The organism is Psychrobacter sp. PL15 (assembly GCF_035984995.1).
GTDB lineage: Bacteria > Pseudomonadota > Gammaproteobacteria > Pseudomonadales > Moraxellaceae > Psychrobacter.
The window spans coordinates 288,357-346,027 of record NZ_JAXCIB010000002.1 but is presented as its reverse complement, the minus strand read 5'-3'; the positions used below and the strand labels follow the sequence as shown (position 1 = coordinate 346,027).

Annotated in this window: 50 protein-coding genes, 1 tRNA gene and 1 pseudogene (2 of these 52 cut by a window edge); 26 read left to right on the top strand and 26 right to left on the bottom strand. The window is 43.4% G+C overall.

The genetic code is table 11. The features are described from left to right. Positions 1 to 187: the beginning of a PACE efflux transporter gene (locus RCH20_RS02980; RefSeq protein WP_327192528.1), read on the bottom strand. Its footprint begins 224 nt before the window's first position; only the first 187 of its 411 coding nucleotides appear in the window; the start codon lies at positions 185 to 187; the stop codon falls past the left edge of the window. A 1,026-nt stretch (positions 188 to 1,213) separates the two neighbouring features. Here RCH20_RS02980 and RCH20_RS02975 point away from each other — a divergent pair. From RCH20_RS02975 to arfB, 7 genes and pseudogenes are all read left to right on the top strand, one after another. After that, positions 1,214 to 1,759 carry a Csu type fimbrial protein gene (locus RCH20_RS02975; protein WP_327192527.1) on the top strand — a complete coding sequence of 182 codons (546 nt, stop codon included), beginning with the start codon at positions 1,214 to 1,216 and terminating at the stop codon, positions 1,757 to 1,759. Positions 1,760 to 1,764: 5 nt separating this feature from the next. Further along, a complete protein-coding gene (locus tag RCH20_RS02970; protein ID WP_327192526.1) occupies positions 1,765 to 2,535 on the top strand; it encodes a fimbrial biogenesis chaperone in 771 nt (256 codons plus the stop codon). Between the two features lie 19 nt (positions 2,536 to 2,554). Next, positions 2,555 to 5,008 (top strand): fimbria/pilus outer membrane usher protein, encoded by a 2,454-nt coding sequence (locus RCH20_RS02965; RefSeq protein WP_327192525.1) that lies wholly within the window; start codon positions 2,555 to 2,557, stop codon positions 5,006 to 5,008. Beyond that, positions 5,005 to 5,322, top strand: a pseudogene (locus tag RCH20_RS12480) (spore coat protein U domain-containing protein); the annotation flags it as partial. The gene RCH20_RS02965 and the pseudogene RCH20_RS12480, both read left to right, overlap by 4 nt. Positions 5,323 to 5,337: 15 nt before the next feature. Then, complete coding sequence (locus RCH20_RS02960; protein ID WP_327192524.1) at positions 5,338 to 6,054, top strand: Csu type fimbrial protein; 717 nt, start codon at positions 5,338 to 5,340, stop codon at positions 6,052 to 6,054. A gap of 125 nt (positions 6,055 to 6,179) precedes the next feature. Beyond that, positions 6,180 to 6,668 (top strand): M48 metallopeptidase family protein, encoded by a 489-nt coding sequence (locus RCH20_RS02955; protein WP_327192523.1) that lies wholly within the window; start codon positions 6,180 to 6,182, stop codon positions 6,666 to 6,668. A 326-nt stretch (positions 6,669 to 6,994) separates the two neighbouring features. After that, positions 6,995 to 7,408, top strand: a complete 414-nt coding sequence (gene arfB / locus RCH20_RS02950) for an alternative ribosome rescue aminoacyl-tRNA hydrolase ArfB (protein ID WP_327192522.1) — start codon at positions 6,995 to 6,997, stop codon at positions 7,406 to 7,408. Positions 7,409 to 7,568: 160 nt separating this feature from the next. Here arfB and nhaC read toward each other — a convergent pair whose 3' ends face one another. From nhaC to hppD, 4 genes are all read right to left on the bottom strand, one after another. Beyond that, positions 7,569 to 8,975, bottom strand: a complete 1,407-nt coding sequence (nhaC, locus tag RCH20_RS02945; RefSeq protein WP_327192521.1) for a Na+/H+ antiporter NhaC — start codon at positions 8,973 to 8,975, stop codon at positions 7,569 to 7,571. A 155-nt stretch (positions 8,976 to 9,130) separates the two neighbouring features. Beyond that, positions 9,131 to 9,472, bottom strand: coding sequence for a 4a-hydroxytetrahydrobiopterin dehydratase (locus tag RCH20_RS02940; protein ID WP_327192520.1), 342 nt, complete (start codon positions 9,470 to 9,472; stop codon positions 9,131 to 9,133). Positions 9,473 to 9,570: 98 nt separating this feature from the next. Continuing rightward, positions 9,571 to 10,470 (bottom strand): phenylalanine 4-monooxygenase, encoded by a 900-nt coding sequence (phhA, locus tag RCH20_RS02935; protein WP_327192519.1) that lies wholly within the window; start codon positions 10,468 to 10,470, stop codon positions 9,571 to 9,573. Between the two features lie 398 nt (positions 10,471 to 10,868). After that, positions 10,869 to 11,969, bottom strand: coding sequence for a 4-hydroxyphenylpyruvate dioxygenase (gene hppD, locus RCH20_RS02930; RefSeq protein ID WP_209956586.1), 1,101 nt, complete (start codon positions 11,967 to 11,969; stop codon positions 10,869 to 10,871). Positions 11,970 to 12,128: 159 nt separating this feature from the next. Here hppD and RCH20_RS02925 point away from each other — a divergent pair, with 159 nt between their 5' ends. The 4 genes from RCH20_RS02925 to RCH20_RS02910 all read left to right on the top strand — a co-directional run bounded on the left by RCH20_RS02925 (position 12,129) and on the right by RCH20_RS02910 (position 17,143). After that, positions 12,129 to 13,058, top strand: coding sequence for a LysR family transcriptional regulator (locus RCH20_RS02925; RefSeq protein ID WP_327192518.1), 930 nt, complete (start codon positions 12,129 to 12,131; stop codon positions 13,056 to 13,058). A gap of 144 nt (positions 13,059 to 13,202) precedes the next feature. Beyond that, positions 13,203 to 14,399, top strand: a complete 1,197-nt coding sequence (locus RCH20_RS02920; RefSeq protein WP_327192517.1) for an amino acid aminotransferase — start codon at positions 13,203 to 13,205, stop codon at positions 14,397 to 14,399. Positions 14,400 to 15,045: 646 nt separating this feature from the next. Beyond that, positions 15,046 to 16,356: a fumarylacetoacetase gene (fahA, locus tag RCH20_RS02915; protein WP_442793086.1), complete on the top strand. Its 1,311-nt coding sequence runs from the start codon at positions 15,046 to 15,048 to the stop codon at positions 16,354 to 16,356. Positions 16,357 to 16,567: 211 nt separating this feature from the next. Next, on the top strand, positions 16,568 to 17,143 hold the full coding sequence (locus RCH20_RS02910; protein ID WP_209956583.1) for a VOC family protein: 576 nt from the start codon (positions 16,568 to 16,570) through the stop codon (positions 17,141 to 17,143). A 49-nt stretch (positions 17,144 to 17,192) separates the two neighbouring features. Here RCH20_RS02910 and RCH20_RS02905 read toward each other — a convergent pair whose 3' ends face one another. Further along, on the bottom strand, positions 17,193 to 18,059 hold the full coding sequence (locus RCH20_RS02905) for an IclR family transcriptional regulator (RefSeq protein WP_327192516.1): 867 nt from the start codon (positions 18,057 to 18,059) through the stop codon (positions 17,193 to 17,195). A gap of 219 nt (positions 18,060 to 18,278) precedes the next feature. Between RCH20_RS02905 and maiA the strand changes: the two genes are divergently transcribed. Further along, complete coding sequence (gene maiA, locus RCH20_RS02900) at positions 18,279 to 18,923, top strand: maleylacetoacetate isomerase (protein WP_442793089.1); 645 nt, start codon at positions 18,279 to 18,281, stop codon at positions 18,921 to 18,923. A 128-nt stretch (positions 18,924 to 19,051) separates the two neighbouring features. Here the strand turns inward: maiA and RCH20_RS02895 are convergent, their stop codons facing one another. From RCH20_RS02895 to RCH20_RS02885, 3 genes are all read right to left on the bottom strand, one after another. After that, positions 19,052 to 20,005, bottom strand: a complete 954-nt coding sequence (locus tag RCH20_RS02895) for a DMT family transporter (RefSeq protein WP_327192514.1) — start codon at positions 20,003 to 20,005, stop codon at positions 19,052 to 19,054. A 308-nt stretch (positions 20,006 to 20,313) separates the two neighbouring features. Then, a complete protein-coding gene (locus RCH20_RS02890) occupies positions 20,314 to 21,633 on the bottom strand; it encodes a short-chain fatty acid transporter (RefSeq protein ID WP_327192513.1) in 1,320 nt (439 codons plus the stop codon). A 264-nt stretch (positions 21,634 to 21,897) separates the two neighbouring features. Next, the gene (locus RCH20_RS02885) at positions 21,898 to 22,071 is read right to left on the bottom strand and encodes a hypothetical protein (RefSeq protein WP_327192512.1); all 174 of its coding nucleotides are present in this window, start codon (positions 22,069 to 22,071) and stop codon (positions 21,898 to 21,900) included. 231 nt (positions 22,072 to 22,302) lie between these two features. On the opposite strand from RCH20_RS02885, the gene RCH20_RS02880 reads away from it, so the two are divergent. Then, complete coding sequence (locus RCH20_RS02880) at positions 22,303 to 23,850, top strand: alanine/glycine:cation symporter family protein (protein WP_327192511.1); 1,548 nt, start codon at positions 22,303 to 22,305, stop codon at positions 23,848 to 23,850. 186 nt (positions 23,851 to 24,036) lie between these two features. Here RCH20_RS02880 and RCH20_RS02875 read toward each other — a convergent pair whose 3' ends face one another. Then, positions 24,037 to 24,750: a DarT1-associated NADAR antitoxin family protein gene (locus RCH20_RS02875; RefSeq protein WP_327192510.1), complete on the bottom strand. Its 714-nt coding sequence runs from the start codon at positions 24,748 to 24,750 to the stop codon at positions 24,037 to 24,039. 456 nt (positions 24,751 to 25,206) lie between these two features. Between RCH20_RS02875 and RCH20_RS02870 the strand changes: the two genes are divergently transcribed. After that, complete coding sequence (locus tag RCH20_RS02870) at positions 25,207 to 26,304, top strand: glycosyltransferase family 4 protein (RefSeq protein WP_327192509.1); 1,098 nt, start codon at positions 25,207 to 25,209, stop codon at positions 26,302 to 26,304. 368 nt (positions 26,305 to 26,672) lie between these two features. Here the strand turns inward: RCH20_RS02870 and RCH20_RS02865 are convergent. Together RCH20_RS02865 and RCH20_RS02860 are read right to left on the bottom strand one after the other, a co-directional pair. Further along, a tRNA-Val gene (locus tag RCH20_RS02865) sits at positions 26,673 to 26,749 on the bottom strand. A 272-nt stretch (positions 26,750 to 27,021) separates the two neighbouring features. Continuing rightward, complete coding sequence (locus tag RCH20_RS02860; protein ID WP_327192508.1) at positions 27,022 to 27,717, bottom strand: haloacid dehalogenase type II; 696 nt, start codon at positions 27,715 to 27,717, stop codon at positions 27,022 to 27,024. A gap of 177 nt (positions 27,718 to 27,894) precedes the next feature. On the opposite strand from RCH20_RS02860, the gene RCH20_RS02855 reads away from it, so the two are divergent. Further along, a complete protein-coding gene (locus RCH20_RS02855; protein ID WP_327192507.1) occupies positions 27,895 to 28,539 on the top strand; it encodes a TetR/AcrR family transcriptional regulator in 645 nt (214 codons plus the stop codon). 35 nt (positions 28,540 to 28,574) lie between these two features. On the opposite strand, the gene RCH20_RS02850 is transcribed toward RCH20_RS02855, so the two are convergent. The 8 genes from RCH20_RS02850 to RCH20_RS02815 form a co-directional block, all read right to left on the bottom strand. After that, positions 28,575 to 29,366 (bottom strand): sterol desaturase family protein, encoded by a 792-nt coding sequence (locus RCH20_RS02850; protein ID WP_327192506.1) that lies wholly within the window; start codon positions 29,364 to 29,366, stop codon positions 28,575 to 28,577. Then, on the bottom strand, positions 29,359 to 29,961 hold the full coding sequence (locus RCH20_RS02845; protein WP_327192505.1) for a CDP-alcohol phosphatidyltransferase family protein: 603 nt from the start codon (positions 29,959 to 29,961) through the stop codon (positions 29,359 to 29,361). The genes RCH20_RS02850 and RCH20_RS02845 overlap by 8 nt, the downstream gene beginning before the upstream one ends. Before the next feature lie 138 nt (positions 29,962 to 30,099). Beyond that, entirely contained in the window at positions 30,100 to 30,735 is a 636-nt protein-coding gene (locus RCH20_RS02840) for an ATP-binding cassette domain-containing protein (protein ID WP_327192504.1), read from the bottom strand. A 107-nt stretch (positions 30,736 to 30,842) separates the two neighbouring features. After that, the gene (locus RCH20_RS02835) at positions 30,843 to 32,603 is read right to left on the bottom strand and encodes an ABC transporter permease (RefSeq protein WP_327192551.1); all 1,761 of its coding nucleotides are present in this window, start codon (positions 32,601 to 32,603) and stop codon (positions 30,843 to 30,845) included. A 2-nt stretch (positions 32,604 to 32,605) separates the two neighbouring features. After that, positions 32,606 to 33,922 carry an ABC transporter substrate-binding protein gene (locus RCH20_RS02830; RefSeq protein WP_327192503.1) on the bottom strand — a complete coding sequence of 439 codons (1,317 nt, stop codon included), beginning with the start codon at positions 33,920 to 33,922 and terminating at the stop codon, positions 32,606 to 32,608. A gap of 482 nt (positions 33,923 to 34,404) precedes the next feature. Beyond that, positions 34,405 to 35,058 (bottom strand): DsbA family oxidoreductase, encoded by a 654-nt coding sequence (locus tag RCH20_RS02825; protein ID WP_327192550.1) that lies wholly within the window; start codon positions 35,056 to 35,058, stop codon positions 34,405 to 34,407. Between the two features lie 212 nt (positions 35,059 to 35,270). Next, on the bottom strand, positions 35,271 to 35,825 hold the full coding sequence (locus tag RCH20_RS02820; RefSeq protein ID WP_209956570.1) for a carboxymuconolactone decarboxylase family protein: 555 nt from the start codon (positions 35,823 to 35,825) through the stop codon (positions 35,271 to 35,273). A gap of 726 nt (positions 35,826 to 36,551) precedes the next feature. Further along, the gene (locus RCH20_RS02815) at positions 36,552 to 37,196 is read right to left on the bottom strand and encodes a DUF411 domain-containing protein (protein WP_327192502.1); all 645 of its coding nucleotides are present in this window, start codon (positions 37,194 to 37,196) and stop codon (positions 36,552 to 36,554) included. 473 nt (positions 37,197 to 37,669) lie between these two features. Between RCH20_RS02815 and RCH20_RS02810 the strand changes: the two genes are divergently transcribed. The 11 genes from RCH20_RS02810 (at position 37,670) to modB (ending at position 49,603) form a co-directional block, all read left to right on the top strand. Further along, positions 37,670 to 40,018 carry an FdhF/YdeP family oxidoreductase gene (locus RCH20_RS02810; protein ID WP_327192501.1) on the top strand — a complete coding sequence of 783 codons (2,349 nt, stop codon included), beginning with the start codon at positions 37,670 to 37,672 and terminating at the stop codon, positions 40,016 to 40,018. 254 nt (positions 40,019 to 40,272) lie between these two features. Continuing rightward, on the top strand, positions 40,273 to 41,268 hold the full coding sequence (fdhD, locus tag RCH20_RS02805; RefSeq protein ID WP_442793088.1) for a formate dehydrogenase accessory sulfurtransferase FdhD: 996 nt from the start codon (positions 40,273 to 40,275) through the stop codon (positions 41,266 to 41,268). A 382-nt stretch (positions 41,269 to 41,650) separates the two neighbouring features. Then, positions 41,651 to 42,946: a molybdopterin molybdotransferase MoeA gene (locus RCH20_RS02800; RefSeq protein ID WP_327192549.1), complete on the top strand. Its 1,296-nt coding sequence runs from the start codon at positions 41,651 to 41,653 to the stop codon at positions 42,944 to 42,946. A gap of 191 nt (positions 42,947 to 43,137) precedes the next feature. Continuing rightward, positions 43,138 to 44,271, top strand: coding sequence for a GTP 3',8-cyclase MoaA (gene moaA, locus RCH20_RS02795; protein ID WP_327192499.1), 1,134 nt, complete (start codon positions 43,138 to 43,140; stop codon positions 44,269 to 44,271). A 162-nt stretch (positions 44,272 to 44,433) separates the two neighbouring features. Then, positions 44,434 to 44,964, top strand: coding sequence for a molybdenum cofactor biosynthesis protein B (moaB, locus tag RCH20_RS02790; protein WP_327192498.1), 531 nt, complete (start codon positions 44,434 to 44,436; stop codon positions 44,962 to 44,964). Continuing rightward, complete coding sequence (mobA, locus tag RCH20_RS02785; RefSeq protein ID WP_327192497.1) at positions 44,957 to 45,805, top strand: molybdenum cofactor guanylyltransferase; 849 nt, start codon at positions 44,957 to 44,959, stop codon at positions 45,803 to 45,805. The genes moaB and mobA overlap by 8 nt, the downstream gene beginning before the upstream one ends. A 117-nt stretch (positions 45,806 to 45,922) precedes the next feature. Then, positions 45,923 to 46,456 (top strand): cyclic pyranopterin monophosphate synthase MoaC, encoded by a 534-nt coding sequence (gene moaC / locus RCH20_RS02780; RefSeq protein WP_327192496.1) that lies wholly within the window; start codon positions 45,923 to 45,925, stop codon positions 46,454 to 46,456. A 17-nt stretch (positions 46,457 to 46,473) separates the two neighbouring features. After that, positions 46,474 to 46,776: a MoaD/ThiS family protein gene (locus tag RCH20_RS02775; protein WP_327192495.1), complete on the top strand. Its 303-nt coding sequence runs from the start codon at positions 46,474 to 46,476 to the stop codon at positions 46,774 to 46,776. A gap of 175 nt (positions 46,777 to 46,951) precedes the next feature. Further along, positions 46,952 to 47,416 (top strand): molybdopterin synthase catalytic subunit, encoded by a 465-nt coding sequence (locus RCH20_RS02770; RefSeq protein WP_327192548.1) that lies wholly within the window; start codon positions 46,952 to 46,954, stop codon positions 47,414 to 47,416. Positions 47,417 to 47,689: 273 nt separating this feature from the next. Continuing rightward, the gene (gene modA / locus RCH20_RS02765) at positions 47,690 to 48,598 is read left to right on the top strand and encodes a molybdate ABC transporter substrate-binding protein (protein ID WP_327192494.1); all 909 of its coding nucleotides are present in this window, start codon (positions 47,690 to 47,692) and stop codon (positions 48,596 to 48,598) included. A 303-nt stretch (positions 48,599 to 48,901) separates the two neighbouring features. Further along, positions 48,902 to 49,603 (top strand): molybdate ABC transporter permease subunit, encoded by a 702-nt coding sequence (gene modB, locus RCH20_RS02760; protein WP_209956562.1) that lies wholly within the window; start codon positions 48,902 to 48,904, stop codon positions 49,601 to 49,603. A 55-nt stretch (positions 49,604 to 49,658) separates the two neighbouring features. Here modB and RCH20_RS02755 read toward each other — a convergent pair whose 3' ends face one another. From RCH20_RS02755 to RCH20_RS02730, 6 genes are all read right to left on the bottom strand, one after another. After that, positions 49,659 to 50,198 (bottom strand): hemerythrin domain-containing protein, encoded by a 540-nt coding sequence (locus RCH20_RS02755; RefSeq protein WP_327192493.1) that lies wholly within the window; start codon positions 50,196 to 50,198, stop codon positions 49,659 to 49,661. Positions 50,199 to 50,370: 172 nt separating this feature from the next. Continuing rightward, positions 50,371 to 52,797, bottom strand: a complete 2,427-nt coding sequence (locus RCH20_RS02750) for a transglutaminase family protein (protein WP_327192492.1) — start codon at positions 52,795 to 52,797, stop codon at positions 50,371 to 50,373. Beyond that, complete coding sequence (locus RCH20_RS02745; RefSeq protein ID WP_327192491.1) at positions 52,794 to 53,855, bottom strand: DUF58 domain-containing protein; 1,062 nt, start codon at positions 53,853 to 53,855, stop codon at positions 52,794 to 52,796. The genes RCH20_RS02750 and RCH20_RS02745 overlap by 4 nt, the downstream gene beginning before the upstream one ends. A 59-nt stretch (positions 53,856 to 53,914) precedes the next feature. Continuing rightward, positions 53,915 to 54,943, bottom strand: coding sequence for an AAA family ATPase (locus RCH20_RS02740; protein ID WP_327192490.1), 1,029 nt, complete (start codon positions 54,941 to 54,943; stop codon positions 53,915 to 53,917). Between the two features lie 102 nt (positions 54,944 to 55,045). Next, positions 55,046 to 55,615, bottom strand: coding sequence for a c-type cytochrome (locus tag RCH20_RS02735; RefSeq protein ID WP_327192489.1), 570 nt, complete (start codon positions 55,613 to 55,615; stop codon positions 55,046 to 55,048). Between the two features lie 156 nt (positions 55,616 to 55,771). Then, on the bottom strand, positions 55,772 to 57,671 hold the 3' portion of the coding sequence (locus RCH20_RS02730; RefSeq protein WP_327192488.1) for an EAL domain-containing protein. The gene runs 194 nt beyond the window's last position; 1,900 of the gene's 2,094 nt are visible here — the last part of the coding sequence; its start codon lies beyond the right edge, outside the window; its stop codon occupies positions 55,772 to 55,774.

Below are 57,671 nucleotides of genomic sequence, written 5' to 3'. Positions count from 1 at the left end.
TGGCGTGATCAAATAATAGATTATAAAAATAGTTCCATATAGTGGCGATAATAGAACCTACTAAGGCTATAACACCCATTAATTGTAGGTCGAAACCAAATACCCAACTTGCCAGTGGGGCAAAGATGAGCAAGCCTATTAGTTCAAAGGCTATAGCATGGCGAATACGATCTTTGGTGGTACGCATTAAGCTTCCTAATTGATTCGGTTCTTTATTGATTGGCGCTGTCTGTTAAACGTACACATCACAGTTAGAATGCCTGAATCTCGTAGATATATAGATTGTTTTTGAGATCATTAGCGGTATTGGTGGCCCCCTATAGCAGGATAGTTGTCACCGCCGATACTGGCTCTATAGTTGCAGTCATTCGCAGTCCAAGCAAAAACTAAACGGTGATGAATGCTGCCTAGAAGTTATTTTAGACAGCAGCCTGTTTGTGATTAGTGATTGCTCTACCCTAGACATAGCTCGACTACTCGCAAGAGTGTGAGTGATACTTGAACACTATTGGCAGTTGATAGTAACTACTGGTAATAACGGAGAAGAGAAGTGAAGACTACAGTTAGATGCTGATGGCTAGTAAGTGACAATTCAATGGCTGGTCTTAATTCGAGGTAGTGTAATCTGAGTTGGGTATTCATGCTCGACTACATAATGGCCAATGCCAGATTTAAATCAGTAAAGATTGCTGTCGCAAACTGGACATATTGCACCATTATGAATTAATGACAGTTACTAGAATAAAAAGTGTAGTATTTTAGGATCAAAAAATCCTCATGCCCACCGCTAAGCCAGCTTCTAAAGATAAGTAAGATAGCCACAAATTAAATATTCTAAACCAATAATGATTAATCTCTAACGATTCTCTAATATAAAAGAAAGCAAGTAGCGAAAGTCTACTGAGAATAACCATTCTATCGTAGAGTTTTTTGTTATCTATCTGAATATCATAGGTCACTCGTTATGATAACCCTACACTGATTGTGCAATTGTACACAGAAAATGTTACAATCTAGCTACAAGCTAGAAATACTCTTAGTTTGTAAACGAACAAAATCAGGTAGCCTCAGGTAAGTACCCTATACCAGTGGGTTCAAGATTGCGGAAAGACGTGATTTCTGCTATCTAGCACGATAACTATGCAGTATTCATTCGATTGCTGCCCTTTAAATCACCTAAATGCTAAAAAATCCAAACCTATGGAGAATTACCATGACATTTAACAAAAACCTACTTACCGCTGCGCTACTAACTGTTGGTGGCTTTGCCGCTATCTCTAGTGCGAATGCTGCTGGAACAGTTGAAGACACATTTGATGTCAAACTTAAGATTGATTCGGTTTGTACCGTGGTAGCTAGTGGCGCTGTAATTGACTTTGGTTCACAAGACGCAGGTGCTCTCGCAGATACTGTAGGTATAGTAACGTCTTCTTCAACAATCAATGTGAACTGCTCTCTAAATGCTCCCTATGTCGTTAGCTTAGCATCAGTGAACGTACCTAGTACTACAGGTACAGGTACTATGAATGGGCCAGGAGATGATGTTATTACATATCAATTATACTCTGATTTATTAGGGGCGGACGTGTGGGGTAATGACGGCGTACTTTCTGGTGCCATCGGCAATAGTGTCTCTGGAACAGGAGAAGGCTTATCTACAGCAGCTACTACGCATCAAGTATTTGCTAAATTAACTAGCACTACAGATATTCAGCTAGGTGATTATAGTGATACCGTTACCGCTTCTGTAATCTACTGATATTTGTGTTAAGTCTCTGGTTACGCCGTGTTGCGAGACCCGCTGTTATCTCTAGCTTGATACTGTTTAGTAGTGGAGCAATGGCGAGTGGCCTACAGGTCTCTCCCATCTCCTTGAGCTTACAAGCTAGAGAAAATGCCAGTGGCCTGACCCTTAGTAATACTGCTGACACTATGATAAACGCGCAAGTGCGCGTTTATCAGTGGTCGCAGGATGAAAAAGGCGATCAGCTCACGCCCTCACGAGGATTATTGGCCAGTCCGCCAATGATTAAGCTTAACTCTGGCGAAAGACAACTTATCCGAATTATCCGCGCTAAGGCACCGCCACAAGGCGCTGGAGCGGCGGAAGACAGTTATCGAATTTTGGTTAATGAGTTGCCAACCCAGTCTCTTGTACAGAAGAAGGGATTACAATTTGCGTTAAGCTACTCTTTACCGGTATTTGTGCAGCCTGTTGGTGTTGTTAAGACCAGCCCACAGTTGCAATGGCGCTATAGCTTGCAACCCGATGATAAGCAGATTAAATTACGCGTCAGTAATAGCGGCAATGGTCATGCCCAATTAGCTAGAATGAGTATGATAGATTCTGCTGGTAATAGTATTGATCTAAATCAGGGTTTACTTGGTTATGTTTTGCCGGGCTCCACCATGAACTGGACACTGAAGATACCGCCATCCATTCTGAAAAATGGAATGACAGCTGGTAAATTCAAGGTAATGATCAATGGCACTCAGACGATGCAAGACGCCATACTGGACAATTCCATTCGCTAAAGCAGTTTTGCTGCAGAGTATGGCAGCATCTGTCAGCCACGCTGTCGAACCCAACGAGTTTGCCCCTTCTGCTAGTGCTGCTAAAGATATTGCCTCTCAAGACATTACATCTACAATAATTGATGATACTAGGCTTGCCCAGCTCGACCTAGACAGTTACAGCATTGATAATGAAGCTGGTCTCGATCTATATCTGGACGTCACGCTCAATCAAACCAGCTCTGGTTTGGTACATTTTGTTTACCGCGAAGACCAACTTTGGGCGAGCGTTGATGTGTTGCAACAGCTCGGCTTTATAGTGCCGCCCAAAATCATGGAACCAATAGCGCTAAATAGCCTATCAGATATCAAGGTTGATTATAATGCCCGCCAGCAAAAGGTGAGTATTATTGCACCGTTGGGTCTGCTCGATCTAGATACCACCGTACGTAACACACGCAGTAATCAGCGTCCGCAACCTACCGCATCGCCCGGCATGTTATTGAATTATAATATTTATGGTAGCCAAACTCAGGATAATGCTAAAAATCTAAGCGCTTTTACAGAGCTGCGTGCGTTTAGTACTCTTGGTGTACTAAGTTCTACGGCATTGACCACAGCCACTCACTCTACTGGCAATAGTAACAGTAATAATGACAAAGATTGGGACGGTCGCACCGTGCGTTTGGATACCAGTTGGAGTAAATCATTCCCTGATAAGCTGCTTACAGTTCGTGCTGGTGATATCCTCACAGGCGCATTGTCATGGACACGCTCTACGCGCCTAGGTGGTCTACAGTTTGGTACTAATTTTGACTTACAACCTTATATGGCAACCACTCCATTGCCTTCATTTTTTGGTTCTGCCACCTTGCCCTCAGCAGTAGAGCTGTATGTGAATGGACTTAAGCAATATAGCGGGGACGTACCCGCTGGACCATTTGAGCTACAGACCGCTCCTAGTTTCAGCGGCGCAGGCAATGCCCAGTTGATAGTTACCGATGCATTAGGGCAGAGTACTACGCTTGAGTTTTCTTTATACGACGCCCATCGCTTGCTACAGCCGGGTCTTTCCGACTGGTCGGTAGAGCTCGGCGCTGTGCGCGAAAGCTATGGTAACAAGTCCTTTGATTACGGTAATAATATTGCGGCTAGTGGTACTTGGCGTTATGGGGTGAGTAACCGTTTTACCGCAGAAACCCATGCCGAAGTGACCAATGGACTCAGTAATGCGGGGGTCGGTGGTACTTGGTTGCTAGGTAGCGCAGGCGGTATCTTGTTCGCATCATTGGCCGGCAGCGAGAGCCAAGGTCAGAGCGGCGCGCAATACAGCGCCAGCTACTCTTGGAATAACAGTCGCTTTAATATCGGAATTAGTGCCCTAGGCACTCAAGGCGCTTATCGTGACGTCGGTACACAGTATGGATCTGCCCCTGCCCGCCGTAGTGAGCAGATCTCGACAGGCTATAGCACCGAATCTTTAGGTAGTTTTGGTATGAGCTATAACCAAGTGGCACTTGCCGAGCAGGAGACCACACAGTTTGCCAGCGCCTATTGGAGTAAGTCCTTTGGCCGGCGCCTCAGCCTGAACGCTAACTTCAATCAAGATATCAATGACTCTGCTAATAACAGTGCCTCGATTGGCGCCTCATTCTCGCTAGGCCGTGATATCTCGGTTAACAACAGTTTGCAACACACAGACGAGCGTAATATCTTGGTGGCTGATGTATCGCGATCCGCTCCGAGTGCTGGTGGCATAGGCTGGCGCGCTCAAGCACGGCATAGTTTGGATAACAGTTCGGACAACGGCGCAGAGAACAATGACAGCAGTGGCGGACTGGCAGAATTGAGTTACCTGGGTCGCTTTGGCCGAGTACAAGCGGGTGTCAGCGTCAACGATGACAGCTATTCTACTTATGCCAGTGGCACAGGCTCACTAGTCATGATGGGCGGAGGCGTCTTTCCAACCCGCCAAATCAACAGTGGTTTTGCGGTAGTCTCTACTGATGGTATCGCCAATGTGCCCGTACTCCTACAAAATAGTCCCATTGGCACCACCAATAGTCGTGGTCTGTTATTAGTATCGCCGCTGAACGCTTACCAAAGCAATAAAATTGGCATTGATCCTATGGGTTTGCCCGCTGATCTGCGTATTGACAAGGTTAGCATTGAAGCCACCCCAACTGATCGCGCTGGCACTCTGGTTACCTTTGGTATTACGCCGGTGCGCGCAGCCTCCGTTATTCTCATAGACAGTAGTAATCAACCGCTGCCATTAGGCAGTCAAGTAAGACTGCTTACCAACACGACTGTACCATCGACCATCGTTGGTTTTGATGGTGAGGTATATCTGGATAAGCTGGATGAGCATAATGTGCTAGAGATAATCAATCCCTCTGGTGATATCTGCACTGTCAGCTTTGACTATCAAAAGCAGGGTGATGAGATTCCATTACTCGGTCCCCTCATCTGTCAAAAGGTACAAGAATCATGAAACTACTTCAATGGAATTACTGTTTATGTTTGATCTCAATGGCCTTCTGGTTACCAGCAAGCAATATACAGGCCGCTACTATGCCTCGAGTGGATTGCACAGCGAGCATGAGTACCAGTACTATAAACTTTGGTAATGTAACTCAAGCTAACTTTAATGATGCCAACAGCACTACTGCAACCTTAAACTACAATTGTACTAACAGAGGCATAAGGAGTGGGTATGTTTCGGTTTGCCTCGCAGTTGATGGTGGTTCCTCTGCCCCTACTGTCGTTTACCCACGTTATATGAGTAATACTACAGACAATACTCGTAAATTAGCATTCACCATGAAACTACCAAACGATATACTTTGGGGCACCCGTAGAGGTGATGGTTCGGAATACAACTCAGGACCAATCGTTATGCCTAGGAGGCCAGGTTTTTTAGGTTCTCAATCCTCTATCTCAGGTAGCGTTATCATCAATGCATCTCTACTCTCAAAAAATGGCAATTCCCTCGCCACATCAGGATCTTATATCGCTAACTTTAATGGTGGCCATACCGCATTGACATTCAAAGCCGAAGAAGACTTGGGTTCCGCTAATTGCGCAACAGGAGATCAAGATGACGATAGATTCTCGTTCACAGTCCAAGCTAACGTCATTGACAGCTGTAAAATCAACACTACTTCCGATATCAACTTGGGTTCTCATCCGGCGAATGAAACTGATATTCTTGGCAACAGCAATGCCATCAATATGACCTGCACAAATGAAGCTTCCTATTACATTGATTTGACTCCTTCCAACGACAACACTAATGGTGCGGGCGTTCTGAAGGGTTCCGGTAGCAATACTGACAAGGTGCCTTATCAATTGCGTTCTACTGCTGGCACTGGCGGAAAGATATGGGGCAACACCGCCACTACTACTGACGTGGGAAATGGCGTTCCAGGTATCGGCAGCGGAGTATTTCAGACACAGACTGTATATGTCACCGTGCCCAGCGCCGACTTCAAACCAGACAACTATTCCGACACCGTGACTATTAGAGTGAATTATTGAGAACTTTGGTCTTTCTATTATATTCAAACTATCGTTCCAATGACAAATAATCTAAGTGTGTTTTTGACTTTAAATCTTTAAATATAATAAAATGCAGCGCCATTGCACTCCAAAGGATAAAACCAGTGCCTCCCTTAAAATACATCGCTCATTACTCCGAGCAAATTCAAGCGCAAGCAGGAATACTGATCAGCAATGGCCAGTTGGGAGATTATCTTGACAAAAAATATAATGATAAGCATCAAATACAAAGCGATAAAGCGCTGTATCACTATATAAATGAGCTAAAAAACCAGTATATGCGTAAAAGCAGCTCTCTCACTCAAGTCAGTTACAACAGTAAACTGGCCGTGTTGCAACAGGCACTAGGCATTCATACCTATCAATCTCGAGTGCAAGGCAATAAGTTGAAATCACACAATAGCATCACGGTGGCCAGCTTGTTTAAAGAAGCACCACCTGAGTTTTTGCGGATGATCGTGGTACATGAGTTAGCACATTTCAAGGAAAAAGAGCATAACAAAGCGTTCTACCAATTATGCTGTCATATGGAACCTGATTATCATCAATTCGAGCTAGATACCCGCTTGTGGTTGCTGTGGCGCGACCTATAATTTTCCTTAGTGGTTATCAGTATGTGGTATGTGGTATGTATTGAACGGTAGTTTTCCAACTAACAAATACAAGTGCTCTAACAAGGTCTTTCACAATATTTAGTAGCAACAATCACTTTGATAGCTTGTTATCGACCGTTTATTGTGGCGGTGAATTTTAGGTAGTCCACACATGCAATTAAGAGCTATAAATAGCCAGTTACCTTTAAGCATAACAATCACCTTAACTTTCCTCTCTAAAGACCAGAGATATTGCGAGTAGCAGCCTATTTGATAATGGTTTATGATAAGTCATAAATATTGATTCTTTTAAATATAAGCGAACCATGATTTTTATAACTAATACCATCAGCCTCAATGATCACGAGATAGAAACTAGCGCTATACGCGCTCAAGGTGCAGGCGGGCAAAACGTCAATAAAGTATCCTCTGCCATTCACTTACGCTTTGATATCAAAGCCTCCAGTCTCAGCGACGCTCACAAACAGCGCTTATTAGAAAGCAAAGACAGCCGTATTAACAAAGAAGGTGTGCTGATTATTAAAGCACAGCAATTTCGCACCCAAGAAAGAAATAAGGTTGATGCCCTTAAGCGTCTGCGGCAATTTATAGTAAAAGCCACTTACGTTAGTAAAACTCGAAGACCTACTAAACCGAGCAGAAATGCTCAGCGTAAACGTGTGGACAAAAAAACACAGCGAGGTAGAACAAAGTCGTTGCGCGGGAAGGTTGATTTTTAAGTCAGCTAAAAACTGGAACTCATTTGACTGGTTGACGGTCATAAATTGGAGAAAGCACTTAACAATTAAGACAGCTATAAAGCAATTTTAACTATTGAGTGCTTATTCATAAGACAGTCATTAAAGCGTGTTATCAATATCAACATTAAATATTAACTTATTATTTAACCTGCTCTACCTTACTCTCATCTAGCTTAGTAATAGTAAACCCAGTAAAGCCAAATAATATCGTTAGCAGCAGCGACAGATAACAGAAGAAGGCATAAGGCAGATATTCAAGCACTGGCACGCCTAATGCTTGGCTGATAAACACACCACATACACTCCAAGGGACCAATGGGTTAATGACCGTACCGGCATCTTCAATGGTGCGTGATAAGTTTTTAGGATGTAGATTTAAGCGCTCAAAGGTAGGACGGAAAGCGGTACCTGATAATAGGATACTTAAATACTGCTCACCGATTAGGACGTTGATACTTAAGGCTGCCATAGCAGCGGCAAAGATGGCGCGACCTGAACTGGTCAGCATATCTCTGATACCTAACAGTAGCGCAGGCAAGATACCCAATGCGCGTAGCAGACCACCTAAACTTAATGCCAATATCACAATAGTCTGTGTAAAGAACATGCTCTGCATACCACCGCGTGAGATCATGCCGCCTACTTCGCCTAGCTCTAAGTTTTCGGCAGGCGCATAGCCGCCAAACATGTAGTTACCTAACTGTCCGATACTGGGGGTACTGTGCAAATAGGTAATGATTAAAGCGGTAGCAATCGTGTAAATGATGGTATAGATAGCATTCACTCGGCATAACGCTAACACGACCAACACGATAAACGGTAGTACTGAATAACCATTCACTAAGCCACTATCGACCAGTTGCGACTGCAATAGGGTAACTTGATCTAAATTGCCAGTACCAGCCTGCCCAGAGAAGAACCAAAACAGCCCCGCAGTGATGAGCCAAGCTGGCACAGTGGTATACATCATATTACGAATATGCTCAAACAGATCAATGCCCACGACCGAAGAAGCAAGCGTACAAGTATCTGATAGTGGGGACATTTTGTCGGCAAAGAATGCGCCTGAGACTATGGCACCTGCAGCGATAGCGACGTTGGCATCGAAGGCATTACTCATCCCAATAAAAGCCACGCCTATCGTCGCTACCGTGGTCAAACTACTGCCCAGCGCTACCCCGATAATTGAGGTCAAGACAAAGGCAGAGATATAATAATACTGCGGAGATATCAGCTCAAAACCATAATACATAATGGTGGGAATAGCGCCCGACATCATGAGAGCGGCGACTAGCAATCCAATAAAGAATAATAAATAGATAGCACCAATACCACTGGCGACGCCGGAGGACATTTGTTCCTGCATCTTCTCAAAGCTTAAGCCCTTAAACATACCTAGGGCCAGCAAAACAGCAATAGCAAGCATTAATGATAGGTGCGGAACCCAACCAAAGCCAATCATGGTGACACCCATAATCGCGATGACCACGCTAGCAATGATAAAAGCTACCTTAGGAGATAGCTCAGTAAGTACTTGTGGAGGCATAACACATCCTTATGTTACCAATTTGGTTTGGATTCTTAGAATTTTATTTAGTTGTTATAATTCAGGAGCTATATTTTACGGACTATATTTTACGGACCATATTTTACAGGCTCTAATTGATTTAGAGCCTGTAAAGTATAATTTAGAGACTAGGATTATTTATCGAGCAATTTATCAGTTTTTGCTGCCATGATAAAATCGTTGCTATGTAGGCCTTTAATACTGTGCGACCACCACGTAACCGTCACTTTGCCCCATTCCACTAGCATGCCAGGATGATGCCCTTCTGCTTCGGCAATATCTCCTAGTCGATTGGCAAATGCCATAGCCTTAACAAAGTTTTTAAACTTATATTTACGCTGCAATTGATTAACGCCATCAACATTAATCAATGACCAATCAGGAATCTGTTTTAACAGCTCGCTTGCTTCTGCATCGCTGACTGTTGGCGCACCGATACGGCAGACTTCACAGCTGGCTTGTGATAATTCGGTCATGCTACTCTCCAATTATTGTTTTGAGTTGTGCTAGGTTTTTTTAATTTAATCTGATCTGATCTGATTTATTGAATGGTTTGATTTAGCCAATAAGTTATTTAGGCACTCTTTGCTGGGTAGGTGGGCTCAAACAGACCTAATGACAGCGCTTTTTTGACCACACTCATGATGTCACTATCGACGATATCAAATAATGTGTCTAGATGATCAATGGCATAGTAAATAGGCTGGATTTGATCTATACGATAAGGGGTACGTAGCACATCCAGCAAATCAAATGCTCGGCACTCTGGCTGATTGTCGGGGTCATCGCTTAGCGCATATACAGTTTCAGAAGGTGAGCTTAATATACCGCCGCCATAAATTCTACGCGATTCCTTACCTTGGTCACCGCTCTGCCCGACCAAGCCAAACTCGATGGTAAACCAGTATAACCGTGCCAAACACATCCGCTCTTCTTTACTCGCACTTAGCCCCAACTTGCCATAAGTCTCGTTAAAGGTGGCAAAAGCAGGATGGGTAAGCAGCGGACAGTGTCCGACAATCTCATGAAAAATATCAGGCTCTTCAATATAGTTCATATCCTCAGAACGACGGATAAAGGTGGCTACTGGGAAGCGTTTATTTGCTAAAAGTTTAAAAAACTTACCGAAGCTAATCAATGCGGGCACAGCAGCAGTCTGCCAACCGGTGGTGTCTTGTAGTACCGTATCGATATCATACAGTTGTGGAATTTGGTTGGCAGGAAGATTTAGCTTCTCTAGCCCTGTTAGATACTCTGAGCAGGCGCGATTTGGTATTTTTGTAGCTTGACGAGCAAGCAGCGCTTGCCACATGGCATGCTCATTGTCGCTATAGTCAATATGACCACGGGCGTCGATTTGATGCGACACATAGGGTTTCTTTTCATTATTAATTTGGTCGCTGCTAGTCTTGGTGCTATTAGCATTGCCATTATTAGGATTGGGGGTTTGAATATTAGAAGCTGTGCGTTCCATGCCTGCTGTCCTTCTGAAGTCGGTTCACTATAGTTGTACTACCATGCCATTCTTTCTAGCTGTATAGTCAGTTCACAATAAAAAAGGGTCGTGTATAGCAATAGTAATGTGCCACTGGTATAAATCTTTCTTGCTTGCTGCTCGCAAGCGTGACAGAGGCTGCAAAAAATTCATCCCAGTAGCACTGTACCTTTTTTAAATTGAATCGACTATATAAGTGTTACCGTCTTCGCTTGGTTTTTTGGTGGTAGTTTTATATTGAACTCATTATTATTTTGTTCTGAATTTGGGGCTGTTTATTAGCGATGCTTTATTCGTAATATTTTGATAGCGATACCTTAGTAGTGGCAGGACAAATTTCTTTCTATCCTGCCCGTTACTGTTACTGACTGAACTATTTACTGTGCTTCAGTTTCAGTTTGACCAATAACGCCGCGGTTGATTTGATCACGTTCTATCGATTCAAATAGCGCTTTAAAGTTACCTTCACCAAAGCCATCTTCATAATCGCCTTTACGCTGGATAAATTCGAAGAATACTGGGCTACCAAGGATGGTTTCAGAGAAAATCTGTAGTAGCAGACGCGGCGTACCACCCTCTGTTGTGCCATCTAGCAAGATGCCGCGCATCTGTAGGTCAGAGATATTCTCACCATGACCCGGTAAACGCTCATCAAGCATTTTATAATAAGTATCCGTTGGCGCAGTCATCAACGGAATACCGGCGTCTCTAAGCTTATCAATACTAGCAAATAAGTCATCACTTGCTAAGGCAATATGCTGAATACCTTCGCCATTAAAGTGCATCAAATACTCTTCGATTTGTCCGCCGCCTTGCTTGGACTCTTCGTTCAGTGGAATACGAATTTTGCCATCAGGCGCGGTCATCGCTTTACTGGTCAGTCCGGTGTGTTCGCCTTTTATATCAAAAAAGCGGATTTCGCGGAAGTTAAATATGCGCTCATAAAAGGTGGCCCAATAGGCCATGCGACCACGGTAAACGTTATGGGTGAGATGATCGATGACTTTAAAACCATGGCCAATCGGACGTCTATCAACTTCTGGAAGAAACTCAAAATCGACATCATAAATAGATTCACCATCTTTGAAACGATCTATCAGATAAATCAGTGAGCCACCGATACCTTTGATAGCGGGTAGTCTAAGCTCCATAACACCAGTCGGTACGTCTACTGGCTGGGCACCGTTTTCAACCGCTAACTCGTAGGCTTTTTTGGCATCTTTAACTCGAAAGCCCATGCTACAAGCTCCAGCGCCATGTTCTTCAACAAAATAGCTGCCTTGGCTTTTAGGTTCACGGTTTAGAATGAGGTTGATGTCCCCTTGACGGTATAAAGCGACATCTTTAGATCTATGGTTGGCAACATGGGTAAAACCCAGCTGCTCAAAAAGTGCAGATACTGCTTCAGGTTCAGGTGAGGCGAATTCGACGAAGTCAAACCCGTTTAGACCCATTGGGTTTTCAAATAAATCTGCCATTGCAATCATCCTTAATGTCAATTGGTGGTGTAAAAACCATAAAAATATAATGCTAAAAAATAGCTTGAATCAATAATTCTTATTGACGATGCGTTTATATTAGATTAGCTTGATTTATAAGACTAATTGTATTTAATGATTTATTTATCAGGTTTTCTTATGAATGTAAGTATTCGCCAGCTAGATGCTTTTATCAAAGTCGCTGACAACGGCAGCTTTACTCGTGCCAGTGAGCAGATGCATTTGACCCAGTCTGCCGTTAGCGGATTGATTAAAGAGTTAGAGACCAACCTCGAAATAGTGTTGTTTGATCGCACTACCCGCCAGCTGTCGTTGTCTACAGTAGGACGAAATCTGCTACCGCAAGCTCGTAGAGTGCTCAATGAGATGCACTTGTTTGTCAATGAAGCAAGCAGTTTGACTAGCCTTGCACAAGGTCAAGTACGCTTGGCAGTATCGCAATTTGCCGCTTCATCCATGCCTGCGGTGGTGGCACAATTTACTAAAGAGTATCCCGATATTAGCGTGTCGTTGTTAGATTGCTCAGCAGAAAACGTGCTTGAACACATTCAAAATATTGAGGTAGATTTGGGTGTAGGAGTAGAGCTTAGCTTTATGGAAGTAGACGATGACGTCAGTGCCGATTTGTTATATCAGTTGCCGTTTTGCGTGGTGATGCCTGATAATCATGAGTTGGCTCAACAAAGCGAGATAAGTTGGCAACAGCTGCTAGGAACCCCGCTCATTACCCTAAACGGTCCTATTAACGAGCAAGTATCCGCTGAACTGGATGAAGCCGTTGCTACCCATATACAGCAGGCACGCTATAAGGTGAACTTTATGTCCACGGCGCTGGAGATGACCCGTCAAGGCTTTGGTATCACCTTATGTCTGCCCTATATGCCTGAGGTGATTGACTGGGTAAGTGCCAATGGGCTACAAATGCGCACGCTGTCACAACCTGTCAAAATGCGACGGTTTTTTATCTATCAGCGCTCCTCTCGAGGGTTATCGCCTGCTAGTATTATTTTTAAACAGTTTTTACAAACCTATTTTGACAGCCATTTCAAAGACTTACAGAGTTTTTAAGAAGGGTTTAAAACATATTTTAATAGCTAAAAGAACGAATTAACGGGTTGCGGGTAAATCTAACGTTGAGTTAATAATCAATCTGGTCTATGCTTTTTAGCAGCTCAATTTATATTTTGTTGTATAAAAAATAAGGGAAATAACATGTTTGAACGTATCGATTATTACGCTGGTGACCCAATTTTAGGGCTGATGGAAAAATTTTTGGCGGATAGTAATCCTAAAAAAGTAAATTTAGGCATTGGGATTTATTACGATGAAGCCGGTGAATTACCGGTACTCGACTGTGTAAAAACAGCCGAACAGCGCATTGCCGATCCTATTTCCCCTAGACCTTATCTGCCAATGGCAGGACTGCCTGGACATCGTAAAGGCTGTCAGGAGCTATTATTTGGTAAAGGCGCTCCAGTCTTGCAAGAAAATCGGGTCGCGACCATCGCGACCATTGGCGGCTCTGGCGCATTAAAAGTGGGCGCTGAGTTTATCCATCAGTGGTTCCCACAGTCTAAATGCTATGTCAGTGATCCTACTTGGGGCAATCACATTGCCATCTTTGAGGGCGCTGATGTCGAAGTGGGCACCTACCCTTACTATGATAAAGCCACCAGTAGTGTCAGATTCGATGACATGGTCAGCTTTATTGAAAAGTTAAATAAAAATGATGTGGTGTTATTGCACCCTTGCTGTCATAACCCAACCGGCTTGGATTTGACCCAAGCGCAATGGGATACGGTGCTAGAGGTCATTCAACAGCGTGAACTGATCCCATTTATGGACATCGCTTATCAAGGTTTTGGCGCAGATATGGACAGCGATGCTTATGCTATTCGTAAAGCCGTCGATATGGGTTTGCCAGTATTTGTCAGTAATTCGTTTTCTAAAAACCTATCGCTATATGGCGAGCGTGTCGGTGGGCTCTCAGTCGTTTGCCCTACCACAGATGAGGCCGAGCGTGTCTTTGGTCAGCTCAACTTTTTGGTCCGTTGTATCTACTCCAGCCCACCATCACATGGCGGACGTGTGGTTGATATCGTCATGAATGACGAGCAATTACACCAGCAATGGGTTGGCGAAGTTTATGACATGCGTGACCGTATCAAAGCCATGCGTATTAAGCTCAAATCGGTATTAGAAGCCAATCTCCCTGAACATGATTTTGATTATATTACCCGTCAAAACGGCATGTTTAGCTTTACCGGATTGACACCTGAACAAGTCGAACGCCTACAAAGCGAGTTTGGCATCTACATGATATCCAACTCCCGTATGTGTGTGGCAGGCCTCAATATCAGTAACATTGACTATGTTGCCAATGCGATGGTAGCAATCTTAAAAGCTTAAAAGACTGATGCTCAATTTATATTAAATAAAAATCTGATTTCAAAAAAGCTGGGCGATTGCTCAGCTTTTTTATTTAACGAGACTTTTATGCCGCAACACCTTATTCCAGAATAAATCATTCTAAAGCAACCTATAGTTAATCCAATTTAAAAACGGCACAGTGCTACTGGAATGAATTTTTTGCAGCCTCTGTCACGCTTGCGAACAGCACGCAAGAAAAACCTATACCAGTAGCACGTTGATACAAGCGTATTCCTTTTATTTTGAATCGACTATATTATGAAATAAGCTAACGAACAAAGACTAGTTTATACGAGCCAGATAGCAAACTAAGCAGCAAACCAAATAGCAAACGAGTTACTAAAACTCCTTGCAATATGACTGGTTATAAATTACATTATTCGTAAGCAGTTAACTATATCGTAATTTATTGCACTGATTCTTATTATAGTATAGTCAATGAAAAGTAATATCGATACATAACCTACTGCTGGTATACGTTTTTCTTGCTTGCTGTGCCTACGCAGACAGAGGCTACAAAAAGCGTATATCAGCAGTACCCTAGCGTTTTTAAGGTATTTTAACTATACCTAAGAAATTACTACATTATTTAAGCCACTTATACTCATTTAGCAAGGAGCATTCCATGTCAACGATTGACAAAAACCTCACTTCATTTATCAATATCGCTAGCGATTCTGACTTCTCAATTCATAACTTACCTTATGGTATTTTCAGTGAAACTGAAGACACTACTGGCAATAACAAACGCCGTGCCGGTGTGGCCATTGGCGAGCATGTCTTAGATTTATCGGTACTTGAAACCGAAGGTCTGCTGACGCTAGAAGGTGGCCCCTATTTTGATCAGCCCACGCTAAACCCTTTCATTGAGTCCGGTCGCGACAACTGGACGAAAGCGCGCAACACTATCCAAGCCCTACTCTCTGCCAACAGCAAAACTTTAGGTGATAACCAAGAGTTGCAGCAAAAAGCGCTGTTTAAGCAAGCAGACGTCACCATGCATTTGCCAGTACGCGTTCCCGGCTACACTGACTTTTATTCTTCTAAAGAACACGCCACCAACGTCGGCACCATGTTCCGCGATCCTGACAATGCCTTATTGCCCAACTGGAAAGAGATGCCGGTGGCTTATAACGGTCGCGCCAGCACCGTCATCGTCAGTGGTACCGATATTGTCCGCCCTTCAGGCCAGCTAAAACCCAGCCCTGATGAGCGTCCTATTTTCTCACCTTGTAAGCGTCTCGATTTCGAACTTGAGACCGCCTTTATCGTCGGTCAACCTAACAAAATAGGTCAGCCTATCGCGATCGAAAACGCCTGGGATCATATCTTTGGCATGGTGTTATTTAACGACTGGTCAGCGCGTGACATTCAAAAATGGGAATATGTGCCATTAGGTCCATTTAATGCCAAAACCTTTGCTTCTGAGATTTCACCTTGGATTGTCACTTTAGACGCGCTGCAACCTTTTAGAACCTCCACCCCTACTCAAGATCCACAGCCGCTGGCTTACTTGCGTGATAAAACGACTGATAACAGCTTTGATATTAATTTGTCCGTAGAGCTGCTACCGGCAAATGCTGCCAGTACTGATAGTGCAACGGTTCTGTGTGGAAGTAACTTTAAATATCTGTACTGGTCGATGACCCAGCAGCTTACCCACCATACTATCTCTGGTTGTAAAGTAGAGGTCGGTGACATGATGGGTTCAGGTACGATTTCAGGGCCAACGCCAGATACTTTTGGCTCAATGCTAGAGCTGGCTTGGAACGCAACCAAACCTATTACACTAAATAATGGTGAAACGCGCAGCTTCATTGAAGATGGCGACACCGTAATCATGAAAGGTTATGCCGAAAAAGAGGGTGTCCGTGTGGGCTTTGGTGAGGTACGCGGTACGGTATTACCCGCTTTAGACTTTAATTTTTCTGACTAGCAGTCCTTTAGCTAACAGTCGTCTAAATAAAAGCTCTAGATAACAGCTAAAGCACCGTATGAATCGTCATCCAGTTCAGTTCAGTTCAGTTCAGTTCAGTTTAGCTTAGTTCAGCTCAGTCACAGTAAAGCAGCCACTTTGTTTTTATGATGATTAAACCTCTTTTACTGTGACTGCCCTCTTTTAATTATTTGTCAGAAGGATATTGATAATGACCTTTAAAATAGAACAAATCCATCACGTCGCTTATCGCTGCAAAGACGCGAAAGAGACCGTCGAATGGTATCAAAAACACCTTAACATGGACTTTATCTTAGCGTTCGCTGAAGATCATGTGCCGTCTACCCACGCCTTTGACCCTTATATGCACATCTTCTTAGATGCCGGTAATGGCAATGTATTGGCGTTCTTTGAGGTGCCCAATCAACCTGAGATGGGCTTTGACCCCAACACCCCAGACTGGGTACAGCATCTAGCGATGAAAGTAAAAGACCGCGATACCTTAATGGCGGCTAAAAAGCATTTAGAAGAAGGCGGTATTGATGTTATCGGGGTTACCAATCATGGTATTTTTCATTCTATTTATTTCTTCGATCCTAATGGTCATCGCATGGAACTGACCTACGATGATATTACTTCAGAAGAAAAAGTCTCGATGATTACTGAAGAAATCAAGAAAGATATGCTTGAGGAATGGACGCGTACCAAACGTGCCCCAGGCCATACTCACTTTTTGCATGCTGAAGAGCTTGCCGAAGCCAAAGAGCAGGTTCCGGTTGGGGAATAGTTGAATACAAAAGGGCTCGATATAAAAATATTTTAGATAACCATAACCGCTAAGCAACTTGATAACGTTGGGCTATCGCGCGTATTTTGTCAGCTACTTCATGCTGTTTACTCATAGGTAATTGCTCTGAAGTACCGATAACTGTGATGGCATACTCTAAGAGGCTCTCTTTAGCAAACGTCTCTTTAAGAAGGGCATCTGTATCGACCTCTGTAGCATGGGTAAGTTTTGGCAACAGTACTGGGATAGTAATAGCGTTGATTCCCATTAACATATCACCGGTGACTGTCGCATAACCCTGCGCGCGGATATCAGCTTGTAGCTGGGTAAAGTACTGCCATTTGTCCGATGCCTCAGCGCTGCTTAGTGGCTTAGCGCTATCAGATTTACTCTGCCATTCTGCAATCACTAGTGGTTTGATGACCGCATCTGGTTGATAGCTAGCAAACAACTGCCCTGTCGCTGAAGTAGTAAGCGGCATGCGTGAGCCTATACGTGTGATGATACTGATCGGGCTATCTGGCTCAACAGACTGAATAATAATAGGTCCTTCGCTAAACCACTTGGCGATTTGCACGCCGCAGTTTAGAGTATCTTTGATAGCGTTGGCAGCAGTAGTGAGTCGCTCCAAGATATTATTTTGATTCAGTCCAGTATGCCCCAGTGCTGCTAAGGTCTTCACTCTTTCGCCCAAACTATAGCGTCCATCACTGAGCTGGCTGGCATAGCCTTTACGAATCAGGCTAACCAAGTAACGATGAGATTTTGCTGGGTGCATTTGCATCGCTTGAGCAATGTCTTTTAGCATCATGGGTTCATTATGCCCTATGAGTACATCTAATATCGACAATCCAATCTCAAGTGACTGCACGCCACTCTGGTTCTTGTTCGATGTTAACGCGTTATCTGATGGCATTATTTGCTCAGTTAAATATTATTTGCTCAGTTGAATACAACTAGGACTTGATGCTGGTATTTGATTATTTAGAATAGGTTGCTACAGAGTTTTCGGTGTAAAGCGTCTAGCCTATAGCTACCTATAACCCTTCTTCAAATTTAACTGATCTTTTATGATGACTGATTATATAGGTAATAATGAGCGTTTGATACACGCCCAAAAAGGAGAACAATAATGATGCAGCTTTATAATTACTTTCGCAGTACTACCTCTTACCGTACTCGTATTGCCCTGAATCTTAAAGGTTTAGATTACGATTATATCTCGGTTAATTTGGCCCAAGACGAACAATTAGAGTCAGCATTTAAATCTATCAATCCGCAAGGACTAGTGCCAGTTCTACAGACCGATGACTTACTGCTGTATCAAAGCCCCGCTATTTTAGAATGGTTGGAAGAAACTTATGCACAAAATCCTCTATTGCCTAAAGATGCGGCAGGTCGTATGCAAGTACGTGCACTAAGCGCCATGATTGGTTGTGATATCCATCCTCTTAATAATCGGCGTATTTTACAGTATCTACGTAATGAGTTGACGGTTGGCGAAGATGAGGTTATGACCTGGTGCCGGCATTGGATGATTGAGGGCTTTGCTGCTTTAGAAAAGCTATTGGCCGCAGATAAATCACGTGGAAAATTCTGTTATGGCGACAGTCCAACGTTTGCAGATTGCTATTTAATCCCGCAGGTCTCCTCCGCTCGTCGCTTTAAAGTAGACTTAAGCCCTTATCCTAATATTGTCGCTATCGATGAACACTGCCGGTCACTTAAGGCATTTTATGATGCTGATCCTGCGAGACAACCCGATGCACCACGAACTTAATGAACGCAATTGAGATTTACTAAAGGGCTAAGTTCTTAAGACTTTATTTGCTGTATTTAGGATGATAAATAAGGCCTAATAATCACCCTAAACGAAAATATTGCAAAGTTTATAGCTTTGGAGGTGCTTCAGAGGTGCTTCTTTGTTGGTTTAGATGGTTTTGCCATCTTCATGCCGCCCCATGTGACCAGAGCAACGCCGAGCGCGATGAGAGAGGCGCCTAGAATTAAACCTTCAGGCGGGCTCTCCCCTTGTAAGAATACTGCAACGGGAACGCCAACGATCGCTCCAACTGCCCCCAGTAGGCTCAACAGAACAGGCCCACCCGTTTTCTGCAGTAAGAATAGCAGCAGAAACTGTCCTGCAAAAATACCTGCCTGTACGACAATTAAACCAATTGGCAGGATTTCTCCATGAGGAACCACCAGTGAAAAGTCCGGTGAAATACTGACCATACCGAGCAAAATTGCAGCAGCAATTAACATACCGGGTGCGAGCGCACTGGGAGACGCATTGTCTGGCCAACGTAAGGAACGATAAATATTGCCAATGGCAAGTAAAACAGGACCACAGAGTGCTATCAAAATCCAGAACACGCTGGCATCTGGTGCAGAAAACTTGCGGGCTGCCAATACTGCGGCACCGGCAAGTGCGGCAGCGACTCCAAGCGCACGAATGATGTTGAAGCGCTCTATACGCAGCGCAAGCGCGCCAAGATAGGTGAGCAGCGGTGGTAACGCGATCATCAGTGCCACAAACCCTGCTCCGACATGCGGAATAGCCGAGAAAAAAATTAAATTGGAACCTGCAACGCTAACCAGCGCAGCGACTAAGTAATATTCGAAGCCACGGGCACTTAATGGCGGGTGCTCATGTCGCAGTAATGCGACTACTACTAGGATAAACGCGGCGCCCGTGATGGACCAAAACAGAAAGGCCAATGGGGTCAAACCAATTTCGCCCGCATATTTTGCTAGATTGGTAGAGATACCAAGTAATAATCCGCCAACTAAAAGACAAATAAAGGGAATGAGCCACACATTATTGTGCTGAGATATTCTCTGTTCTGTACAGTCACTCATGGCTTATCCTGATCATTTAAAACCTTCGTTGTCTTGTGCAAGCAGTTTGGCTACATCAAGAATATGTCTTGGTTAGCTTAGCAGTAATGAAGTATTTGATAGCAATTAAAGTATTTGATAACTTAGATTAACAAATGAGGTGCGGCAAGTATATTAAAGCCTTTCAAGGCTATGATAGCCGACGACTTATTAAAGTTAGCTATTTAAAGTTAGCTATAAGAATGGTAGAGAAACTCCTATAAAAACGACCTCACTCTTAAAGTAGGCAAGGCCAAAACGCTAAGTTTTATTACTTTAAGTTTCTTTTTTTATAGGAACAACAACCCTAAACCAATCACAACGCCACTGACAACCAATACAATGAGACAAAAGCCCATGATATCTTTGGCTTTGAGTCCAGCGATTGCCAGTGCTGGCAAGGCCCAGAACGGCTGGATCATGTTGGTCCAAGCATCGCCCCATGCAACGGCCATAGCTACTTTGGCTGGATCACTACCAAGCATTTCTGCAGCTTCTAACATAATTGGCGCTTGAACGGCCCATTGACCACCACCGGATGGCACGAAAAAGTTGACCAGTCCTGCACTTAGGAAGGCAAAAAGTGGCAGCGTGTCCGCGGTCGAAACACTGACGAACGCTTCTGACATAACGCCTGCCAAACCAGATGCCGTCATCATGCCCATAATCCCTGCATAAAACGGAAATTGAACGATGATAGCGCCCGCTCCTTTGACGGCTTCTTGAACGGCAATCAAATAGTTGCGAGGCGTTCCATGGAATATAATACCCAGGAACAAAAACATAAAGTTAACCAAGTCGAGCGTTAACGCAAAGCCATTTTGTGCGAAATAATAAACGACGAAGGCAATTCCCATTGCACCAATGACCATCGATAAAGTCCAGCTGTTTTCTAAGCGCTCTGCTGGGGTCATAGCCGATTTTGCCGGAAGTTCCTCAATGATCGGATCAATTAGAACTTTTGGGTCCACTGTAACCGTATCTTCTTTGCTCGGCATCATCAAACGGTTTAATAAAGGCACAATGATCACTAATGCCGCAACGATAATTAAGTTATAACTGGCAAAAATAGTGGCACTCGTTGGAATAATACCAATTTTGTCAACGAATGGATGTCCTTCTGTCGCAATTGACAACGGAATCGAGCCAGAAAATCCAGCATGCCAAATGATAAATCCAGAATAAGCACTGGCAATCAACAAACGGTAATCGACATGCTGCACACGTTTCGCTAATTCTTTTGCGAATAACGCGCCAATAACTAGCCCAAATCCCCAGTTGATCCAACTTGCTGCCAGTGACACTAAGGTTACCAAGATAATCGCACTACCTGGCGACTTTGCGAAACTCGCCAGCTTGCCTAAGCCTTTTTTGAATATTGGGCTGCTTGCCAGTACAAAACCAGTGACTAGCACCAGCACCATTTGCATCGAGAATGCGAGTAACGCCCAGAAGCCTTCACCCCAAAACGCCACCATTTGTACAGGTGAAGAATCAGTTAAGCCTAAGCCCAGTCCAAAAATAACCACGGTTAAGATAATGACGAATAAAAATGGATCCGGTAGATACCTTTCCATCAAATTATTCGAAAAACGGGGGATTCCTTTCATTTTTTAACTTCCTTTTTATCTAAATTTGCACTTCGTTTCTAATGCTACCTCATTCTTCCTTTTTATTCTTACTCATTCAGCAAAAATCCACTTTTCTGCTACGATGTTGACGTCTAAAACTGTCTTTGTGATTCTTTAACAAAAAAGCCTTTGTAGAGCAATATCGCTCTACAAAGACTTCCAGTCATTTTTATGTAAGAAAAAGTAGTCAGCATCTAGTTGGTAACACCTTATGTTTGATGACCGTGTCAGCAGGTATTTAATCTAAATGGCAGTGGCACAGAATTCGGGATGGGCTCCTAGGCGAGTGCCAGTGTAGTCGTTGATGGCTTGAAAACTCTCTTGACAGAACGCTTTGGTGATTTCGACCGGTACATTGAGATCCTGATTTCCTTCGCCATGATTTATTTGAGTTTCTTCAGATCGGTACTTCGCCAAAAACTAATAACAATTGTTTGAAAAACTGTCTAGTAATTATCCTTAAATTATGGCAAATTGCAGCCTCGTAATTGTAGGGTGTACTTATGGTTATGAATCAGACAAACAAACACAGACAACGACAACCCATCCTCAACGGTTAAGAGAGTATTATTACTCGTTTTAATGGCAGTGTTGACACTAGAATTAACACCAGACTTGCCGCTTTGAGACAGTTTGAGGAATAGAAGAATGGAAAGTTTGGTCAGTACCATAAATGGAATTATCTGGAGTTCAGCATTGATCTATCTATGCTTGGGCGCCGGTTTGTTTTATTCCATTATGACGCGCTTTTTACAAGTGCGTCTATTCGGTGAAATGCTACGTTTGATGTTTTCAGGGAAAGCCAGCGCCGATGGTATTTCATCCTTTCAAGCGCTCACCCTATCGTTAGCCGGCCGCGTGGGGATGGGTAATATCGCAGGGGTAGCAGCAGCTATCGGCTTTGGCGGCCCAGGGGCGATATTTTGGATGTGGGTGGTAGGGTTCTTAGGCGCTGCTACCGCTTATGTCGAATCGACAATGGCTCAAATTTATAAAGAAAAAGACGTCATCACCGGCCAATATCGCGGTGGGCCTGCTTACTACTTTGAGCGTGCGCTCGGGCAACGCTGGTATGGAGTGGTCTTTGCAATCGCAGCTTTGATAGCTTTGAGTATATTCTTACCCGGTATTCAGGCCAATGGTGTGGTCAATGCCGTCACTCAAGTACTAGGCGAAGGCACTACCATGACTGTCTTCGGTACAGAGGTTGGCGCCATGCGTTTAGGCGCCATCGCTATTATCCTAGTCGTCTTTGGTATTATCATCTTTGGCGGTATCAAGCGCATTGCTACTTTTACCGAAGTTGTGGTGCCCTTTATGGCAATCGGCTACATTGTCTTAGCCTTGATCATTATGGTGAGTAACTTTGAGATGATCCCAAAAGTATTCGGTATGATCGTTGGCGACGCCTTTACTGCGCAAGCAGGCTTCGGGGCCGCGATTGGTTGGGGCGTCAAACGAGGTGTTTACTCTAGCGAAGCGGGACAAGGTACCGCGCCTCACGCTGCTGCTGCTGCTGAGGTCGACCATCCTGCGCAGCAAGGGTTGGTACAAGCGTTCTCCGTTTATGTCGATACGCTATTGGTCTGTTCGGCAACGGCATTTATGATTTTAACCATGGGTACTTATAACATCCAAGGAGCGTTACCTGACGGGCAGTTCTTAGTACAGAATGTAGTAGCAGGTACTGAAATTAACTCGCCCGCCTTTACTCAGATGGCGATGGAATCAGTATATGGGGCCTTTGGTAACACCTTTATCGCCATTGCTGTCTTCTTCTTTGCCTTTACCACCATTTTGGCCAACTATTATATTGCGGAAGTCAACGTGGTCTATCTAACCCGCTTTATTAGCCGCAGCGCCAATAAAAAAGGCTTATTCCTGGTCAAAACCTTGATGATGGCTATGATTGCCTACGGTGGTCTGAATTCAGCAGGTTATGTTTGGGCTATTGGTGATATCGGAGTTGGACTGATAGCGTGGCTGAACATCGTTGGTATCTTGATCATTTTCTTTATGGCACGTCCAACTATGAAAGTGCTTAAAGACTATGAGGCACAGCGTAAAGCTGGGGTCACGCACTATACCTTTGACCCTATTAAACTCGGTATTAAAAATGCACCCTATTGGGAAGAGCGTCATCTAAAAGAACAGCAAGCACTTGCAGAAAACGAACTGAGTAAAGACCCTAAGTAGTAGTTTTACGCTAATACCTGCTAGAGAGCCGTTCTTCATTAAATGACTGTAATAGAAAAAGCCTATGACTTGGTCATAGGCTTTTTCTATTACTGACCACGGTTGAAGTAGCTGGGATGGGATTTAACATAGCCAGCAAAGTCAATTAATAAACGTCTTATCCCAAATTGAGAGCGGGTCTCGCTATCAGACCCAACCCTCTTCCAAAAGATGCTCGGTGTTACTTACTTGAAACTCATCACATAAGTTATAAAATGCTATCGGGTCTTCAACATTATCGAGCAACTCTCGTTTATTGAGTGCCACAAACATAGCCAGCGCATAAGCCGAACAATGGATAGATTTTTTAGGATTAAACTCAATATCCGTAAAGGCTTGATATTGCATGACCTCTTCATGCAGCTGAGGATTCTGCTGTAAGGCATTCACATACAGCCAATCATAAAACGTGGTTAATGGCTCTACGCCCCACTCCATACCAAAATAATTGTAGCCAATTAATTCACCCGAGGTTATTAGTCGCTCGTCTTTTTTGGCTTGTCTTGGCGGGACTGTTAACAAGTCGGTGTAGGGGCCACCGTCCTCGAAAACCATACTGCTTTGGAAGGCGTTTTCGACACTATATTGCTGATCATCATGCTCATTAGCTAGCTTTAAGCTCAATGGGCTCAGCACAAAACTCAACTTATTACCAGATTTGCTAGACAGCTCTAGCACTTGCTTAAACCCATACTTTTTGCAAATGACTTGATGCAAGTCATTGATGGATTTTTTCTTTTGTCTACTCGCGAATCCCACATGCCGCTCGAACCTAACCATATCTGTTTTTACCAGATTGTCACTGTTGACTCTAGGCATGAATACGGGTCTAAGTTCTACAGCGTTTTGTGTTTGTTCCATAGCGATGTGCCTTATATCAATGGTCTTGTATAAATGTTTTTTTCATAACTGGTCTGGTATAAATAGCATTTAGATAAGCAGTCATCTAAATGCATCGTTATCTTAAGGATACTGAGTTATCTTATGAATACTGATTAATTATTCAGAACACTACACCGCGTTACTCACAAACCCAATTAGGGCGCGCGGGGAAGTTTATCTTATTATTAATCATTTATCCTGCCCTATTTTAGGATTGTTGATAATCTCACTAACTTTTTGGAGTCAGTGACTCAAGTGAAATAGCCTCCAATATAGTCGGGGTGGTTCAGTATATGATCTTTCTAAATCTACCTTACAATATATTTATAAGTGAATTTTTGGACTAATTTGACCATCAAGAGAGCTGTTAGCTTATATTATGAAATGTATTAGCTTATATTATGAGATGTATCACCTTATAATGGATGATTATATATGTTAACAAGTGAGGCAGTCGATTTGAAAATTTTAATGGTATTATTTTATGGTCTCAACACAGGCGCTGGCGTTGAGCGAGTAGGTTCTATGATTGCTAACGGTCTATCTGAAGCCGGCCATGAGATAATATTAGCCAGTATTGGACCTTGTGATGACCCTTTCTTTCCTCTAAATGAAGATATTAAAATAATTTCATTATCGGATTCTTCACACGTTAAGTTGAGTGGTATTCCTAATGCTATTTATAAAATAAGAAAGCTGTTAAAAACAGAGCGTGTTGACACAATAATAGCAGTAGACACCAAGTCTATTCCATATACTTTACCCGCGACTTTAGGCTTGAAAGTAAAACACATAGGCTGGGAGCATTTTAACTTTGATCCTAGCCAAGGCATGAGCGGAAACTCTATAGTCAGACATTTAGCGGCACGATATTGTGACTCAGTGGTTACTTTGACCGAAAGAGATAAGGAATGTTGGCTAAAAAATACTCGTCATAAATCACAAATAATCGCTATAGCAAATCCTTGTCCGTTTCCTGTTCAAGAGTATATTGAGGAAAATAACAAAATAGTATTGGCTATTGGTCGTCTACACAAACACAAAGGTTTTGACTTATTACTTGAAGCTTGGCTTCAGGTAACTACAATTATGCCAGAATGGAAATTAAAAATAGTCGGTGAGGGTGAAGAAAGAGTAAATCTAACTGAGTTCATTGAAGCAAACCAAATGACCGAGAGTGTGGAATTGGTTGGTGCGTCTGACAATGTAAGTCAATATTATAGGCAGGCGGAGATATTTTGCCTGAGCTCTCGAGTAGAAGGGTTTGGTATGGTTTTAACTGAGGCTTTAGCTTTTGGCCTGCCTATTGTAAGTTTTGATTGTGGCCCTGGCCCCGCAGAAGTTTTAAAAGGTACGGGCTCTATTTTAGTTCCTGAAAATGATGTTAACCAACTTGCTTTAGCGTTGATTAATTTGATGAAGGATGATGAGCAGAAAAAAATTATCAGCTTAAGAGGTAAAGAGAAAGTCGAAATTTATCAACCCGATAATATAATAAGCAAGTGGTTAAATTTACTTAAAAGCCTTGAATAACTTAAAATATTGCCTTAATTCGCGGTATGACCAGTTCAATATATAATCCATATTATGCCACTACAGGATATATTGGCTGTGCTGACCGGAACGACGGTTAATCCCCGTACTTGCGGGGAACAGTTTAAAGCCCCCCACCTATGGCAGGATAGTTGGCACTAAGCAATATGGTCCTGAACTCATGGCCATTATAGAAAACAATAAACGTCTTAAACATGAGTGAAGCACAAGTTGGGCACGGTTTGGGCACAAGGGACTCAACGCACCAGATGTTAGTTCAAAAAAACCTAATTATTAACCCAAACCCATAAAAAGCAGACAAAAAAAGCCCCAGTTCATTATTAAAATGAACTGGGGCTTTCTAAATTTGGTAGGCATAAGCAGACTCGAACTGCTGACCTCTACCATGTCAAGGTAGCGCTCTAACCAACTGAGCTATACGCCTATTTAGGACATGCATTTTAGCAAGTTTTTGAAACTTTGCAAGCCTTTTTTAATTTGATGTTAGGTTATGGTCTCGGTATTCATTGTTGAGCGTTCGTATTTATCGCCATTCTCAAATGCAGAGCTGACTTCTACTGCTGACAGCTTAGATAAGCTGAGGCTATCCTCAAAATTATTGTTGCGGTAAACAACTATAACCTTCGTATTAGATCATTTTGATGATGTCTATGGTTTTAATAGTAATTCCTGTTGCGAGATGTACGAACGAGATTATTAGGCTGGCCTACTCAGAATAATTTTGTCAGCCAGAGTGGTTAGCTCTGATGCGATAAGATCAGGTGACGGTACACCGGCAGCGACAAGGATAGCATTGTGAGGTCGTGTCAGAAAGGCACCACGACAGCCAGCAGCTTGTGCGCCTATAGTATCCCAAAGGTGACAAGCGACGAGGCACAAATCTGCGGTCTCAACGGACAATTCCTTTGCAACCAAGTGATAGGTTTCGGGCGCCGGCTTAAACTTACCAACGGTTTCGATATTAAACGTACGCTCAAAAAAATGGCTTAGTCCTGCGTTATCTAAAGGTGTAGGCGAAGCGCTGCTAGCCGAGTTAGTCAGAGTCACCAACCGAAACCCTGCATCGCGCAATCGGGTCAGCGCTGGTACAACGTCGGGATGAGCCGGCATTGAGCTCATTCGTTGTTTTAATTCTACAATGTCACTATCAGTGATTGTTACCTGATGAATAGTGGCTACCATCCGTAAAGCGCCCACCCCCAGTTCACCAAAAGGCGAGTAAAGACCGGATAAAGTCATAGTTTGGGAGTAAAGAATCAGCTGAGCAAACCATTCTCTCAGTACGTTTCGATTGCCAAATATGCGTGCAAATAAAGGCTCGAGACTGTTAATATCTAGCAACGTTTCATTCACATCAAACACAATAATAGAGGGAAAGTTATCATCGGACATAGAACATCCTTTTTTGTTTACAATAAATGAGAATAACGATTAATATACCGCTATGCTACTTAACTTTAACTGGACTGTAATGACTATTCAAGATAAAATTGAGCAATCACTCAAATTTATTCTGCCGTACCCTATTACGGCTTTACACACATTAGAATAAAGACACTGGAATTTATTATGTCTCGCGCTACACTTCACAATCGCCAAGACTCTCTTGATCGAGCGTTACAGCTGTTTTGGCAAAAGGGTTTTCATGCAACCTCGTTAAAAGACTTGGAAAAAGCGCTCGATATGCGCCCAGGTAGTATTTACGCCGCTTTTGGTAGCAAAGATGGGCTTTTTCAAGAAGCATTGGAACACTATGCCCATAAAACCACGGTTGAACTAGAACGCACCTTGAATAAGCACCATGGCTCTCCATTGCTGGGACTGGCGGCTTATTTACGCCTGCTCGGCGGAATTCGCGATCAAGAGTCGCCCAGTCGGGCTTGTATGCTAGTCAAGAGCTTATTGGAGCTGGGTGAACGAGAGCATGCTGCCTTGCACAAGGTTGAAATGATGCTTGCAGGAATAGAGGCATATTTTATCAATTGCTTTACTGAGTCTCAGCGGATAGGAGAACTAGACGGCCGACTTGATCCCATTAGGCTTGGTCGACGACTGCAGGCTGAGGTCATGGGGCTGCGTGCTTTCGCCCAGCGCGACGTTGATAGTGCCGCTGTGCACGATCTCGCTGAAGATATGGCACTGTCTTTGGAAGCGCTGCTCATAGATAACGCAGACAGCTTAAATAATACAGACGATATTATAAAAATGTCTTGATTGTTAGGGACTTACCTACTTTAAGAGTAAGCGGCTCACTTATTCTTAAATGGCATGGTTAATAGGCTCCATAGCGAAGCATTTTGTTGCGCTTTAGGGTATTCAACCAAACCGATATCTATGTCGGTATCTGCTTTATAGGCTGCACTTTTATAGCTACCAAACACTTTATCCCACCAAATCACGCTGAAGCCATAATTTGAATTGGTTTCAGTCGCGACCTGGCTATGATGAATGCGGTGTAAAATCTGGGTCATTAATACCAGACGCAAGGGCTTTTCTATAGTCGGTGGCAGGCGAATATTGGCGTGATTAAACAGTGCTAAACCATTTAAGGCAATCTCGAATATGAGCACTGCTATAGCAGGTACACCTAGCACCACCACTGCAATAAGCTTTACCAGTATGCTGAGTACGATTTCAATCGGATGAAATCTAAGCCCAGTACTGGTGTCGACATGCGCGTCGGCATGATGCACACGGTGTAAACGCCATAGAATAGGAACCTGATGAAATAGTCGATGCTGCCAATAGATTAAAATATCGAGTAGAACTAAACTCAGTACGATGACTATGACACTTGGCAAAGTGATTTGATTAAACAAACCAATACCATGCTGCTGGCTATAAAGTGCAACCGCAGTGAGACCAATGGGAACCGCTAAACGCGCAATGACTGACGAAGCAAATACCAGTCCAAAGTTAGCGAACCAACGCGACCTACTTTTAATTGGTGATTGTCGGGCTGGTTTTCGCCATTCAAGTAACATCATTATCACTAAAATGCTGAGAAAGCAGCCGAGTCGCCACCATACTTCATTAGTCATTGATTACTCCATTTATCTTAGCTTCTTGCTGTTTAAGCGTATGGTAACCACCATGTATACGAGTAAAGATAGTAATGACGCAAGCGATAGCAAATAAAATAGCTAATAATGAAAAGTGCTGTGGCCAAATGCAAAACGCCATAAACAACGCGATGGTTTCAGCACCTTCCGTTAAACCATTTAAGTAGTGAAAGCTCTTGTATTTGAATTGAGTTTTTTCGATTTTAAATTTTTCAGCAGCAATGGCAAAGGCTAAAAAACTTGAGCCAGTACCCATAAATGCAGCCAGTAGTAAAGAACCAGCGACAGCATTTTGTTCAGGATTAGCTATTATAAACCCCAACGGAATCGCCGCGTAAAATAGAAAGTCTAGAGTAATATCTAAATAGCCGCCAGCGCTCGAAGTCTGGTTGGCAAAACGTGCCAACTCACCATCAAGTCCATCTAATATACGGTTCAAGACGATAGCCACTAGTGCCGCATACCAAAACTCAAAGATAAGCAATGGCACTGCTAATAACCCAATTAAAAAACCAACCACAGTCAGCTGATCAGCGGTTACAGCGCGCTTATGCAGCACTATTACCATAGGCATTAACATAGGCTTTATAACCGGAGTAAGGTATTTGTCTAACATGTTAAGTACCCTGTGGTTTTAAAATTCTGGCTCTAAAACTATCATGCTTAGCCAGTCGCTTCTAAATAGCTGGTTTGTTAGTTGACGGATTTTAAACTAACGACCATCTAAATTGATGACTTTGCCATTTGCAGCCTCGGCATCACTATGGTCATGTGTGACCATAATGGTAGGCAACTGATGGTTACGAACTTGCTCAAACACCAGTTGGCGAATATCAGCTCTTAATTGAGTATCAAGTTTACTAAACGGCTCGTCAAGTAATATGGCTTTTGGCTCACTAAGTAGCAGTCGTAATAAAGCAACCCGCGCCTGCTGCCCACCAGAAAGGGTGTCAGAGTGGCGGCTGCCCAGACCTTTTAAACCCACTTGTTCAAGTGCTTGTTCTATTTTTTCCAGCCGCTGCTTTTTATTGCCTTTAGGCATGGCAAAAGCAATATTGCCAGCAACTGATAAGTGTGAAAACAGTAAGGCATCTTGATATAACACCCCGATATGGCGTAAATGTGTGGGTAGTTGGTCTATATTTTGGCCATCGAGCCATACTTCACCCTCTGCTTTAAAACTACTGCTAAGTGTGCCCGTCAGCCAATTTAATAAGCTCGACTTACCGCTGCCCGAAGGCCCCATAATAGTAAGGATTTCGCCACCATTTACTTGCTCGTTTAAGCGGAGTAATCGCTGGTCTTGACGAAAAAGCTGTAAGTTTTTTATCTGTAAAGAGGATTGCATCAAAATACCCTGTAACGTTATACGCTTTTGACAATATACACTTTTAATGACGCTCATTCTTAATGACGCTCATTCTTAATGACACGCACTTTTAATGACACGCACTTTTAATGACGCGCACTTTTAAAGAAGTACTTAGGTAAACCCCACGCCAGCGCAAAGCCGATCAATGGCAACACCATTTGCATAATGGCATAAACAGCGCTGGTGCGCCTACTTGCACCATTAGCTAGAGTAACGGCTTCGGTAGTTATAGTCGCTATACGCCCGCCACCCGCTAACAGTGTTGGCAAGTATTGACCAAAACTGATCGCCAATCCTAAGGCAGCGGCGATTAAAATAGGCGCAAATAACTGCGGTAATTTTACTTTAAAGAATATCTTGTACGGGGCAGCCCCAAGACTGGCCGCAACATGAGAAAAACGCGGATCTAAACGCCGATAGCTACTCGCCAGCGATAAAAATACATAAGGCAATACAAACAGTAAGTGGGTAAAGGCCACATTGAGAAACGCTGTTTGGTTATTGACCAATTGCTGTAACCATACCAAGCCAAACAAAAAGGCAATACTGGGCACCAATAACGGTAAATAAATAATTAAATGGGTAAAGCGTGACAGTGGCTGGGCCGTTAACTGCTCTGATTCTAAACACAGTAAAGTGAGAACCACTGCAAACAAGGTGGTTATTAGGCCAATCGTAAGGGTGTTAAATAACGGACTGCCCATTTGCATCAAGGCGCTTTGAAAGTGCAATAGCACGAACTGCTCTGGCATGGCTGCCGGAAAGCGCCAATACCCAGCAACTGACCACATAAGCAGACCAATCAGTGCCAGTAATATAAAGCCGATAATTAAGCTTGTGAGCGCTACAGTAGCTTTTTGCCAAACAGCGCTACCGTAATCACGCTGGCCGTTGGTTAATAAACCATTGCCATTGCCATAACATAGCCGCTTGAGCATTTTTTCGCCCGTTAGCCACAGGGCGAGTAAGCCACCCGTCAGTGCCAGCTGTAATACCGCTCCGGCAGAGGCTTTAATACGTAAATTTAAATCAACATCATTGAACCACTGCATAATAGCCACTGCCAATGTTGGCGGGGTATTTGGGCCTAGTATTAGCGGCATTTCCACACTGGCACTGGCATAAGCAAGTACCGCAAAAACCGGTAAACGTAATAATGGATAAAGGCTTGGCAACACCGCTTTAAAGAAGGCAGTCATTGGGTAATAGCCTAAATTAAGCGCCACTTTATACTGTTGCCGTAGTTTCTTGCCAAGCTCAGGTTGAGCCAAGACGCCAAGTGCCATCAATAATAAAAAAGGCAGCTCTTTCAAGGTTAAACCTAGAATGATACTGATACCGTAAGCATCATGCGGAAGTATGCCTTGTGGTGCCAACTCCCAGCCGCTGAGCCACGGAGATATTAGTCTAGAAAGCATACCAGAAGGGGCAATTAAAAACCCAACGGCAATGGCTGCTGCCGCATGCGGAATGACTAAAATAGGGCTAAGCGAACGTTCAATACGATTGAGCCATGGGCTGTTAAAAAATGCGGCTAAAATCATTACCGCCATGACCAGGGCCAGTAGCGTGCTTATCAAGCCGGTAGCCACACTCAAGGCGACCATTTGCATGAGGCCTGGTGTTTGCCAGAGATCCCTAAAGCCTTGCAAGCCAATCGTTGTTTGCTCCAGTGCTGGCGCCCAGCCAAAAGCGGGCAATAGGACGCTCACTAACCCACCCAGTACCGGTAATGTCAGTAGCAGCAGTAAAAATCGTGGGCTAAACTTGACGAGTTTGGTAAACATATCTGCTTGATAAGGGACCGGTGATGCAGCACTTACTGCTTGCTTTTTAGCAGGCATACTCACGAACTTGCCCCATAACGCACTTCCCAACCTTGCATAATAGCCTCCACCCAGCTTGGATGCGGCTCACTCAGGGTACGCTTGATACTATCAATAGGTAAGGCACTTGGATGCGGCTGACGGGTTTTAAATAACGCTTGTTGCTCAGGCGTCAGTGTTGATTGAATAAGGACCGTGCTATCACCCCAAATCTGAGGTTTTTGTTTGTGCGCCTGGGCGGTGGGACTGAGTAAAAAGTTAGCGACTAGTTGCGCACTTTGCTGGTGGCTGGCGTTATAAGGAATGGCAACAAAATGGGTGTTACTCAAACTACCGTCATCCATGGCATAGCTACGAATACTTTTAGGTAAATCATAGCGCTGCACCGCTGCAGGCACTTCGGGCGCTGAAAATGTAAAGGCTAAACTTAGCTCGGTATCATCCACTAAGCGGCGCATTTGCACCCCACTTTGCATAAAATACTCGCCTTGACGCCATAATGTGGGATGCAGTTTATCTAAAAAGTCCCATAAAGGTTCTAATACTAACGCTGTATTCTGCTCGGTAGCAGGCTGGTTTAGCTGAGCTTTTAGACTTTCATCTTTTAAGCTCTCGCTTGTGTTATCAGGGCTTTGCTCATGTAGCATCACTAAAGCATATTTTAAAAAGCTCATACCCAAAAAATCAGGTGGTTTGGGATAACTAAAGCGTCCAGGATGTTGAGCGCTCCAGCGTAACAGCTCATTTAAAGTGGTCGGTGGTTGATTGTTTACTGAGCCGTCAATGGCCAAACTGTCATAATAAAAAGTAAGCGCCGCTTGCCCCCACGGTGCTTCCATACCATTGGTTGGAATACCAAAATCAAAATTAACAGCAGGATTATTATTGGGATCAGTAAAGGCAAAGTTAGGCAGCTTATTCGACCATTGTTTTAATAACAATGAGTGCTCGTTCATGGTGGCAAAATTGGCCCCGTTTATCCAGACGAGATCAACGCTACCTTGACTATCGTTATTGGCTGACTTTTCGGCCAAGACCCGGCTTACCGCCTCGCTGGTATCGCTTAATTTTACATGCACTAAGTTGATGTTGTACTGGCTCTTAACTTGTTTGGCTGCCCACTGTATGTAAGCATTTATCTGCGGATCACCACCCCAAGCATAAAAGTACACGTCTTGATTTTTACCCAGCGTTTCAATCTGTTGCCAATATGGCTGCTCAGCAGTGGCGACAGTATTAGTCACTGCCGTGCTTGAAGAAACTCCTAAACAAATACACAGCGCCACGCAGCAAAACCGGTATCGCGTTAGGGTATGACCAGACTTGGCAAAATGCATTTAAATTCCAGTTATCGTCTACCAGTTATCGTCAATGAAAAGTAATATCGATACGTAACCTACTGCTGGCATAAGTCTTTATTGCTTGCTGTGCCTACGCAGACAGAGACTGCAAAAAACTTATAACAGCAGTACTGTATCGTTTTTAAATTGGATTTACTATAGCGGTAAGTATTTTGGCGTGAAGATATCCTTTCGAGGTATTTTTGATGCTCATTTATGAAATATGATGAACGAAGCGCGTTCTAATACCTGCAGTGGTTATACCGCAGTCAGCAATAGATAATAATTATTTTGATTTAAGTAATCGCTTAATCATAGGCATAGCTGTGTTGTTGAATACTGGTTTGTTAAATATTTGAGCAAATAATGCTCGCATTCGATGTAGATTAGCCCATTCTCTTTTTTACTCTATAAAAAACAGAGAAATAGAATAGGCCTCAATTATCAATTGACTTAAACAGATAGGTCATAAGAATAGTTTATTCTGTAATCTCTGCCAGCTGTTCTAGAATCCTAGTGTAGTTTTCAACACCTTGTGCGCCGCTGACGAGATGACGGTCGTTAAAAATTACTGCTGGGACACTTTGAATGCCTCGTTCCCGCGAACGCTGTTCGGAATCGCGCACTTCTTGTGCAAAGCGCTGATCATCAAGAACTGCTTGAGCTTCAGCACGGTCCAATCCAATCTCTGCGGCTATATCCGCGAGTGTGGCCTTGTCAGAGACATCCCGGTTATTGGTGAAATGGGCGGTAAATAAGGCTTGTTTTAGGTCGTGCCTACGCCCTTGCTGATCAGCCCAGTGCAGAAGTTGATGCAAATTGAAGGTATTATAGATTCGTGCACCATCGATAAATTGGAATTCAAAGCCAACTTCTGCGCCTGCTGCGGTCATTTTGATTCGACTCTCCTCAGAGTCTTGAGCAGATCTACCGTATTTCTCCATGACGTGTTCGCGCAGATTTTGCCCTTCTGCTGGCATGTTAGGATTTAGCTCGAATGGGTGCCAATGAATTTCGTGCGCTGTATTGGTATTCTCTAAGGCTTCGGCCAACTGCCGGTAACCGATGATGCACCAAGGGCAAACGACATCTGATACGATATCTATCCGTAGTGGTTTATTTGACTTTTGCATATCTGACTTTTGCATAGTAGTTCTCGTTAGTAGTAGTTAGTGTTAGCTAACACCTATATTAACTATTACTCGTGTTAGCAGCTAGTTGTCATTTTATCTAAAATATCTATTTTCTGGTGATTTCTCAAATAGAGTTAAAAAAATATCAGAGGAAGCGTAACTTCCTCTGATATTTTGAGTATTAATATATTTGCGACTGATATTCTAAGTAATCAGTCAGCCTTGTGCCATTCAAATTTTTGGAATGGTTTGTCTATCGGTGTGTTGGCGAGATGGTTGGTGTAGTTACTCATTACTTTTTGAGCGGCGCCAAGTACCACTTCAAAAATCTGACGCTTAGTATAGCCCGCATCTAAAAATGCTTGAACGGCGCTATCATCAACATTACCACGGCCACGGACGACAGAGAGCGTGAAGTCGCGAAGCGCCTCTAAGCGTGCTGTTGGTAGTGGGGTTTCGTTACGTAATGCTTCAGTAATGGTATCATCAACTTTCATGCTTTTGGCGATGCCAGTATGGGCAGGAACGCAGTAATGGCAAGCGTGCTCGACATTGATGGTTTGCCACACTACGGTAGTCTCTTCGTCATCGAAGCTACTATCTAGGAACAATTGATGAAGACGTTGATACCCTTCAAGTAGTCCGGGTGATTCTGCCATAACTGCGTGTAAATTTGGGATCATACCAAAGGCACCGATGGAATCGTCGAATAGCGCTTGGCTCTCTTGTGGGGCACTTTGCTTATCGTGAAGCGTAAATTCGGTCATATAAAAATCCTTATAATAAGTATTGAAGTAACATAGATTGTATTCATTTAAAGGTTAACACTGAAATTGAGCGTTCGCTCAAATTGCTAGGTGATAGTCCTTAAGCTGAAGAACTAAAACCACCATAAATGATGTTGAGCAAACACTCAACATCACATTAGATAATCATCCAAATAAATTGTAACAATTTATTTATGCTGTTTAATACATTGCAGAGCCATGGATTGCTGGGTTTATAGCATAACCATACTCACCATAGAGAATATTAACTAACCAATCTATTAAGTTGACAATAAAATTACTGAATATGCTCACAATCCTTGTCACAATCAATTATCTATTATAAACAAGGATTTGTTATGACACTCACTTCTAAAGATAAGTTGCATGCATCGGTATATCCTATACATTACAATTCCAGCTGTAGCTGCACAAAATGTGGCTGTAACTGCCCTACTACTTGTGAAAAATGTGACATGTGCTCTAAATGCTGTCAGTGCAGCGAAAAATAATAACCCTTAATCATAACCCTTATAATATCTAGCCCTGTGCATTATAAACAATGATCAAAAAAGCAGCGCCCTTTGACAACATTCTAGGGTGCTGCTTTTTTAGACTAAGACAGTATAAGTAGCTATAAAAATCAGTATAACCACCGTCCTACCCGCACCTATATACAGCGCTATTTAGACTCTAGTCTCACTAAAGTAAAAGTTATAGTCCAAATTATAGTTGCTGCTGAGTAGACTCAATATCAGCATAAACTTGGCTTGTCCCGTCTTTATTGAGCTGCATGACCTGATATGGCATGAACTTATTTTCATATTCCATACCTGGACTACCAACAGGCATACCAGGTACAGCAAGACCGAGCGCTTGTACCGGCGGATTCTCTAAAAATTGCGCCATATACTTCGCAGGGACATGACCTTCAAAAACGTAGCCATCAGTTGTGACAGTGGTATGGCAAGCACGCATCTCATTAGGTACTTGGTAACGGTCTTTAAATAATGACAAGTCCTTTGGGTGTTCAGTGGTTGCACTTAAGCCGTTGCTTTGGGCATGGTCTATCCAGTCTTTACAGCAGCCACAATTAGGATCTTTATAGACCGTTGCTGAGACATTTTTGAGTAACTGTGGATTACCCGTTGCAGCAGTCATAACGGGTGCATATTCGGTGGGTGATGCAGAAGCGTCTGATGTTATAGCAGTAGAAGGCTCCGTTACTGCTGTGCTGGCAGCAGTAGTGTCACTATCTGGTTGGCTACAAGCAAACAGCGAAGAGGCTGCTAATAAAACTAGCATGCCTCGAAGGAGCTTGTGCGACTGGCGGTTAGACTTAAAGCTGGATTCTCTTGCAAAGACTGTCATAGTGCTTTCTCATATATTGTGAATATAGCGTTTAGTGACGCTGAATAAAGTTAATAATAAACCAAGACAAAAAATAACTTAGAGGGATGATCCTGAGGGTAAGACGATACTAACATGGTAATAAGATGGCAATAAGATGGTAATAGGATGGCAATTACGGCACGTGGCAATCTTTGCGCATGAATATTGCTATTACATACTATTTACTACCTAGCAAGTGACAGTAGTATTTCTATTCAACAGACTATTGTCATCAATCGCATTATAAGTCAGGTATAAACCATTTAATAACAGTACCAAAAATCTTGGAACAGTTAATAGGCTTACTGTTTTTTACCGTTTGCATGTTTAATTGTGTAGAAGTAGTGATATTATTAATTTTCTGCTAATGCTTCTGCAGTCGCCATTTAGCTTTTTATCTCACTGTTCATCTAACTGTTCATCTGACTGTTCATCTAATTATAAGGCCTATCATGCGCAAAATTCCTGTTTATACCCATCCTGCCGCTGGTTGGCCTGCGCTGATTTCTTCTGCTCATAAGTTGATGGATTACCAAACTTTTTTGCGCGGTAGTTTGAGCGTGTTTAGTAGCAATCAACCCAAAGGTGGCTTTGATTGTCCAGGCTGTGCATGGCCTGATCACAAAAACCATAAAATGCTAGATGTCTGCGAGAATGGCATCAAAGTACTGGCAAGTGAAACCATGTCTACCCGTGCCGATGCTAAATTTTTTGCTAAGCACTCCGTTAAGGAGCTGCAAGGATGGACTGGTTATGAGCTTGAGCATAGTGGGCGCTTATCAGAACCGATGTATTACGACGCTGCGCACGATCATTATGTAGCAATCTCTTGGGAAGCGGCTTACGCGCGTATCGCTAAGCAATTGCAACAGCTTAACTCACCAGATCAGGCGCTATTCTATACCTCAGGGCGGGTAACCAATGAGCCCGCCTTTATGTATCAATTATTTGTGCGCTGTTTTGGCACCAATAATTTGCCAGATTGTTCCAATATGTGTCATGAGCCGACGTCGGTGATGCTAACTAAGCAGTTGGGGGTCGGTAAGGCCACTGTTAAGCTAGAGGACTTTGAGCAGGCCAAACTCATTATGATGTTCGGACAAAACCCTGCGACCAATCACCCACGAATGCTAGAGATGCTTGCTCACGCGCACCAGCAAGGGTGCCGCATACTCTCTATTAACCCCATGCGAGAACAAGGTCTAAGCAAATTTAGAAACCCACAGAAACCAACTCATATGGTGGCAGGACAAAGTGATGATCTCGTAGATGATGTCATTCAAATCCAAATCGGTGGTGATGTTGCGCTATTGACTGGTCTTGCAAAATGGCTGACCAAAAACGGTAAAATTAATACCGACTTTATTGACAGCCATACCTCAGGTTTTGAGGGATTAGATCACTGGCTGCGTCAGCAATCTTGGGAAGATGTCGAGCGCGGCTGCGGTATCCCTAAAGATGAAATCATTAATATTGCTCGTCTGGTCGCAGACAGTCCAGCGACGATTTGTACTTGGGGTATGGGCATCACTCAGCACGTTCAAGGCGACGATAATGTCGCTATGATCACTAATTTATTGCTGCTTATGGGCATGATCGGTATCGATGGTGCAGGCGCGTCACCGGTTCGTGGTCATTCCAATGTGCAAGGCGATCGCACAATGGGCGTTCATGAGCGTCCCAGTCAAAGTCTGCTTGATAGCCTAGAAAAAGTCTTTGAGCGTCCAATGCCCCAAGAGGATGGCCTTGATGTCATCGCTGGAGCGAAGGCCTTGATAGCCGGTGAGCTTAAAGTCTTTATGAGTATGGGCGGTAATTACTCTGTTGCAGCGCCAGATACCAGTGCCATCCAACAAGCCTTAACCAAAAATCAGCTCAACGTTTTTGTTGCTACCAAACTTAATGAGACCATGCTTTATCCGGGCGTCGACAATCTCATTTTACCCTGTGTGGGTCGTACCGAACGCTTAATCACTAATAAAGGTGAACAGTTTGCGACGATTGAAGACTCCATGTGCAAAATTGTAGCTACCCAAGGCCGCCTGGCACCGATTAGTAATACCTTAAAGTCTGAAGCACAGATTGTGGCCGATATCGCTATCCATTTGTTCGGCTCTGATACTTCAATTCCTTGGAAGGATATGGGCGAAGACTTTGATGTTACTCGTGATTATATCGCTAAAGCTATTGCCGGTTTCGAGGATTTTAATCAGCGTATTCGTGCTGCTGATCGCGGTTTCTACTTATATCATCCAGCACGTCATCGCCAATGGGATACTGACAGCGGTAAAGCTCAGTTTGAAGTGCCAAAATATCCGATTACTTATGTTGCTAACCAAATGGCAGAGAGAACAGCGAAATTTTCGGAAGACGCCAAGCATCAAAACAACGCTCAGTCTAATGACATTATCAATCAGCAACAAGCAGTCTGGCAATTAACCAGTGTCCGTAGTCATGATCAATTTAATACCATGATATTTGGTTTCCAAGACCGCTACCGCCAAACAGATCGCCGCGATGTTTTATTTATGCATCCCGATGAAATGAGTCGATTGGGTTGGGACAAAGGCGATAAGGTGATGGTATCGCGTCAAGACAGTGAGGGTAAGCCACGTACATTGGGGCCATTGGTCCTGACTGAAATGGATATTGCTGCCAATGCAGTCGCTACCTACTATCCTGAGTGTAATGATCTCATCGACTTGGACACTCATGCCCCAGACTCCAAAATACCCGCGTATAAATCATTAACCGTGGTTTTAGAACGGGTAAGCGCTGACGAGCTTATTGCTTCTGCATAGAATCTTGTAAGGCCGATTATCCAGCCAGAATGTTTAAGTGGCATCTAAGTTTAAGTAGCGTTTAAGTTTCAATACCATCTAAATGATACTTAAATAGCACTTAAATGGCACTTAAATGACATCTGCAAGGATAATAACCACGACGATACCAATGAAAAACCAGATAGTGAGCGTTTATGATAGCTGGAACCAATTCTCAAGACCACGCTCAATACAGTGATGAGGTCTTGACAGATACTGTGCTTGTGCCGCCTATGCAGCCCGTACCCATGGAGCTATCTGCAACGCCACTGGCGCGTAACCATATGGCACACCAACATTCTTATCCATCAAAGAAGCATAGCCATAGCAGTAATGGTAATGTTAATGTTCAAAATAGTATTGGTAGCATTGACCAGATTCATATTGATCATGATCAGACCAGCTTAGCTGTAGAGGCAGCGATTGCGATTGTCATCAATGGTATTCACTATGCGGTACTAATGGCCAGTCCCAGCCAGCTTAATTATTTAGCTATTGGGTTTTTGTTTAGTGAAGGATTGATTCAGCATAGTCATGAATTGCTCGATTGGGAAGTCACTCAGCTTACCGATACTGACAGTTTTAAAAAATTCACCGATGACACCATCGATGAGGCTAATGTCTCGATGACACTTGAGCATTTACTAGATTATGATATTTATGTGGTGGAATTGGTCTTAAACCAGCGTTGCCATCAGCGTATTCAAGCACAAAAGCGCCAGCTGGCAGGACGTACAGGTTGTGGCATGTGTGGTATAACGGGACTGAGTCAAGCATTGCCAGACTTGAGTGGCTATTTAAAGAATGGGCCAAACAACCAGCAGCAGGACCAGCAACGTCATAAAGCAACGATACCCAGTCTCGATAGTTTATTAAAAATGCGCGCCCAAGTTGATGCCACCCAGCACACCCACCAATTGACCGGCGCTGTCCACGCAGCGGCAACCATGCACGAGCAGCAGTTGTATTTATTTGAAGATGTGGGTCGCCACAATGCCCTCGATAAACTCATCGGCTGGCAACTGCGTTATAAGGTAGATGTCGAGTGCGTTATCATGACTTCGCGATTGTCAATTGAGCTAGTACAAAAATCTATTCGTACGCAAATACCCTGGTTGGTCGGTATGTCCGCGCCAACCAGTACAGCAGTGCGTGTCGCTCAGCGCTACGGGCTAGGACTGGCTGGGTTTTTGCGTGACAATAGGGTGACCTATTATTCAGGCGTTTAATATTAAGGCATGTGTTTGAACGTTGCTTATAACATTACCTATAGGCTGTAAAATTTTTGAAATAATCTACTATTCTTTCTTATAGATACAAAAAAGCCGCCTAACTTATGATGAAGCGGCTTTTCATTATTGATGATAGAGTCAAATCATTGCTAATTGCTAATTGCTAATTGCTAATTCAGTTATAGTCCGCCGGCTCTGCCCTACTTATATACTAATATTTGATCGCCGCTATTAAAAGACTGACCCATACCAGCTGACATCCTTTAATAACAAACACGCTAATAAGACAGCGTAGCGAATTTGACAACACTCATTACTTTTGAGCATGCTATAGTCAGTCCATCGTATGTACTATCAGATACAAGTGAGTCTAAATATAATGATTACCGTTGAGCAACTTCAACACGCTATAACGCAGCGTGTTAACACTTATAATCGAGTTGATTGTCCTGTAGCTCATAGAGCCACGCAAACTTGCGAACTTTTAGACAGTCAAAATCAGATACTGGCTCAAAGTATTGCGTCTCCGTTTACCGTACCCAGACAGAATCTATCCGCTATGGATGGTTATGCTATTGCTCATAATAGTGATACTGCAAAAGATAGCACGATTGAGATTATTGGCGAATCACAGGCCGGCAGCCCTTATATTGGCGATATACAAATAGGACAAGGTGTCCGGATTTTTACCGGCGCGGTCGTTCCAGTAGAATGTGATACGGTAATCATACAAGAAAATACCAATTTTGCTGATATAAGAACTAGCATCGACAAATCGCAACCTTATCTCATAACCTTATCAAAATCAGCTGAGCTTGATAGAAATATTCGCAAGCAAGGGGAAGAAATTGAATCTGGCGAGGTATTATTAACCGCTGGCAAACGCTTGAATCCTGCTGATATTAGTTTACTTGCCAATCTAGGTATTGATAAATTTCAGGTCTATAGACCACTAACTATCGGTGTGCTAGCGACAGGCGACGAGTTGGTAGCCCTAGGTGGACAACTGGATAGTTTGGCACAAATATATAACTCTAATACCCCCACCCTCAAAAGCTTGCTGTCTAGACTGCCAGTGGTCATTCAAGATTATGGCATTATCCCAGACGATTTAGAGCAAACCACCACCGCCGTCACGAAAGCGATGCACGACTGCGATGTGCTTATCTCCACAGCGGGCGTATCCGTTGGTGATTATGACTTTTTGACCACGGTCATTGAGCAGTTAGGACAAATTAATCACTATAAAGTGGCCATGAAGCCTGGCAAACCCTTCGTGTTTGGTGAATTGAATAAAGATATTAATAAGCCGGTATTGTATTTTGGCTTACCCGGTAATCCTTTATCAACCGTCGTCGGCACGTTGCAGTTTGTGATTCCAGCATTATGGCAGATGTCAGGGGTTAGCGCGTCAGAGCAGCCAATGCAATTGACCGTACCAGCGATGTTAATGACTGATATAAAAAAATCAGTCGGTCGTACTGATTTTCAGCGCGGCGTGCTGTCAAGAAATGAACAAGGCCACTATCAAGTAGAATGTTTCTCTAAACAGGACTCCCACAGAATAAAGCAGCTCAGTCGTGCGAACTGTTTCATTGTTTTAGAACAAGAAAGTGGTAATGTGACATCAGGTATTACTGTCGATGTGCAACCATTTCCTTGGTTACACATTTAGTAAAACCTGCTGTTTATTTAACTCTAAAAGCCTTAGTATGTATTATTAAAGTGTTAGATATTAAGGCTTCTAGAGTTAATTGCTGTTTGCTGTCCATTTCTGTACTTATTTATAATAAGTAGACAACAGACCTTTATCAACTCAAAACCTGAGGCAACGCTTACACTACACAATATTGGTGGTAACAACCTATGAATTATCATGATCCCCTACTAGGGAATGCCCAGTTGTATTCACCGGTCTCAACACCCCCTAATCTTGATAATAACAACCATATTAATAACCATATTAATAGCCCCCTATCCTCTTCTATAGCTGCGACGCCTGCTGATTCATCCATTGGCCCTTATGAACCATTAACAGACGGTTTTTCGCGACGTCTCACCTATCTGCGCTTATCGATCACAGACTTCTGTAACTTCCGCTGTGAGTACTGTTTGCCCAATGGTTATCAAGGCAAGCGTCCTGATGACGAGTTGAGTGTGGCTGAGATTGCTACGTTAATTCGTGGATTTGCCCAAGTGGGGACCCGAAAGGTACGAATCACAGGTGGTGAGCCTTCTATTCGCCGAGATGTAGTAGATATTATTCGAACCATAAAACAAACGCCTGGTATTGAAACTGTGGCGATGACCAGTAATGGTTATAAGCTAGGCAAGCATTTGGCCAATTGGCAAGCTGCCGGATTGAATCAAATTAACATCAGTATGGATAGCTTCGACGCGAGCACTTTTCACAAGATGACTGGCTTTGATATGTTGCCGCAGTTACTGGCCGATATGGATCAATTGCTAGCAACCACAGACATTAAATTAAAAATAAATGCGGTGCTAATGGCAGAAACTGCCTTTCAAACCTTGCTGAGCGCCATGGACTATATTAAAAGTCGTCCAGTGACCTATCGTTTTATCGAATTCATGCAAACCAGTGATAACAGCGATTTATTTTTTGCGCAGCACGCGCATGCTGGTAGTATTACTGACTACTTGCTAGAACATGGCTGGCAGCCGCATGATCGTGGTAGTGCCGATGGCCCTGCAATAGAATATAGTCATCCGGACTATGTTGGACGGATTGGTATGATTGCCCCGTATGCGGCCCACTTTTGTGATAACTGTAACCGTTTACGGGTCAGTAGCTTGGGCAAGGTACATTTATGCTTATTTGACCAAGGCAACTACGATATTAGAGACCACCTCAAGAACAATGATATTGGAGGTTTGGTCAGTGACTTACAAGGCTTTATGCCTATCAAGCCTGAGCACCATCATTTGCACGATTCTAATAGCGGCATGATGCACAACTTATCATTAATCGGTGGTTAGTCATTCAGCTACTGGCTTATAACCCTTGTTAACCTAATAGGTAGCATTGGGTTTAAGGCAGAGCTTATGGTAGCGCTTTTGATGACATTTCTATAACTTATAACCCTACTCTCATCATCAACATCATTAACATCATTAAAGTACAACAACTAAGGATTAACCATGACCAAGCCAGCCGCTGCGTTTAAGCCACTTAACATCGCTATCTTAACTGTATCTGATAGCCGCACACTAGCAGAAGACACCTCGGGACAGTATTTAGTAGACAGTTTAACGGCAGCTGGACATAATTTGGCAGACCGCCAGCTCATTACTGATGATATTTATCATATTCGAGCCGTTATCAGTGGCTGGATTGCTGACCCCAGTATTCATACGGTTATCACGACAGGTGGCACAGGATTTTTTGTGAGAGACAGTATGCCAGAGGCGGTCAGTGTGTTATTTGACAAAGCTGTTGACGGTTTTGGTGAAATGTTTCGGCTGATTTCAAAGGATGAGATTGGCATGTCTACCGTGCAGTCACGGGCACTCGCTGGCATGGCAAATAACACAGTTATATTCTGCTTACCGGGTTCATCTGGCGCCTGCCGGACTGGTTGGACAAAAATCATAGCCGAACAGCTTGATAGCCGTACTCGCCCTTGCAACTTTGTACCACATTTGATGGCTGAAAACCCCAGCCATGATTGATGGTTTGGCTAGCACAGATAATTCAGATGTCTTACATGACCTGAATATCTCAGATAATTCAAATGACCTATATGCTTTGGATGCCTTGAATGACTTGGATTTTTTAGCCGGCGTAGTCATTTTGGCTGGTGGGGCGTCTAGACGCATGGGTACAGCCAAAGCTGAACTGGCTCTGCCTAACGGCGAAATCTTGCTGGATTATCATGTACGACAGGCTATTGATTTAAACGTGCCCATTATGATTGCGGATAATGGCCGCGGCTTTACTGTCACGCCAGAATTACTTTCGTACCGTTTAAAGTCGCCTATTTTTCATATTACTGATTATGGTTCTACAGCGACTACCGATGGTAACGATACCGGTGGTGCCTTAGTAGCGATTGAATCAGCGATGCAGGCTTTAGTAAAACAGCTGTTGGCAAATGTAACTGACGCTGATACGCTAAAGAATAACGGTCCGTCTAAAAAGCGCTCATCCTGGTTGATGGTCATTAGCTGTGATAGCTTAATTCCTGCCACTGAACTTTGGCAAACGCTACGATCTCATACTAGAATATTAACTCATAACGATAAAGAAGAGGCTCAGCAGGCCAATCAAGTGCCGGATAAAAAAGTCATTTGTTTAACCGATGAGACTCATTTATACCCCTTGTTAGGGCTTTATCATTTAAGTATTGAGCCTGATTTAATGGCTTATATTGGTAGTGGAGAACGGCGGGTGATTAAGTTTATTGAGCCATTTTTACAGACGGTTCCTTTGTCAAAAAAATGGGCGCACCTGACTAACTTTAATACCCCTGAAGACTTCCAACAGGCTTGCGCTGCTTTAAATAACGTCTAAGCTAGCATTCGTTCAACTCATAACGATCTTTCATATAGTCATTTACCAAATAGTCATTTACCAAATAGTCATTTACTAAGTTCAATAAAAACCAAATATTCATAAGATACTAATACTATGCAAACAAGCCCGGATTCTACAGAAAATGCTCAACTTGACTTAACCGTGTCTGGCTTGTCTCATCTAGACAGTGATGGCGATATTAATATGGTTGATGTCAGCGGCAAGACGGCGACAACTAGAGAGGCACATGCTAGCGGACAAGTACGCTTTCCAAAGGATATTTATACTCAAATTAAAGTGGCTGATGGCATGACTAAGAAAGGCAGTATCACCCAGACTGCCCATATCGCTGGTATTATGGCGGCGAAGCGTACCCATGATCTCATTCCACTTTGCCACCCCCTACCGTTAGATAAAATTAGTCTGACTTTTATTTATGATGACAAGACTCAAGCAATTGTAGTGACGGCAACGGTAAAAGTGACTCATAAAACAGGGGTTGAAATGGAAGCGCTGACTGCTGTTAGCATTGCCTGCTTGACTATCTACGATATGACCAAAGCGTTGTCGCATGATATTGTTATTGATAATATTCATCTGCTTAATAAAACCGGTGGTAAATCAGAGTATCAGTTTCCATCTAATTAATTAAAATGGAGAACGCTATGAGCATTGTAGAAAAAAACATGGACCAAGTTACAGATACGGCTATAACAGACAGTACTATGGATATTAATGTTTTATATTTTGCTGGCTTGGCGGATGAAGCCAACTGTAATGAAGAGAAAATAACTGTGGCGCAATCAACCTCACTCACTGAACTATATGAGCAGTTGAGGGGAAAACATCGTTTTAGTCGTCCCCATTCGCAATTACGAGTGGCAGTGAATGATTACTTCGTTAAATGGACCGACGCTATTTATGATGGCGACAATGTGGTGTTTATCACACCAGTAGCCGGTGGCTGATATCGCGTTAAAAGTGTTCATTAATGAAAATTAGAGCGATAAGCACAGACTATATAAGTAGAGACTGCCCATGACAGCTAGCGTAAACAGTAATAATAATAATAGCAGTAGTGATGACAACACCGATACCAATATTGATGTAGAAAACGATAAAACAGACGTTCACAGCCAATCAATGCGTATTAGCCGTAGTGTTGATGACGCCTATGCGCTGGCTCAACGTGATGGTTTTTCTCTATTAGATATCGCCATTGATGAGACTAGACTCAGGCATATGCTTGATGATGACAGTTGCGGTGCCTTTGTCAGTTTTGAAGGCCGAGTGCGCAATCATAATAACGCCAGTAGCGTCGAGCGCCTGACTTACTACGGTTATGAAAACTTAGCGCTTAACCAAGGCCGTCAAATCATTGCAGAAGCAAAGAACAAATTTGAAATCACCCATGCCATCGCTATTCATCGTATTGGCGCGTTAGAGATAGGTGATATAGCGGTGTGGATTGGGGTGGTTTCGGCGCATCGCTATCCCGCATTTGATGCCTGCCGTTGGATACTGGATACTATCAAGGCTGATATACCTGTTTGGAAGCAAGAGTATTATGAGAATGAAGCCTCTAAATGGCTAAGTAACAATGGTTGAGTAACTGTCATTAAGTAACCGTCATTAAGTAAATTTGATTAAGTAACTGTCATTAAGTGAATTCGATTAATTAACTATGATCATAAACCCATTTTTGCTTATTCATTTTAGAAAGATATTTTAGAAGGTGGTTTTAGAAAGATGTTTAGCTGGGGTTTTTAGAAATGTATTTTAAATAAAAATAGCATTCCAAAGTCAGATCATCCTTGCTAGTAGTAATAAAACCACAAGCTTGTAAATATCAATTATAGATATCTATAAAAAAGGTAGGCTATGAGAATTCATACATTGAGTGGTCGCAGTACTCAAACTTTAATGCAGCATTTTACGGCGCCATCAAAAATTTTATTAACGCTAAGCGCATCTACTTGCCTACTATTGGCGCTATCAGCTTGTAGTAAAGAAAGCACTAGTGAAACGGCGCAATCAGTAGCTACTAATACAACTGAACAGACAAAAGCCTTACGCATTGCTGCCGCTGCTAACTTATCAGATGTATTGCCAGATATTATCAATGGCTATAAAACAGATAGCGACCTGCCTGACCAACAAATAGAAGTGACTTATGCTTCTTCTGGTAAGTTATACGCGCAAATAACAGCCGGTGCGCCTTATGATATATTTTTATCCGCCAACCAAACATTCCCTGCCAAGTTAGCGGATGAGTTAGCTGATAAAAAGCCCAAAGCTAAAAAGACTCATTTACCATTTACTTATACTCAAGGCCAACTGTCTCTATACAGCACGACCAAACCTGTTAGTGGCCTTAAGCAAACAACATTAACTGACCTATTTAAGAACAATGACCAGACCAAAATCACTATCGCTAATCCTGAGCTCGCCCCTTATGGCGAATCTGCAAAAGTGTATCTACAATCGCAAAATAGTTATGACTCACTTAATAAGCAAAAACGCTTGATCCAGGCTGAAAATATTGGCCAAGCCTTTCAATATGCGCATACCGGTAGTGTTGATTATGGCTTAGTTGCGCAATCACAAGTCGTAGCAATTAAAGCCAAACCTGAGCAATTTTATATTTTGCCACCAGACTCTTATCCCGCTATCTTGCAAGATGGCATTATCATCACTGATGTTGCTACGGCAACAGACTTTACTGATTATCTGCGCTCTGCTGCAGGACAAGCTTATTTTTCTAAAGCAGGTTATCTAGCAGTTCAATAATCAACCGTCATTCACGCTATAATTATCATTAATCAGTATCAACGTTATATAGTCAGTTCACAATAAAAAAATGTGTATAGCAATGTGCCACTGGTATAAATTTTTCTTGCGTGCTGTTCGCAAGCGTGACAGAGGCTGCAAAAAATTCATTCCAGTAGCACTGTATCTTGTTTAAATTGAATCGACCATAGTTAAACCCATATAAATCTGCTACCGCGTTAACCTCGCTTGACGGTAGCTTTGATAAGACGGCTACTATCTGCGTTTGCTTTTATTTTGTCAAAATTATCTAAATGCGCCTATATGATAAATCAAGCCCTTGTAACAGACATGCTCCTCCCCGTATGGGTGAGTATCAAACTTGCCGGTATTACCACATTGTGCTTGTTGTTGTTTGCGACCCCTTTAGCTTACTGGTTGGCTAAACCCAGCCATGGCAACATCGTCGGGCGCTTAAAGATACTATTGATGGGGGTAATTGCTATGCCTCTAGTCTTACCACCAACTGTGATTGGCTTTTACTTATTGCTATTACTAAGTCCGAATTTCGGTATTGGCAAATGGCTTGCCGAGCATAATATAAGTCCATTCGTATTTACTTTTGAAGGCTTGGTTATTGGCTCTATTATTTACTCACTACCGTTTTATATTCAGCCTGTTTATGCACAGTTTTCACGCATTCCAAGAAGCGTCATCGAAGTTGCCCATCTATTGGAGCCAAGTCGTTTGAGACGCTTTATCAGAGTGGCCTTACCACAGGCCCGTGTTGGTATCGTGCTTGGCAGCTTACTTAGCTTTGCGCATACCATTGGAGAGTTTGGCGTGGTCTTGATGATAGGTGGCAGCATCTCAGGTGAAACCAAGGTCGTCTCCATTGCTATCTATGAGCAAGTAGAAGCCCTTAATTACGAGGCTGCCCATACCATGTCTATTATTCTCATTGTAATAGGTATGATAATGGTGGCTTTGATTGCCAGCGTTAATAAGTTAAATCAATACCCATGAAACCGTACGTGTGAGACAGCACTTAAACTAAAAAGGCCTTTAAACACCGTAAGACTTAACGCTGCTCGTCTAAATGCTTAATATCATCTGGGCTAGCATCATAGACAGCATTCAGCTCATCTTCTGTCAGATACTTTTCAACCATAGGCAACAGTTCACGTTCTTCAAAGCGAATATGATCATATAGCAGATTAGCGAGTTCCCTGACTTGCTCAACAGTGATTTTTTCTATAGCGACTTGATCTATAGCGACTTGATCTTTAATTGATATATTATCAGTAGCATGGCCTTTTTTACTGTCTTGAGTGGCTTGAATCTCTGCGGTCAATTTATGCAGTCGCTTATGCTGCTGTTCTAGTTTACCAAGTACAGACGCCACTTCTGGCTGGTTAGATTGATGAGGTCGTAAGGCATTAACAATTAAGTTGTCTTCGATTTGAAAATGATCGTGCATATCACTCATATATGAGGATAGCGCTTGCCAGTGTTCGGTGACTTGTTGCGGGTTATCAGCGCATTCTTTAGCGTGACGTCCTACATGCAGTCCAAGATGATGTTGGCGAGATAACGGCTGTAACTGCTTGGCACGTTTCATAAATAAGCTCCTTTTTTATAGCATTCCATATTATAAGCACTCCATATTATAAGCACTCCACCTTATGCTTAACTATATACTAGTCGCGCATTCATTAAGAGTGGCTATCTGGACAGCAGGCCAGTTAAACACTAAATCTTAGTATTAGTTGTTCTGCCCAAATGGCCAACCGCTACAATAACGACAGCACACTCTGCTTAAGCTGCTTTAAGACTTGCTGATACTTATGATTACTGGTCTCGAGGGTACTCAGTCGGCCGTAACGTAACTGACGGTAATTTCTCTTAATATCATCAATCCGATCAATCTGATCACTGTTTTGTTGAATAGAATCGGGCTTACCTTTACCTAATATAGTAATGGCGGGTTTGCTACTGAGACTTTCTGAACTCTTTAAATCAGCTGAAGTCAAATCAGCTGAAGTTAAATCAGCTGAATCTAGAGTCGCCGAATTTAGAGTTGCTGATAAACGGTCAAGCCAAGCCAACTGCCCTTCATTTTCATAGCGAGTCAACGATTTATCTCGCTTACCAAGACGTTTAGAGAGCTTAACTAATGGCAGATCTGCGGGATGCCAACGCTTACGTCTACGCTGCCAAATCATAAGTGCAACAATACCTACTACGGTAATCGCGCTACCTGCCAGCCAAACAATCTGTTGCATCACAGAGCTAATATTAAGCCACTTTAATAGCGAGCCCGCTTGTTTATCCTGATCATAACCGACGATATCTTTTTGCCAGTAATAGCTGGCTTGATCCGATAAGCGGCGCAAGGTTTGCAGCATTTGATACTGCTGATAACTAATTTGTGCGCCAGCGCCATCACCGAACATTGTCGCCCCCTGCGCTTGGGTCAACGCATTCATCCCCTGCTCGACGCGTTCAGGAGCAACAAAGGCAGTCGGGTCGACGCGTACCCAACCTTGACCCTCGAGCCACGCTTCAGTCCACGCATGCGCATCCATTTGCCGTACTTCCCACACGTTACCACCGCGACTCAACTCGCCACCTTGATAACCGGCCACGACTCGCGCAGGGATACCCGCAGCACGCAGCATAAAGGTAAAGCTTGAGGAATAATGCTCACAAAACCCGGCTTTGGTATCGAATAAAAACTCATCAATACGGTTGGCATTGAGTCGTGGCGGTGAGAGGGTGTAGCGAAACTCAGTTTGGTTGATCCAGCGCTCAATAGCATTCATATAGCGTACTGGATCTGAGCCTGCCTGGGCGAATAGCTGCTTCGCAAGTGCCCGAGCTTTGGGATTGCCTTGGTTTGGTAGTGCTAGATTAAGGCGCCGTACATTGTCATCAAGTTTGGGATCAATACGCATAGGCGCATATCGCAACACGTCATAGCGTAGCTGCTGAGTGACTGGCTGATTTTTTAATAATGTAAAGTCGGAAGTAAGGCTAATACCTTGACTCTGAGCAAAAGGATAATCGAGTCCAAACAACCAACGCTGCTGGGTTGGCTCTAAGACAACTTCATAATTGATAGGTGCAAGTTTTACTTTATCAGCGGCAGTCGCAAATGCATTCTCGACCCAGGCAGGAGTTTGCTGCGCAGTCTCCCAGTTCCATTGCTGTTGCTCACGACTGGGACGCCAAGTCACCCCATCAAAGTCGCTAAATACTAGGCCGCGCCAATAAAGCTGTTCCTGGGGTGGACGGTTATCTTCAAATTGCACACGAAAGGCCAGCGCGGTCGATTGACCCAAATTAGCAAAGTCGCCAGGCGACATGCTATCAGATACCCCAGTGATTGCTTGCTGTCCTGACAGTTGCACCGACCACAGGGGTGGCAGACGCGGAAAGAATAAAAACAGCACGACCAATAATGGCAACGCCCCAACTCCCAACACCCCTAAGGTACGCAAACGCCCATCACCACGAGTATTGGCGTCATCGTTGAGCGCGATAAACGCCAATAAAATAGCAACCACCCCCACAATGACTTCTAAAGTGGTGAGTAATCCTTGGTCCATTAAGAACAACGACGCAAGGACAAATAGCGATAGGTTTAGCACGACATAGGCATCGCGGCGCCGGTATAACTCCCACAGCTTACTGATCAGACATAGTGCTAAAAATGCCACCCCCATATCCAGTCCAAAGGTAGCATCATAGGTCAACCATAAGCCTGCCAAGCCTAATAAAAACCCCAGCATTTGTATGCCTTGATAAATGCGCTTGAGATGGCGAGCTTGCTTAAACTTGGCTTTGATCCGAGGCAGCTGGGCAATAATGCTGACGAGCGCAAATCCCATTAACCATAATGGCAAGTGAGCGGCATGAGGCAAAATAACGATAACTTGAGTTATCAGTATCCAATAATAGGCGGGTAATGCTAATAATTTGTTATACCATCTCACTTTGACTGTCGATGTGATTGACGCATTATCTATTGAGTTATCTGATGTTAAAACACCTATTATTGAATCATCTACAGGGACATTAATACCAGCGCGCTGACCTAAAGCTAATAGTTCAAAAGACTGCTCGAAAGACCAATCAACAGCACCGTTAGATGTAAAAGACGATTGTTTTGAAGTGAAGCGTTTTGAAAGGGAACGTTTAGAAGGTTTTATGGTCATGGTGTTTTTGCCAGCCTTAATAAACAGGTCTGAGCAAACGCGTCACCTTGACCGATAGTTGCAGTCGCGTGCGTCTCATTTGGCAGTTGCATTTGAAACGGCACCCCAATCTGACTAAGAGTACGCAGACCATAAGCCAGTTGCGCCAGCTTTTGTTCATGATGCGCCGCTGGCATATCTGCGTAATCCAAAGTCTGCTCATGACCGACAGGATCAGCGAAATGTTTGGTGAGCATACCCTGCCCTCGCGCGACATGTGCCCAAGAAACGCGCGCCAGTGACTCGCCTTCAATATAATTATCTAACCGCTCAAAGTCATCTTGGCCTTGGGTATACTGACCGCCTGTTGGCAAATCCTCCGTACTAACTGCTAAATACTGCGCTTGCCAGTCAAAGGGCTCAGGTTTGGGATAAACCCAAGCCGTACGGGCAAAATAAACATATGACCATGCACGCATGATGCCTAACGGATAAACAGTCTTAATCTGTAATCGGGGCAGTTCAAGCTCACCGCGAGTATTAGTGAAAATAGGCAAACGAATAATCTGCTCATCTTGCAAACGTGGTAATAGCACTTGCGTACTCTGCTCAATATTCAATTGAATGTCATCTGGTCTATTATTGCTATCTTGAGATGAACGCTTAACAGTATCTTGTTCAACGCTTTGCTCAAAGCTAAATAACAGCTGGCGTCGTGGTTGTCGGCTTTCGCTACGCAGCTGTAGCGTTACCCATACTGGTGCACCCACTTCTGCTATTGTCACTTCCAGCAAACGTACTTGTAAGCCTGAGATATGCGCAAAGGTCACATGAAAACTTACCAACCATATGCTCACCAAGTAAAAGCACAACCCTAGTATCAGGTTATTGCCATAGTTAATACCAGCGATAAAAGTAATCACTAATAGCAAAGCAAAAAGCATACCTTCGCGGCTAAAGAAGATATAAACATTACGCAGATTAAGGGTAGCAGTGTCGCTTTTAGGAGCACGTTTAGCAAACCAACGTGCTAGCGCAGCCGTTAGCGGCTGGGTAAAACTACGTGGTAAAACGCTCATGACCACCCTATCAATATTCTAATTACTATGCTGATACTTGAATAGCACCTTTAAAGCGCTTAAATAATAACCGCTACCTCGGCCAAAATGCGTTGAGCGATAGTCTGTGGTGCCTGTCCACCGGCCGCATGCACTGGTACAAATCGCTGCCCTAATCTATGATCGGTAACCGCCGCAAATACCGCTTGAATATCTTCAGGTGTCATTTCGGCATGCCCCGATACATAAGCATAAGCTTGCGCTGCACGCTGTAGCGACAATACGCCGCGCGGAGATAAGCCGTGATACTCTTGGCTTGTGCGAGTCTTGGCGACCAACCGTTGCAGGTAATCTAACACCACATCCGCGACATACACCTGCTGTACACCTTGTTGGGCTAACAGTACCGCCTCAGTATCAAGCACCGCATCTAAGTCTTTTAGCAGCTCACGCCGATCTTGTCCTTGCAGTAGGGCACGCTCCGCAGCAGGCGATGGGTAACCGAGTGACAAGCACAATAAAAACCGATCTAGCTGTGATTCAGGGAGCGGATAGACACCCGCTTGCTGCAATGGATTTTGGGTTGCGATCACAAAGAATGGTTGTGGTAAGCGATAAGACTGACCATCTTGGGTAACTTGCCGTTCTTCCATCGCTTCTAGCAAGGCGCTTTGGGTCTTAGGACTAGAGCGATTAATCTCATCCGCTAATAACAGCTGGGTAAATATAGGGCCTTTACGAAAATTAAAACGCAGCGCCGCTGGGTCATAAATACTCATGCCTAAAATGTCTGCTGGTAGCATATCGTTGGTGAACTGCACTCGACTAAAGGTCAACCCTAATAACTGGGCCAACCCTTGCGCTAAGGTAGTCTTGCCCATGCCAGGCAAATCTTGTAATAACAGATGGCCGCCTGCCAGCACGCCACTGAGCGCTAACTTTATCACTTGCGGTTTATCCAGCACTATCTGATTCAACTGCACCAGCAATTGCGCTATTCGCTGCTGATTAAGGCGATAGTCAGCAGCGCTAGACGTAGAGGTATAGGTCGTTTTTGACGATGGATTGGGTATCTCTGAGGGTGATAGGTCAGTATAGGTATCAGGCATAAAGGTTACCGGCTCATTTTTATCATTATAAGTTATTTAAAGGTGAAATTAGCAAAAGCCCGTATGTTAAAAGTAAGCCTAAAACGCTTAACCGTTGATTTATCAAAAGCTTGCCGCCGGTTTTTGTGCCGGATCTGTTGATATTTCAACGGGATCATTGCTCATTTGCGTGCGTTCGGTATTGGCATTAGTATCCGTATCAACTGCTACCGGATAGCCATCGGCATCAAGAACCGGAACGGCTGCGCGCAAAGTAGACAAATAAGCAATAATATCCGCTCGTTCGCTGGCATCTGGCATCGGATCTGCCAACATTTTCGAATCAGTCATGACCTTCTCGGCATCCGCGATATAGGGATCAAGGGTCTTGGCATCCCATACCCAACCTGACGTTGCCAAACCCTCACTATAGTCATAATCGGCTAAATCTGCTGCAGGTGCGCCATAGACGTTCATCAATTGCGGGCCTTTTTCGTTGCTTCCTGGATTTAACTTATGACACTGTCCACAGGCCTCTCCAAAAATTAACGCACCGCGATCAGCATCACCTTGGGTGTATAGCGGCAGGGTGACAGGAGTACGATAATCAGGCGGCGTTCGCTCACCACAGGCGGTAAGTAATAGGACTGCAAGAAGGACACCGCTGAATTGACATTTAATAGTGATAGGCATGATTTTATAATCTTTAGTTGGGTGGCATTAGCGATATGTAAGCCTCCATAGACAATGATCCATAGATGGCACCACCTAAATCGCCATGCAAAAATGGCTTGCTAACGCTTGAGAAATCCTCAAAGCATTGGCTATTATTTATTGCTTTATTAGGTATTAAGTTTCATGAGTAACTTGCATCGTTTTTCTGGGCTCTTGTAGATAAAAGCCTTGCAGATAACGTGCCCCAACACTCCATGCTACTGACATGGTCGCTGCATCCTTGATATAAGGCATCAGCACATCGATCCCAAGCTCACTAGTACTTACGATCAGTGATTTGATAGTTTCTAAATTGTCTGCAGTATCGATATCTTCTACATAACTGCGGGCTAAGCGTATCATATCAGGCTGTACAAAGTTGGCAATTTCAATAGACTTGGCAGACGAACCAAATTTATGAATACCAACCTGGCAATTGACTGCGCTAAGCGCTGCAAATTGAGACTTGGCCACCGTCAAATGATTGGTAATATCTTGTTCATTAAATTGTAACGTTAAAGCACCGGGTGCACCGCCAACTGCTTTGATTAGTTGACTGGCAACATTTGGTAGTTTTTTATCAATGAGTGAGGCGCTGGTTAACTGCACCAATAATCGCGCTTCAGGATGAGATTTTCGGATGTCGTTAATTTTTTTACAAGCGCTAATCAGTAGCCAACGATCTATTTTTTCACGCAGTTGATGATTTTTGGCGACCGCCATAAATTGATTAGGGGTCAACACCGTATTGTCAATATCGGCCAAAGGTAAACGCAGATACACTTCAAAAAAGTCACTACGATCATTATTGATATCGTACATTGGTTGAAATAATAGCTCAAAGCGATTATGAGCAATCGCTTCGACTAGAGATTCGGCGAGCGCATTATCATCGCTAGTGGCATGTTTGCTAGGGTCGTATAAATAATAGCTGCCACCTTTATTGCTAGTCTCAACCATAATATGGGTGACGGCATCCATGGCTCGCTCAAGCAATACTTTTTGCTCGGCTGTATTCTGCTCAATTTTAACGATTCCGATACTAACGGTGGTGTTAGTAGTACGCTTATCCACTTCAATGAGCATGTCACTAACACGCTTACCAATACCCACAGCCAGTTCTTCAAGAGCCTTGGTTGACTGGTTTTCTACTAATATCGTAAATGCCGTATCACTAAAGCGACTAACATGACCCGCTGGCACCATGTCAGCAAGCACATAAGCGACTTGCTGAATGGTGGTATCCACCCCTTGCAAACCTAAACTGCTTCTAATTTTGCCAATATTATCCAGCTGAAGATATAACAACCCTGCAGTTATTACGCCCTTCATGGCCTGCTGGTGTATGGTACTTAACTGCTCTTCAAAACCGTGGCGGTTGTTAAGCCCCGTCAAGCTATCTTTACGCTCAGCCGCCGCTAGTTGTTTGGTAAGCTCATCGCTATTATTGCCACTTGGCTGGAGAATAATCTGGGTAACGGGTTCACCATCGAAGGTCGCCGCCGCCAATTGTAGCTTGGCCTCAAAAGTGTCTCCATTCATACGTAGGCTTTCAAAACTGAACTCGACTTGCGCGCGACTGCCTTGATCAAACTGACGTAAAAACTGCTTAAAGTCTTTAACGTTATCACCGCCTGCAATCAAATCAATAATGGGTATCCCAACAACGTCGCTCATGGAATCGAAACCAAATAGCTTAAGATAAGGGTCATTAGCAAAGATATGAATACCTTGATCTATATAAGCGATGGCGCTTTTGCAGTTTTTGATTAAGATATCAGCGCGCTGCTCCGCCTCAGAGAGAATATGGCGCAGCTGCTTTAGTTGGCGGCGACTACGTAAACTATCATGCTGTAAACAAATCGCCATCACCACTGGGGTCTCTTTATCTGCCAATAGCGCTTTGACCATGGTGCCACTGATAACAGCAGGCAGCCCTTCATCATTGCAACCGGTCACTGCAGTGTCTTCGTTCATCAAGCAGATCGTGGGCAAATCAATACTTTGCTCTTGGATAATACCCACCACATCCGTA

Bases quoted from the DNA above. Each gene is read 5' to 3' on its own strand.
- RCH20_RS02975 (WP_327192527.1), top strand. From the start codon at position 1,214: ATGACATTTAACAAAAACCTACTTACCGCTGCGCTACTAACTGTTGGT.
- RCH20_RS02965 (WP_327192525.1), top strand. From the start codon at position 2,555: ATGGCAGCATCTGTCAGCCACGCTGTCGAACCCAACGAGTTTGCCCCT.
- RCH20_RS02960 (WP_327192524.1), top strand. From the start codon at position 5,338: ATGAAACTACCAAACGATATACTTTGGGGCACCCGTAGAGGTGATGGT.
- arfB (WP_327192522.1), top strand. From the start codon at position 6,995: ATGATTTTTATAACTAATACCATCAGCCTCAATGATCACGAGATAGAA.
- nhaC (WP_327192521.1), bottom strand. From the start codon at position 8,975: ATGCCTCCACAAGTACTTACTGAGCTATCTCCTAAGGTAGCTTTTATC.
- RCH20_RS02940 (WP_327192520.1), bottom strand. From the start codon at position 9,472: ATGACCGAATTATCACAAGCCAGCTGTGAAGTCTGCCGTATCGGTGCG.
- phhA (WP_327192519.1), bottom strand. From the start codon at position 10,470: ATGGAACGCACAGCTTCTAATATTCAAACCCCCAATCCTAATAATGGC.
- hppD (WP_209956586.1), bottom strand. From the start codon at position 11,969: ATGGCAGATTTATTTGAAAACCCAATGGGTCTAAACGGGTTTGACTTC.
- RCH20_RS02925 (WP_327192518.1), top strand. From the start codon at position 12,129: ATGAATGTAAGTATTCGCCAGCTAGATGCTTTTATCAAAGTCGCTGAC.
- RCH20_RS02920 (WP_327192517.1), top strand. From the start codon at position 13,203: ATGTTTGAACGTATCGATTATTACGCTGGTGACCCAATTTTAGGGCTG.
- fahA (WP_442793086.1), top strand. From the start codon at position 15,046: ATGTCAACGATTGACAAAAACCTCACTTCATTTATCAATATCGCTAGC.
- RCH20_RS02910 (WP_209956583.1), top strand. From the start codon at position 16,568: ATGACCTTTAAAATAGAACAAATCCATCACGTCGCTTATCGCTGCAAA.
- RCH20_RS02905 (WP_327192516.1), bottom strand. From the start codon at position 18,059: ATGCCATCAGATAACGCGTTAACATCGAACAAGAACCAGAGTGGCGTG.
- maiA (WP_442793089.1), top strand. From the start codon at position 18,279: ATGCAGCTTTATAATTACTTTCGCAGTACTACCTCTTACCGTACTCGT.
- RCH20_RS02895 (WP_327192514.1), bottom strand. From the start codon at position 20,005: ATGAGTGACTGTACAGAACAGAGAATATCTCAGCACAATAATGTGTGG.
- RCH20_RS02890 (WP_327192513.1), bottom strand. From the start codon at position 21,633: ATGAAAGGAATCCCCCGTTTTTCGAATAATTTGATGGAAAGGTATCTA.
- RCH20_RS02880 (WP_327192511.1), top strand. From the start codon at position 22,303: ATGGAAAGTTTGGTCAGTACCATAAATGGAATTATCTGGAGTTCAGCA.
- RCH20_RS02875 (WP_327192510.1), bottom strand. From the start codon at position 24,750: ATGGAACAAACACAAAACGCTGTAGAACTTAGACCCGTATTCATGCCT.
- RCH20_RS02870 (WP_327192509.1), top strand. From the start codon at position 25,207: ATGTTAACAAGTGAGGCAGTCGATTTGAAAATTTTAATGGTATTATTT.
- RCH20_RS02860 (WP_327192508.1), bottom strand. From the start codon at position 27,717: ATGTCCGATGATAACTTTCCCTCTATTATTGTGTTTGATGTGAATGAA.
- RCH20_RS02855 (WP_327192507.1), top strand. From the start codon at position 27,895: ATGTCTCGCGCTACACTTCACAATCGCCAAGACTCTCTTGATCGAGCG.
- RCH20_RS02850 (WP_327192506.1), bottom strand. From the start codon at position 29,366: ATGACTAATGAAGTATGGTGGCGACTCGGCTGCTTTCTCAGCATTTTA.
- RCH20_RS02845 (WP_327192505.1), bottom strand. From the start codon at position 29,961: ATGCCTATGGTAATAGTGCTGCATAAGCGCGCTGTAACCGCTGATCAG.
- RCH20_RS02840 (WP_327192504.1), bottom strand. From the start codon at position 30,735: ATGCAATCCTCTTTACAGATAAAAAACTTACAGCTTTTTCGTCAAGAC.
- RCH20_RS02835 (WP_327192551.1), bottom strand. From the start codon at position 32,603: ATGCCTGCTAAAAAGCAAGCAGTAAGTGCTGCATCACCGGTCCCTTAT.
- RCH20_RS02830 (WP_327192503.1), bottom strand. From the start codon at position 33,922: ATGCATTTTGCCAAGTCTGGTCATACCCTAACGCGATACCGGTTTTGC.
- RCH20_RS02825 (WP_327192550.1), bottom strand. From the start codon at position 35,058: ATGCAAAAGTCAAATAAACCACTACGGATAGATATCGTATCAGATGTC.
- RCH20_RS02820 (WP_209956570.1), bottom strand. From the start codon at position 35,825: ATGACCGAATTTACGCTTCACGATAAGCAAAGTGCCCCACAAGAGAGC.
- RCH20_RS02815 (WP_327192502.1), bottom strand. From the start codon at position 37,196: ATGACAGTCTTTGCAAGAGAATCCAGCTTTAAGTCTAACCGCCAGTCG.
- RCH20_RS02810 (WP_327192501.1), top strand. From the start codon at position 37,670: ATGCGCAAAATTCCTGTTTATACCCATCCTGCCGCTGGTTGGCCTGCG.
- fdhD (WP_442793088.1), top strand. From the start codon at position 40,273: ATGCAGCCCGTACCCATGGAGCTATCTGCAACGCCACTGGCGCGTAAC.
- RCH20_RS02800 (WP_327192549.1), top strand. From the start codon at position 41,651: ATGATTACCGTTGAGCAACTTCAACACGCTATAACGCAGCGTGTTAAC.
- moaA (WP_327192499.1), top strand. From the start codon at position 43,138: ATGAATTATCATGATCCCCTACTAGGGAATGCCCAGTTGTATTCACCG.
- moaB (WP_327192498.1), top strand. From the start codon at position 44,434: ATGACCAAGCCAGCCGCTGCGTTTAAGCCACTTAACATCGCTATCTTA.
- mobA (WP_327192497.1), top strand. From the start codon at position 44,957: ATGATTGATGGTTTGGCTAGCACAGATAATTCAGATGTCTTACATGAC.
- moaC (WP_327192496.1), top strand. From the start codon at position 45,923: ATGCAAACAAGCCCGGATTCTACAGAAAATGCTCAACTTGACTTAACC.
- RCH20_RS02775 (WP_327192495.1), top strand. From the start codon at position 46,474: ATGAGCATTGTAGAAAAAAACATGGACCAAGTTACAGATACGGCTATA.
- RCH20_RS02770 (WP_327192548.1), top strand. From the start codon at position 46,952: ATGCGTATTAGCCGTAGTGTTGATGACGCCTATGCGCTGGCTCAACGT.
- modA (WP_327192494.1), top strand. From the start codon at position 47,690: ATGAGAATTCATACATTGAGTGGTCGCAGTACTCAAACTTTAATGCAG.
- modB (WP_209956562.1), top strand. From the start codon at position 48,902: ATGATAAATCAAGCCCTTGTAACAGACATGCTCCTCCCCGTATGGGTG.
- RCH20_RS02755 (WP_327192493.1), bottom strand. From the start codon at position 50,198: ATGAAACGTGCCAAGCAGTTACAGCCGTTATCTCGCCAACATCATCTT.
- RCH20_RS02750 (WP_327192492.1), bottom strand. From the start codon at position 52,797: ATGACCATAAAACCTTCTAAACGTTCCCTTTCAAAACGCTTCACTTCA.
- RCH20_RS02745 (WP_327192491.1), bottom strand. From the start codon at position 53,855: ATGAGCGTTTTACCACGTAGTTTTACCCAGCCGCTAACGGCTGCGCTA.
- RCH20_RS02740 (WP_327192490.1), bottom strand. From the start codon at position 54,943: ATGCCTGATACCTATACTGACCTATCACCCTCAGAGATACCCAATCCA.
- RCH20_RS02735 (WP_327192489.1), bottom strand. From the start codon at position 55,615: ATGCCTATCACTATTAAATGTCAATTCAGCGGTGTCCTTCTTGCAGTC.